The organism is Streptomyces argenteolus (assembly GCF_042902585.1).
In the GTDB taxonomy this organism is placed as follows: Bacteria; Actinomycetota; Actinomycetes; order Streptomycetales; family Streptomycetaceae; genus Streptomyces; species Streptomyces argenteolus.
On record NZ_JBIBEG010000002.1, the window covers coordinates 57672 to 115342 of the forward strand.

Sequence of the window (57671 nt, forward strand, 5' to 3'; positions counted from 1 at the left end):
CTGCCTCAAGGGATGCCTGTTCAGCGTCGTGCTGCTGATCGTGGCCGGCTGGCTCATCTGGGAGCTGACTCCGCTGCAGGACTGGATCGCCCAGGGCAAGGGCTACTGGGAGGCCATCGGGGACGGCATCTCGGAGGTCACCGGCTGGTTCGAGGACCTCGGCGGCAGCGGTACGAGCGGTACTACCGGCCAGTAACGCCGCTCATTCTGTGTACTTGTCGACTTCTGCGGGCCAATTCGCCCGCAGAAGTGAAGGTTGGCGCCGCCCTGGGCACGCAACACCCCGTTCGCCGCGTAACTTTGTCGACCGGGGGTCAACGCCAGCCGCTGAGGGAGCAGTCTTGGCACGGAATATCGGCAGCCGGTACACCGCCCACCAGATCCTGGGGCGCGGCAGCGCCGGCACGGTGTGGCTCGGCGAGGGGCCCGAGGGCCCCGTCGCCATCAAGCTGCTCCGCGAGGACCTCGCGTCCGACCAGGAGCTCGTGGGCCGCTTCGTGCAGGAACGCACGGCGCTGCTCGGACTCGACCATCCGCACGTCGTCGCCGTGCGCGACCTCGTGGTGGACGGGACCGACCTGGCGCTGGTGATGGATCTCGTGCGCGGCACCGATCTGCGGACCCGCCTCGACCGCGAGCGCCGCCTCGCGCCCGAGGCCGCCGCCGCGATCATCGCCGACGTCGCGGACGGCCTCGCCGCCGCGCACCGCGCCGGGGTGGTCCACCGCGACGTCAAGCCGGAGAACATCCTGCTCGACATGGAGGGTCCTCTCGGCCCGGGCGGTTCGCACCCCGCGCTGCTCACCGACTTCGGCGTCGCCAAGCTGATCGACACGCCGCGCCGCACCAAGGCCACCAAGATCATCGGTACGCCTGACTACCTGGCCCCCGAGATCGTCGAGGGCCTCCCGCCGCGTGCCGCCGTGGACATCTACGCCCTCGCCACCGTGCTCTACGAGCTGCTCGCCGGGTTCACCCCCTTCGGCGGCGGCCACCCCGGCGCCGTCCTGCGCCGGCACGTCACCGAGACGGTCGTCCCGCTCCCCGGCATCCCCGAGGAGCTCTGGCAGCTCCTCGTGCAGTGCCTCGCCAAGGCCCCGGCGTCCCGGCTGCGCGCCTCCGAGCTGGCCACCCGACTGCGCGAGCTCCTCCCGCTGCTGGCCGGTATACCCCCGCTCGACGTCGACGAGCCGGACAACGAGTCCGAGCCGCAGCCGTACGACGAGCAGCAGTACACCCCGGCGCCCGAGGAGCCCCGCCGCCGGGGCGCGGTCCCGCTGGTGCCCGGCTCCTCCCCGGACTCCAACCGGGACACCCACACGAGCATGCGCGTCCCCGCCCCGGACGAGCTGGCGGGCGGACCCCTGGGCACCGCCCGCGCCCCGCGTGCCCCCGGCCGGCCCCGGCCCGGATCCGCCCGCAACAAGGCCGCGGCCGTCCGTAAGCGCCGCATCACCCTCGGTGCGGCGGCGATCGCCCTGTGTGTGGCGATAGGGGTGGGCGGCTGGTTCGCGGCGAGCGGCGACGACACGGGCGGAGCCCCCGAGGACACGCGGAATTCGGCCCCCACGGCCCCCTGAGCACGGCCCCGGGCGGCCCCCGGTCCGGGGGAGGGACAGGTTCACTCGTCCAGCCGTTACGCTGGACCCGTGGCAGTCGTCGATATTTCCGAAGAGCTGAAGTCCCTCTCCTCCACCATGGGGTCGATCGAGGCCGTCCTGGACCTGGACGCGCTGAGGGCCGACATCGCCGCGCTCGAGGAGCAGGCGGCGGCGCCGTCCCTCTGGGACGACCCGGAGGCGGCGCAGAAGATCACCAGCAAGCTTTCGCACCTCCAGGCCGAGGTCCGCAAGACCGAGACCCTGCGGGGCCGCATCGACGACCTCGAGGTCCTCTTCGAGCTCGCCGAGGACGAGGGTGACGCCGACGCGCTCGCGGAGGCGGAGGCCGAGCTGGAGTCCGTCCGGAAGGCGCTGGACGAGATGGAGGTCCGCACGCTCCTCTCCGGCGAGTACGACGCGCGCGAGGCCCTGGTCACCATCCGCGCCGAGGCCGGTGGCGTCGACGCCGCCGACTTCGCCGAGAAGCTCCAGCGCATGTACCTCCGCTGGGCCGAGCGGCACAACTACAAGACCGAGGTCTACGAGACGGCGTACGCCGAGGAGGCCGGCATCAAGTCGACCACCTTCGCCGTCGAGGTGCCGTACGCGTACGGCACGCTCTCCGTCGAGCAGGGCACCCACCGGCTCGTCCGCATCTCGCCCTTCGACAACCAGGGCCGCCGTCAGACGTCCTTCGCGGGCGTCGAGGTGCTGCCCGTGGTCGAGCAGACGGACCACGTCGAGATCGACGAGTCCGAGCTGCGCGTGGACGTCTACCGCTCCTCGGGCCCCGGTGGCCAGGGCGTCAACACCACGGACTCCGCGGTGCGCCTGACCCACCTGCCGACCGGCATCGTCGTCTCCTGCCAGAACGAGCGCTCGCAGATCCAGAACAAGGCGTCCGCGATGAACGTCCTCCAGGCCAAGCTCCTCGAGCGCCGCCGCCAGGAGGAGCAGGCGAAGATGAACGCCCTCAAGGGTGACGGCGGCAACTCCTGGGGCAACCAGATGCGTTCGTACGTCCTGCACCCGTACCAGATGGTCAAGGACCTGCGGACGGAGTTCGAGATGGGCAACCCGGAAGCGGTGTTCAACGGCGAGATCGACGGCTTCGTCGAGGCCGGTATCCGCTGGCGCAAGCAGAGCGAGAAGTAGCCGTAGCGGTACGGCGACCGGGGCCCGGGCAGGTTTCCTGCCCGGGCCCCGCCGCGTTCCATCCGGCGGGCGTCCCGGGGCAGTTGGGGGGAAGATGTGGCGAGTGCGTCACAGTCGTGATTCCGAATAGCCGTCAAGAGCCCCTAATCCGTCTGTTTCCCCCCACAACTTCCTTGACGTAGTCCTTAACTCTGGACAGGGTGCTAGGGCAGCACGCGTATGTCTGGGACAGGTGTGATCGGGGGCGGGCGGGATGACCACGGTACGGCGTGGCCCCGCGGCAGGAGCAACCCCGCAGGGCCGAGGACCGCATATGGCTGCTCCATCGACGAGATCAGCTACTGGGGGTAGCAACAGATGACCAAGAAGACGCGCATCCGCGTCGCGCGCATAGCCGCCTGCGCGGTTATCGCCGCAGGTGCCTCGCTCACCGCGGCGGGCGCGGCCCAGGCATCGGGCATCGGCCTCGGGTTCGGCCTCGACGGCGAGGACTCCACGCAGGTCAGCCTTACCGTGGGCAACGAGAACGAGGACCCCAACAACCCGGGCGGGGGAGACCCCAACAACCCCGGAACGCCGGAGACCCCGGAAACGCCGGAGACCCCGGAGACCCCGGAGACCCCGGAGACGCCGGAAACTCCTGAGACCCCGGAGACGCCCGAGACCCCGGAGACCCCGGAGACGCCGGAAACTCCTGAGACCCCGGAGACGCCCGAGACCCCGGAAACCCCGGAGACGCCTGAGACCCCGGAGACGCCCGAGACCCCGGAGACGCCCGAGACGCCTGGTGGCGGTGCGACCGGCGGGGACGCCGGAACCACCGGTGGCTCGGACGGCGGCGCCGGCACCTGCACCGTCGACCTCGACGGTGCGGCCTGCGCCGACAACACCGACACCGACAGTGTCGGCAACCAGCCGGTCGAGCAGGGCAAGGGCAAGGACGAGCTCGCCGAGACCGGTGCGGCCGAGACCACGTTCCTGCTGGTCGGCGCCGCGACGATGATCGCCGGCGGCATCGGCTTCCGCATCCTGCCGCGTCTGGCCGGCAGCAGCCGCACGGCCGCCTGACGCCCGTAGGCGCACGGTGAAGGGCCCGGGAGCGCCGTCATGGCCTCCCGGGCCCTTTCGCGGACCGCAACCGCTCCTGCGGCCGTACGCGCACGCCTCGGACCCGCCGGGGCGACGGGGGCCGGTCCTGCGCTCAGACGGCCTGGTGCGCCAGCAGGGCCAGCGCGGCCACCAGGATCACCATCAGCGCGACCAGCATCGCCGGATTGAGTCCGGCGAGAAAACCCTGCTCCTGCATCCGCTCGCGGCTCGCACGGCAGACGCGGCAGCGGCCCTCGCTCACGGGCGCCGCGCAGTTCGCGCACACCAGTCGGTCATAGGTCATGCGCAGTCCTCCTCCCGCGCGGCGGAGCCGCATACACGTTCTCTCCGCACAACGCTCAGGGAAACGCAACCGTTCCCCCTCCCACTGTGCCAGCTCGCGGCGATTTCGGCGCGGCCCGCCGGACAAGGTCCGGCACGCCCGTTTCGTTCCCTGTCGCGTTCCCTCACAAATCCCTCATTGCCGGACGCCGACTGCGCGCGTCAGCCCGCTTCGCGTATGGTCACGCACACCTACCCCCGGCCGACCGTGGTGCATCCGTGATCCGATTCGACAACGTCTCCAAGACCTACCCGAAGCAGAGCCGTCCAGCTCTCCGGGACGTCTCACTCGACATCGAGAAGGGTGAGTTCGTCTTCCTGGTGGGCTCCTCCGGCTCCGGCAAGTCCACCTTCATGCGACTCATCCTCCGTGAGGAGCGCGCCAGCCAGGGCATGGTCCACGTGCTCGGCAAGGACCTCGCGAGGCTGTCCAACTGGAAGGTGCCGCAGATGCGCCGCCAGCTGGGCACGGTCTTCCAGGACTTCCGCCTTCTGCCCAACAAGACCGTCGCCGAGAACGTGGCCTTCGCGCAGGAGGTCATCGGCAAGCCGCGCGGCGAGATCCGCAAGGCCGTGCCGCAGGTGCTCGACCTCGTCGGTCTCGGGGGCAAGGAGGACCGGATGCCCGGCGAGCTCTCCGGTGGTGAGCAGCAACGCGTCGCCATCGCGCGGGCGTTCGTCAACCGCCCCATGCTGCTGATCGCGGACGAGCCCACCGGCAACCTCGACCCGCAGACCTCCGTGGGCATCATGAAGCTGCTGGACCGGATCAACCGGACCGGCACCACCGTGATCATGGCGACCCACGACCAGAACATCGTCGACCAGATGCGCAAGCGCGTCATCGAGCTCGAGCAGGGCCGTCTCGTACGTGACCAGGCGCGTGGCGTCTACGGCTACCAGCACTGAGCATCGAGTACTGAAAGGACGCCATGCGCGCCCAGTTCGTCCTGTCGGAGATCGGCGTCGGTCTTCGTCGCAACCTCACGATGACCTTCGCGGTCGTGGTCTCCGTCGCCCTCTCGCTCGCCCTTTTCGGCGGTGCGCTGTTGATGCGCGAGCAGGTCAGCTCGATGAAGACCTACTGGTACGACAAGGTCAACGTCTCGATCTTCCTCTGCAACAAGAACGACGCCAAGGACGTGCCCAAGTGCGCCAAGGGCGCCGTCACGGCCGAGCAGAAGAAGGAGATCAAGGCCGACCTGGAGAAGATGGAGGCCGTCGAGAAGCCGGTCCTCTTCGAGACGGTCGACCAGGCGTACAAGCACTACCAGGAGCAGTTCGGCGACTCGCCGATGGCCGGCAACATCACGCCGGACCAGATGCAGGAGTCGTTCCGGGTCAAGCTGAAGGACCCGCAGAAGTACAAGGTGGTCGCGACGGCCTTCGCGGGCCGTGACGGGGTGCAGTCCGTCCAGGACCAGCGCAGCATCCTGGACAACCTCTTCGGGCTGATGAACGGCATGAACGTGGCCGCGATCTTCCTGATGGCGCTGATGCTCGTCATCGCGCTGATGCTCATCGTGAACACCGTCCGCGTCTCGGCGTTCAGCCGGAGACGGGAGACGGGCATCATGCGGCTGGTGGGGGCCTCGGGCTTCTACATCCAGATGCCGTTCATCATGGAGGCCGCCTTCGCCGGCCTGATCGGCGGACTGCTCGCCTGCGTGATCCTGATAGCGGCCAGGTACTTCCTGATCGACGGCGGTCTCGCACTCCAGGAGAAGCTGAATCTGATCGACTTCATCGGCTGGGAGGCGGTGCTCACGAAGCTGCCCCTGGTCGTCGCGATCGGCTTGCTGATGCCCGCCGTTGCCGCTCTCTTCGCGTTGCGCAAGTACCTCAAGGTGTGACGATCGCCCCGTCCCGCATGCGGCGAACGAACCGTGTGCGGACGGGGCGTTGTCCTACACTCGGCCCCATGCCGGGCCATACGTACCAAGTGAAACCCCGCGGGATCCACCGCGGGGCGGCCCTGACGCTGGTGTTCGCGAGCGTGCTGGCCACCGCCGCGGCGACCGGGTCCCTGCCCCGGGAGGGCGACGCGGCCACGGAGATAAGGGCCCGTTCGGTCTCCTCCACGGTCGGTTCCGTGGACCGCGAGGAGATCGAGGACGCCGTGGCCGACGCGGAGGCCGACGGGAAGTCGGGCACGGACGCCGCCGAGGAGGTCGTCAGCCGCAGCGGGGACCGCTGGGGCGCGGTCTACGACGAGCGGGAGTACGAGGACTTCGAGCAGGCACTCGACGGCTCGTACACCGGGGTCGGGATCTCGGCCCGGCGCTCGGCCCGCGGCGCGGTCACCGTGACCGGGGTCCAGCCGGGTGGCCCGGCGGACGCGGCCGGTGTGCGCAAGGGCGATCTGCTGCGCACCGTCGACGGGCGCTCCGTGGGCGGGCGCCCCGTCGCCGAGGTGGTCGCGCTGCTGCGCGGGGACCGGACGGAAGCCGCCGAAGGCACCGCCGTGGTCCTCGGGTTGAGCCGCGGCGACCACTCCTGGACCACGACGCTCCACCGGGCCCGGCTGCACACGCAGCCGGTCAGTGTCCGGCAGCTGGGCGAGGACCCCGCCGCCGTGCTGATCAAGGTCTCGGCGTTCACCAAGGGAGCGGGCTCGGCGGTCCGGGAGGCCGTGGACGAGGCTCCCGGGGATGCCGGCATCCTGCTGGACCTCCGGGCCAACTCGGGCGGTCTGGTGACCGAGGCCGTCACTGCGTCCTCCGCCTTCCTCGACGGCGGGCTCGTCGCCACCTACGACGTGCACGGTGAACAGCGCGCCCTGTACGCCGAGGCCGGCGGGGACACCGAGCGGCCCGTGGTCGTGCTGGTGGACGGCGGCACGATGAGCGCCGCCGAGCTCCTGACCGGCGCGCTCCAGGACCGGGGCAGGGCCGTGACCGTCGGATCACGCACCTTCGGCAAGGGCTCGGTGCAGATGCCCAGCAAGCTCCCGGGCGGTTCCGTGGCGGAGCTGACCGTCGGGCACTACCGCACACCGGCGGGCCGCAGCGTCGAGGGCAGCGGCATCACGCCGGACGTCGGGGCGGGTCCGGAGGCCCAGAAGCGGGCCGAGACGGTATTGAGTGGCCTCGGGGGTGGGTCGTAGTGCGAAAATGACCGCACTATGGCCAAGGAAAAAGACACCGGGCGCAAGATGATCGCCCAGAACAAGAAGGCCCGGCACGACTACCTCGTGCTCGACACCTACGAGTGCGGTCTCGTGCTGATGGGTACGGAGGTCAAGTCGCTGCGGATGGGACGGGCGTCGCTCGTCGACGGCTTCGTCCAGATCGACAACGGCGAGGCGTGGCTGCACAACATCCACGTCCCCGAGTACGTGCAGGGCACCTGGACCAACCACGCCGCCAAGCGCAAGCGCAAGCTGCTGCTGCACCGGGCGGAGATCGACAAGCTGGAGTCCAAGTCGCAGGAGACGGGCCACACGATCGTGCCCCTCGCCCTGTACTTCAAGGACGGCCGGGTCAAGGTCGAGATCGCGCTCGCGAAGGGCAAGAAGGAGTACGACAAGCGCCAGACCCTGCGCGAGAAGCAGGACACGCGGGAGACGAACCGCGCGATCGCGGCGGCGCGGCGGAAGCAGCGCCAGGGGTGACAGCGGCCCGGACCGGGGTGCGGGCCCCGGAGCCGCCGGAATACGGTGGCATCCGCGCACGTTGGTCACGTACGATGGGGCGTGCACCTCACAGAGGGTGCGTCTTTGAAAAAACAACATGGGGATGATCGGTTTCGACAGCGGATGTCGAAGCAGGGGAAGCGAGTCGAGGAAGCGGCAATGATCTCGTAAACCATATGTCGCAACCAATAATCGCCAATTCCAAGCGCGATTCCTCCGCCTTCGCCCTCGCTGCCTAATTAGCAGCTAGCGAAGACTCTGCGGAGTGTCAGCCCGGGGGTGATCCCGACCCGGATCCTGGCATCATTCAGGGATCTAAACTTCTGAGCCCGGTCACGGGGCTCTGAAGGAAATCTCACAGTGACTGGGCCTGTCGGAGGCTTGTTCGCGTGACCTCCGGGGCCGAGAAAAGCGTAGCGAACTGCACTCGGAGAAGCCCTGGTTCCGCACCGTTGGACGCGGGTTCGATTCCCGCCATCTCCACAATTCCCATGTGAACGAGGACCCCGTTGCCACCAGGCAGCGGGGTCCTCGTTTTTTCGTGTGCCCGAGTTCCTCCCTGCCGGAGTCAGACGGCCTTACGGGTCCCGGCCGCCGCGACGGCCAGCGCCAGGGCCGCCGCGCACACCGGCGCCGCGTATCCCGCGGCCGTCCCGGCGTGCTCGACCGTCCAGCCGCCCACCGCCGACCCCGCGGCTATGCCGCCCAGCAGCGCGGTGACGGCGAGTGTCATGCCCTCGTTGAGCTGCGCCCGCGGTGTGAGCCGCTGGACCAGCGTCATGCCGGTGACCATGGTGGGCGCGGTGGCCGCGCCCGCGAGCAGCAGGCAGCCGGCCAGGGCGAGCAGGGAATCGGTCGTGGCCGCGGCGATCAGGGGCAGGGACATCAGGGCGCTCATGCCGGCCAGGCAGAGCAGCAGCCTGCGCCGGATGTCCGCGGCGGGGCGCAGCGCCCCGTACAGCAGCCCGGCCACGCAGGAGCCGCCCGCCTGGAGGGCGAGGATCGCACCTCCGGCGTGGGCGATGGAGACGACCTCCAGGGCGCCGAAGACGGCTCCCGTCGCGAGGAAGGCGGCGAGCAGGGCGGGTATGCCGGGGGTGTGCAGGGGGGAGGCCGCGCGGGTGCGCGGGGCCACGGGGGGTTCCGTGGCGCGCTGGGCGGCGAAGAGCAGGACCCCGGTCATCAGCAGGACGGCGCCGGTCAGGGTGCCGGCCTCGGGGAAGAGCGTCCCGCACAGGGTCGCGGCGAGTACCGGGCCGAGCATGAAGCACAGCTCGTCCACGGCCTGTTCGAAGGAGTTGGCGGTGTGCAGGGCCGCGGGGTCGCCCCGGTGCAGGTGGGACCACCGGGCCCGGGACATTCCCCCGGTGTTGGGGGTGGTGGCGGTGGCGGCGTACGCGGCGAAGAGCGTCCAGGCGGGGGCGTCGTGGTGCACGCAGAGCACCAGGGCGAGCGAGCCGAGTACGGCGAGGGCGGTGGCGGGTACGGCGATCCGGGCCTGCCCGTGGCGGTCGACGAGGCGGGCGGTCCAGGGGGCCACCACAGCGGTCGCGGCCAGCCCGGTCGCGGTCACGGCCCCGGCCAGTGCGTACGAGCCGTAGGCCTCGGCGATCATGATGACCGCGCTGACGCTGAACATCCCCATGGGGAGCCGGGCCAGCAGATTGCCCGCCGTGAACGCGCGTGCGCCCGGGGTGGCGAGCAGCCGGAGGTACGGGTTGCGGGGGCCGGTGGGGGCGGGAGCCGCGGCGCCCGCCGGGTCCGTCGGTGCGGCGGGGCGAGGGGTGGAGTCCGTCGGGGCGGCGGGAGCTGTGGTGGCCGGTGGCGGGACCGTGAGGGCGGTGGGGTGCGGCGCGGTGGCGGGTTCGTGAGGCACGCGTCAACCCTCGGGCGGGTGCGTCCGCACCGTCCAACACCTGCTCCGCGCCCATTCACGCACCCGCGTTGTAAATTGTGCGGATGCCCGCACCCCACACCGATCCCCGGCTCCTGCGCGCCTTCGTCGCGGTGGCCGAGGAGCTGCACTTCACCCGTGCCGCAGCCCGGCTCTACGTCGCGCAGCAGGCGCTGAGCCGGGACATCCGCAGGCTGGAGCGCGAGGTGGGCCGTGAGCTCTTCGCGCGCACCACCCGGCAGGTGTCCCTCACTGCCGACGGGGAACGGCTCCTCCCGCACGCGCGGCGGGTGCTCGACGCGCACGCCGCTCTGGCCGCCGCCTTCACCGATCCGGCGGACCGCCCCCTGCTCGTCGATCTGAACACGGACGGGATGACCGCGGCCCGGGTGCTGGCCCGCGCGCGGGAGCTCGCGCCGGAGTGCGAGCTGATGGCGCGCTTCGAGAGCGGACTGACCTGGGCGGCCGGCGAGGTGCTCGCCGGGCGGCTCGATGTCACCTTCGGGCGGGCGGCGGGGCTCGATCCCGCCGTGCTCGCCCAGCTGTCCGTACAGCCGGTGCGGTACGAGCCGATGGCCGTCCTCCTGCCGTGCGATCACCCCCTGGCGGAGCGCGAGACGGTCGCCATGGGCGACCTGGCCGGGGAAACCGTCTACGCGGGCGCGGGCAACGCGCGCACCCTGGAGTGGACACATCTCGCCACCCTGCTGTTCGACGAGTGGGGCATCGCGCTGGCGCCGCCCGCTCCGCTCGCCGTGGGAGTGGCCGAATTTCGACGTGTCATGGCCAAGGCGGGGCACCCCGTACTGGCCGTCCTCGGCTTCCCGCCCCTTCCGGGGACGGTGCTGCGACCTCTGGTACGACCGGTTCCGCTTTCCCCCCTCCTGATGGTCTGGCGCAAGGGGCTCGACCACCCCGGACTGTCCGCCCTGCGGGCCGCGGGCGCCGAACTCGCTGGCACAGAGGGATGGATGGTAAGGCCAACGGAATCATGGCTGCCCGAACCCGATTGGTCACTGATGCGTCACCGATGATGAACATCAGGGGATAGAGGGCCTTGCCGGTCCACTCCGTGCGCTACATTCAGGCTTTCGGGTGCACGGCCACGTGCCGCCCGGACAGGGTGGGGGCCCGGTCCGTTGGCAGGAATCACGTCATTTTTTCGCGCACCTGTTTCATTGAGTGGGGGATGTGCGAACACCTGTGGACAATTGGCGCGAAGGTACCCGTACCTGGCACACACATGAGCCGAACGACGTCACCGTGCAGCTGGACGGGCTCGGGCGTCAGCTATCCGAACTGCCGGTGGAGCCGAACCTCCCGGACCTCTCCGACGGGCCCGTCTTCGTCGACGCGAGCGGCCGGCGGAGCAAGACCTACCGGCGGGTGGGCTGGGTGCTCGCCGCGATCTGTGCCGTGTACGCGGTGACGCTCGTGGTCGCCCTCCTCGGGGGTAACTCCAGCGCTCCCTGGCTCCCGCTCTCCGGGCAGGAGAAGAAGCTCTCCGAGGACGTCGAGGTGCGGCCCGCCCCGAGCGGCGACATCGCGTCCCGGGGTCCCGAAGCCGCGCCCTCCGCCTCCTCGTCGGCCTCGGACGACGCCGCGACCCCCTCGCCGGGGGCCTCCGCCTCCGGTCCGGCCGCGCCCGGCGCGAGCGCGGTGTCGGCCTCCGAGTCCCCCCAGGCCCCCCGGGACACGGACTCCTCGGCGCCGGCCCCGGGCACCTCGGTGTCCGTGCCGCCCGCCACCGGCCCGTCGGCGTCGGCGAGCGTCGACCCGCCCGCCGAAGAGAGCCCTCCGGCCTCCCCGGAACCCTCGCCATCCACGGTGCAACCACAAGAAGGCACTCAGTAAATGACCACCCCCGTCGCACGGGGCAGGCACAACCGGAGGAAGAAGCGGACCGTTCGGCGCAGGCTTCCCATGCGCTATCTGCTTCCGTCCCTCCTGCTCGTCGCCCTGCTCGCCATGCTCATGCTTCGCGGTTACGTCCACAGCGAGATCCTCGCCGACCACCGCATCCAGGCCCCCGCTCCCACCACCCACGTCCCGGACGACGTGCTGGAGGGCGGGCCCGTCATAGACGCCCGTAAGGCGGGCGAGGCGGCCAAGACGCTCCGGATACCGGACCACAAGATCGTCCTGACCTTCGACGACGGCCCCGACCCGGTCTGGACCCCCCGGGTCCTGGACGCGCTCAAGAAGCACCACGCGCACGGCGTCTTCTTCGTCACCGGCACCATGGCCTCGCGCTACCCGGACCTCGTGCAGCGGATGGTCGACGAGGGCCACGAGATTGGGCTGCACACCTTCAACCACCCCGACCTCTCCTTCCAGACCACCAGCCGCATCGACTGGGAGCTCTCCCAGAACCAGCTGGTGCTCGCGGGGGCCGCGGGGATCCGCACCTCCCTCTTCCGCCCCCCGTACTCCTCGTTCTCCGACGCCATGGACGACAAGTCCTGGCCGGTCACGCAGTACATCGGCACCCGCGGCTACCTCACCGTCGTGAACAACACCGACAGCGAGGACTGGAAGCGCCCCGGCGTCGACGCGATCATCGAGCGCGCCACGCCCGAGGACGGCGACGGCGCCATCATCCTGATGCACGACTCGGGCGGCGACCGGTCCCAGACCGTGGCCGCCCTCGGGAAGTTCCTGCCGCAGATGCAGGAGCGGGGTTACGCCTTCACCAACCTCACGGCCGCGCTCGGCGCGCCCAGCGCCCACACCCCCGTCACCGGGTTCGCCCTCTGGAAGGGCAAGGCGTTCATCGGGGCGGTGGAGATCTCCGAGCACGTCACCGGCGTCCTGGTGGTCGGCCTGGCCGTCATCGGCGTCCTGGTGATGGTCCGCTTCGGGCTGATGCTGCTGCTCTCCTTCCTGCACGCCCGGAAGGTGCGCCGCAAGGACTTCAGCTGGGGCGAGCCGTTCACCCGCCCGGTGTCGGTGCTCGTGCCCGCCTACAACGAACGCGAGTGCATCGAGGCCACCGTGCGGTCGCTGGTGGCCAGCGACTACCCGATCGAGGTCATCGTCATCGACGACGGCTCGACGGACGGCACGGCCGACCTCGTCGAGGCGATGTGGATCCCGAACGTCCGGGTGGTGCGCCAGCGCAACGCGGGCAAGCCCGCCGCCCTCAACAACGGCATCGCGCACGCCCGTTACGACATCGTCGTGATGATGGACGGCGACACCGTCTTCGAACCCTCCACCGTGCGCGAGCTCGTCCAGCCGTTCGCCGACCGCCGGGTCGGGGCGGTCGCGGGCAACGCCAAGGTCGGCAACCGTGATTCGCTGATCGGTGCCTGGCAGCACATCGAGTACGTGATGGGCTTCAACCTGGACCGCAGGATGTACGACCTGCTCGGCTGCATGCCCACCATCCCCGGGGCGGTGGGCGCCTTCCGCCGGGACGCGCTGGACCGGATCGGCGGCATGAGCGAGGACACCCTCGCCGAGGACACCGACGTCACCATGGCGCTCCACCGCGACGGCTGGCGCGTCGTCTACGCCGAGAACGCCCGGGCCTGGACCGAGGCCCCGGAGTCCGTGCAGCAGCTCTGGTCGCAGCGCTACCGGTGGTCGTACGGCACGATGCAGGCCATCTGGAAGCACCGCCGCGCGGTCGTGGAGCGCGGGCCCTCGGGCCGCTTCGGGCGCGTGGGACTCCCGTTCGTCTCCCTGTTCATGGTGGTCGCCCCGCTGCTGGCACCCCTCATCGACGTCTTCCTGCTGTACGGACTCGTCTTCGGCCCGACCGGGAAGACGGTCGCCGCCTGGTTCGGCGTCCTCCTGGTGCAGGCGGTCTGCGCCGCGTACGCGTTCCGGCTCGACCGGGAGCGCATGACCCATCTGATCTCCCTGCCGTTGCAGCAGATCCTCTACCGGCAGCTGATGTACGTCGTGCTGCTCCAGTCCTGGATCACCGCTCTCACCGGCGGCCGGCTGCGCTGGCAGAAGCTGCGGCGGACAGGCGTGGTGGAGGCGCCCGGCGGCACCCAGAACCGCCGCAAGGACACGGACCGGAGGCCGGTGGCATGACCTATCCCGACCAGCCCCGGCAGGACGGCGCAGGACGCGGCGACGGCGCCTGGCCGCCCTCCGGCGACGCCTGGACGCAGCCGCACCAAGGCTCCGCCCACCCGGCGCACACCGCGCCCCACGCCTCCGCTCCGGCGTACCCGGAGTACGCGCACTCCGCCGTGCCCGCCCCCGCCGCCCGTCCGGAGTACGCCCACCCCACGGTCCCCGCCCAGGCCGACCGTCCGGAGCGCGCCCACGCCGTTCCGGGCGCCTCCGGGGCCCCCGCGCCGCGTGCCGGGCAGGGGCGGGACCGCTACCTCGACCTGCTCAGGGCCGTGGCCCTGGTCCGCGTCGTCTTCTTCCACCTCTTCGGCTGGGGCTGGCTGACCGTCCTCTTCCCCTCCATGGGCGTCATGTTCGCCCTGGCGGGGTCGCTGATGGCCCGCTCGCTGGCACGGCCGGCGGGCAGCGTCATCCGCGGCAGGCTGCGCCGTCTGCTCCCGCCGATGTGGGCGTTCGCGCTCCTCGTGGTGCCGATGATGTTCGCGCTGAGCTGGAAGCCCGTCCGGGAGGAGGGGCTGTGGTGGTTCGTCAAGCTCGGCAGCTACATCCTCCCGCTCGGCTCCCCTCCGTATCCCGAGGAGAGCGGCTCGACGGGCGGATGGCTGGAGCTGACCTGGGCCGACCAGGCGGCGGGGCCGCTCTGGTACCTCCGGGCGTACCTCTGGTTCGTGCTGGCCTCGCCCCTGCTGCTGAAGGCGTTTCGCAGGCTGCCGTGGGTCACGCTGCTCGCCCCGGTCGGTCTGACCGCCGTGATCGGCACCGGCCTCGTGACGGTCCCCGGCACGTTCGGCGAGGGGCTCGTGGACTTCGCGGTGTTCGGCTCCTGCTGGATCCTGGGCTTCGCCCACCACGACGGTCTGCTGAAGCAGGTCCCGCGCTATCTGGCGGTGTCGTCCGCCGCGATCGTCATGGGCTTCGGCCTGTGGTGGGCGTCCGGGCACCTCACCGAGGAGGGCTGGAACCTGGACGAGATACCACTCGCCCAGGCGACCTGGTCCCTCGGCTTCTGCGCGATCCTCCTCGTGTACGCACCCTCCTGGCAGAAGCTCCCCGGCCGGCTCGCCGGATGGGACGGCCTGATCACCCTGGCCAACAACCGGGCCGTGACGATCTACCTGTGGCACAACCTGCTGCTGATGGCCGCCGCGCACCTGGTGGAGAGCCTCTGGTCCATCCCCTGGTTCGGCGAGACCTTCGACACGTACATCGAGAAGGCGTACGGAGGGCTCGTCCTCCTCATGATCTGGCCCCTCCTGGGGCTCGCGATCCTGGCGTTCGGCTGGGTCGAGGACGTCGCCGCCAAGCGCCGCCCGCGCCTGTGGCCGAACGGGGCCGGCCTGCGCCGTCCCGGCTGACCGGTTCCGGGGGGTGCGGCGGGCCCGGCTCACCGCACCCCCGGCGGCCGAGTGAGAGCAAGGTTGCGCACCGGTCACCTCACGGCACCGCACCGAAACGCGGACTCCCTAGCGTCGGGATCACAACACCCCGACCCCTGTGGAGGCGCGTGATGGCCGGTCGTTGGATCGAGCAGTGGGAGCCGGAGGACGAGACCTTCTGGCGAGAGACCGGCGAGAAGGTGGCCCGCCGGAACCTGTGGTTCTCCGTGCTCTCGGAGCACATCGGCTTCTCGATCTGGTCCCTGTGGTCCGTCATGGTGCTGTTCATGGGGCCGGAGTACGGGATCGACCCCGCGGGGAAGTTCTTCCTGATCTCCACGGCCACCCTGGTCGGCGCCATCGTCCGGGTGCCGTACACCTTCGCGGTCGCGCTCTTCGGCGGGCGTAACTGGACGATCTTCAGCGCGCTGTCGCTGCTGCTGCCGACCGTCGCCGCCTTCCTGGTGATGGAGCCCGGAACCTCGTACACCACGTTCCTCGTCGTCGCCGCGCTCACCGGCATCGGGGGCGGCAACTTCGCCTCGTCGATGACGAACATCAACGCCTTCTTCCCGCTGCGCAAGAAGGGCTGGGCCCTCGGGCTCAACGCGGGCGGCGGCAACATCGGCGTCCCGGTCGTCCAGCTCGTCGGCCTGCTGGTGATCGGTACGGCGGGCGCCGCGCACCCGAGGATCGTGCTCGGTGTCTACGTGCCGCTGATCGTCGTCGCCGCGCTGGGCGCCGCGCTCAAGATGGACAACCTCCGGCCCGTCCAGAACGACACCGGGGCGGCACTCCAGGCCGTACGCGAGCCGCACACCTGGATCATGTCGGTGCTCTACATCGGCACCTTCGGCTCCTTCATCGGCTACAGCTTCGCCTTCGGGCTCGTCCTGCAGACGCAGTTCGGCCGCACCCCGCTCCAGGCGGCCTCGCTCACCTTCATCGGCCCGCTGCTCGGCTCACTGATCCGTCCCGCGGGCGGTCTGCTCGCCGACCGCTACGGCGGCGCCAGGATCACCCTGTGGAACTTCGCGGGGATGGCCGCGGCGACCGGTGTGGTCGTCTACGCCTCCGGCATCGAATCGCTGCCGGTCTTCCTCGTCGGCTTCATCGCGCTCTTCGTGCTGACCGGCCTGGGCAACGGCTCGACCTTCAAGATGATCCCGGGCATCTTCCACGCCCAGGGACTCGGCAAGGGCCTGAGCGGCGAGGCGGCAGCGGCGTACGGCCGGCGGCTCTCCGGCGCGGCCATGGGGCTCATCGGTGCGATCGGTGCGCTGGGCGGCCTCGCGATCAACCTGGCCTTCCGCCAGTCCTTCGCGACCTCGGGCACCGGAACCGCCGCCTTCTGGTGCTTCCTGGTCTTCTACGCCGTCTGTTTCACCCTCACGTGGGCGGTATACCTTCGCCGGACCGAAGCGGTGGCCACGAAGCCGCAGCTCAGCTACGCCGAGGTGTGAGGATGGCCGTAGCGCGTCGCGTGACGTAACGGGTGGGAAATACAGAAGGACCGAGACTGTCACGCAGGGTTGACACTCTCGGTCCTTCGCATCATCGAGCAACAGCGGGACGAGAGCCGGGTATCGCCATGCACGACGACGACGCACAGCACGGGCCCCTCGCGGGCTTCACGGTCGGGGTGACCGCAGCCCGTCGCGCCGAGGAGCTCGGGACGCTCCTCACGCGCCGGGGTGCCGCGGTCCTGCACGCGCCCGCCCTGCGGATCGTTCCGCTCGCGGACGACAGCGAGCTCCTCGCCGCCACCAAGGACCTGATCGGCAACGCCCCCGACGTCGTGATCGCCACCACCGCCATCGGCTTCCGGGGCTGGGTGGAGGCGGCCGACGGCTGGGGCATCGGCGACGGACTCCTCGACCGGCTGCGCGGCGTCGAACTGCTGGCCCGTGGCCCCAAGGTCAAGGGCGCCATCCGGGCGGCCGGGCTCACCGAGGCGTGGTCCCCGCAGTCCGAGTCGATGGCGGAGGTCCTGGACCGGCTGCTCGGCGAAGGGGTGGAGGGCCGCCGGATCGCCCTCCAGCTGCACGGCGAACCGCTGCCGGGCTTCGTGGAGTCGCTCCGGGCGGCGGGCGCCGAGGTCGTCGGCGTACCCGTGTACCGGTGGATGCCGCCCGAGGACATCGCCCCGCTCGACCGCATGCTGGACGTGACGGCCGCCCGCGGCCTGGACGCCCTCACCTTCACCAGTGCGCCCGCCGCCGCCTCCTACCTCGACCGGGCGGAGGCCCGCGGCATGCTGCCCGAGGTGCTGTCCGCGCTCAGCCACGACGTCCTCACCGTCTGCGTAGGCCCGGTCACGGCCCTGCCCCTCCAGGCCAAGGGCATCGACACCGTCCAGCCGGAGCGCTTCCGGCTGGGGCCGCTCGTCCAGGTGCTCTGTTCCCAGCTGCCGGCCCGCGCGCGCACCCTCCCGGTCGCCGGCCACGAGGTCGAGATCCGTGGCCACGCCGTGCTGGTCGACGGAGCCCTGCGCCCGGTGCCCCCGGCCGGCATGGCGCTCCTGCACACGCTGGCCCGCAAGCCGGGCTGGGTGGTCTCCCGTGCCGACCTGCTGCGGGCGCTGCCCGGCAGCGGGACCGACGAGCACGCGGTGGAGACGGCGATGGCCCGGCTGCGTACGGCGCTGGGGGTGCCGAGGCTGATCCAGACGGTGGTCAAGCGCGGCTACAGGCTGGCGCTGGACCCCTCCGCGGACACCAAGTACGACGGTTCCTGACGGGCCGATACCGTGCCCGGATGACCGACAACGTCCATCATCTGACCGAAGATGTCCGGCTGCGCCCCGTGACCCTGAGCGACGCGGATTCCTTCGCCCGGGCCCTGACCCGCAGTCGCGCGTACATGCGCCGCTGGGAGCCCGTGCGGCCCGATGCCTTCTACACCCCCGAGGGGCAGGCCCGGCGGCTGACCGCGCTCCTGGCCGACCGGGACGCGGGGCGCGCGATGCCGTGGGCGCTGGCCGACGAGGAGGACCGCGTCGTGGGGGCGATGACGCTCGCCTCCATCGAGCGCGGTCCGTTCCGCAACGCCCGGCTCGGCTACTGGATCGACGTGGACCTGGCGGGCCGTGGCCTGGCCACCGCCGCCGTCACCCGGGTCTGCGAGGAGGCCAGGGACGTCCTCGGCCTGCACCGGATCGAAGCCGGAACGGTCCTGGACAACGCGGCCTCCCAACGGGTGCTGGCCAAGTGCGGGTTCGAGCTGTACGGCACGGCGCCGCGCTATCTCCACATCAACGGCGCGTGGCAGGACCACCGGATGTTCCAGCGCATCCTTCACGACGGCCCGCCGCAGGTCTGAGCGGTGCCGTGCGGGAGTGCCGGTGGCCGCCCTGCGGCATGCGCGGCGACCGGGCGGGGACGGACTCGGCCAGGGCGAAACCGGACTTCTCCGCGACCCGGCAGGACGCCTCGTTGCCCGCCCCGTGGAGCAGGTCCAGGCGTCGCAGGCCGTCCTCGGCGAACCGCGCGAACGCCCAGTCGGTGAGCGCCCCGAGAGCCCCGGTGGCCACGCCGCGGCCGCGCGCCGACGCCGTCGTCCAGTAACCGGCCTGGGCGCTCGGGGCGCCGGGGAGACGGTTCAGCGCGAGGTTGCCGACGATCTCCCCGTCCCGGGCGGTGTCGGTCACGGCGAAGCTGTACCGGCTGCCGTCCGCCCAGCCCTCCTCCTGGACCGCCATCCAGCGCTCCGCCTCCCCGGCGTCGTGCACCTGGGTCCGCAGCCAGTACCGCATCGCGGGGTCGTCGTACGCCGCGAGCAGCGCCGGTATGTCCCCACGCCGCCACGGACGCAGGAGCAGGGGCCCGGCCGTCAGCGTGGCGGCATCGTCGTTCATGCCGGAACGGTACGACAACGCAGGGGTTCCGGGCCGGGCGGGATGCGGGCACTCTGGGGGTGACTCTCCCCACAGGCGACCCCCAAGGCGGTGACAGGCTCATGGCGGCGGGCGCGGGTTCGTACGGCTGGCGGTTCGACTCCGGGCGGATCTGCCTGGACCTGGTGGCGACGGGGGCGGTGGCCTCCGGCGGGTGCGAGCAGCTCGACTGTCCCGCCCGCCTCGCCGACTGGCTGGCGGCCTCCCCGCTGGTGCCGCACGGCACCGCCCTGGCAGCGGTGGACGAGACCTGGGTGGCTCGCTTCGGCGAACTGCGCGGCGGCGTCGACCGGCTGATGACGGCGCAGCTGACCGGCGGCACCGCCGACCACGCCCTGGACCGGGTCAACGCCCTCGCGGCCGGGGCGCCCCCCGGCGTGCGCGCCGTGCGGGGGCAGGGCGGGGTGCTCGTACGGGCGCTGAGCGCCGACCCGGGGTGCGGGGAACTGCTCGCCGCGGTGGCCAGGGACGCGGTGGAGCTGCTGACGGATCCGGCGGCGCGGGCGGGGCTGCGCCGCTGCGAGGGCGATGCCTGCCGGAGGCTCTACCTGGACACCTCCCGGGGGCTGCGGCGGCGCTGGTGCTCCAGCGAGGTCTGCGGCAACCGGGAGCGGGTGGCCCGCCACCGGCGCCGTGTGAAGGCCCTCTCGTAGCCCTCGCGGGCGCTGCGAACGTCCGTGCCGGGAAAGAAAGTCGCGCTCCGGCTGAATGAACCGGCGCCCGCTCCCGTACCGATGGGCACAGAGCTCGACAGGGTCTCGACCGGGAGGTTCGGGTGCGCAAGGATGCGGCCGTGGCCGATGACCGTCCGCACAGGGCTCGACATCGCAGTGCACCGCCGCGCCCGCCCTCGGACGTGCCGGACGAGGAGCTCATGCGGGCGCTCTACCGCGAGCACGCGGGCCCGCTGCTCGCCTACGTCCTCCGGCTCGTCGCGGGGGACCGCCAGCGAGCCGAGGACGTGGTGCAGGAGACGCTCATCCGTGCCTGGAAGAACGCCGGTTCGCTCAACCGGGCCACCGGCTCCGTCCGCCCCTGGCTGGTGACGGTCGCCCGGCGCATCGTCATCGACGGCCACCGCAGCCGGCAGGCCCGGCCGCGCGAGGTCGATCCGTCGCCGCTGGAGGTCATTCCCGCGGAGGACGAGATCGACAAGGCGTTGTGGCTGATGACGCTCTCGGACGCGCTCGACGATTTGACCCCGGCCCACCGGGAAGCCTTGGTCGAGACCTACTTCAAGGGCCGTACGGTCAACGAGGCGGCCGAGATCCTCGGTGTGCCCAGCGGGACCGTGCGGTCCCGGGTGTTCTACGCACTGCGTTCGATGAAGCTCGCACTCGAGGAGAGGGGGATCACGGCATGAGCGACCAGGAGTGGCAGCCCTTCGGCCCCGGGCCGGCCGGCCCCCGGAACCCCTCCGGTCCTCCGGGCGGGCCCGGCGACCCCTTCGCGTTCCCCGCCGAGGACCCGGGGCACGACGCTGCCGCCGCCTACGCGCTGGGCATCCTCGACGACGCCGAGGCCGGCGCCTTCGAGGCCCATCTGGCGGGCTGCCCCGCGTGCGCGGCGCACCTGGACGAATTCGCCGGGATGGAGCCGATGCTGGCGATGCTCGCCCAGGCACCGGCCGCCGGCCCCGGCGCCCGCCCCGTCCCCTACGTCCCGGAGCCACCCGCTCCCGGGGTCCTGGGGGAGCTGGTCGACGAGGTCGCGCGGAAGCGGTCGCAGCGCCGCCGGCGCAGCCGCCTCCTGATCGCCGCGGCGGCGGTCCTGGTCATCGGCGGACCGGTCGTCGCGGTGACCGCCACCGGCGCGGAGGACACGCGCGGGCGGGTCGAGGCGGCCGACCCGCACCCCACGAGCCCCGCGGAGGACGCGTTCTTCCACCACATGCCGGAGAAGGTGCGGGCGAGCGATCCGGTCACGCGGGTCGACGCCACGGTCGGCATGGAGCCCAAGGCGTGGGGCACGCACACGGTCCTGGAGCTGAAGAACGTCAAGGGCCCGCAGAAGTGCAGTCTGGTCGCCGTGTCCAGAAGCGGTGAGGAAGAGGTCGTCACCTCCTGGTCCGTCCCGAAATGGGGGTACGGCATCGGCGACTCGGCCCACGCCGCCGCACGCGACCCGCTGTACGTGCACGGGGGAGCCGCGATGGCACGCGGCGACATCGATCACTTCGAGGTACGCACCTTCGACGGCGAGCGGCTGGTGGAGATCGACGCGTAGGGATTTACCGTCCGGACGAACGTCACTGACGCGATCCCGGCGGCAGGTGCGCTCGGGGCCCCCTTTCGCGTACGGTTGACGGCTGCCCAGTGCACGTCAGAAGGGGGCCTCGGTGGCCGCGCAGGATGCCGCTGTCGATTCGTTGCGGGACCGGGAGATCGGGGTCGAACAAGACCACCTCGACCGGGTCTACCGCCGTCTCGAGGAGAAGATCGACGAGGCGGAATTTCTCATGCAGGACGCCAGCAAACGGGGCCAGGTCGGGACTCCCGGGGCCCTCGCCGAGCGCGATGCCCAGGTCTTCCGGGCCGGTGTCCATCTCAACCGGCTGAACAGCGAGTTCGAGGACTTCCTCTTCGGGCGGATCGACCTGCTGCGCGGCAAGGACGGTGAACGCGGCCCGGACGGCGCCTTCACCTCCGTCGAGGCCGCCGACGACGCCGTACGGGAGGACGACACCGCCGAGATCGCGGAGACGCTCCACATCGGCCGCATAGGAGTGCTCGACTCCGACTACGCGCCGCTGGTGATCGACTGGCGGGCGCCGGCCGCCGCGCCGTTCTACCGCTCGACGCCGAAGGACCCGGGCCGGGTGGTGCGCCGCCGGGTCATCCGCTCCAAGGGACGCAAGGTCCTCGGGGTCGAGGACGACCTGATGCGCCCCGAGCTGACCGCCTACCTGAGCGGTGACCGGCTGCCCGTCATCGGCGACGGCGCGCTGATGGCCGCTCTCGGCCAGGCGCGCAGCCACACCATGCGCGACATCGTCTCGTCGATCCAGGCCGAGCAGGACCTCGTGATCCGCGCGCCCGCCGCGTCCGTCACCGAGGTGGCGGGCGGTCCCGGCACCGGCAAGACGGCGGTGGCCCTGCACCGGGCCGCCTACCTGCTCTACCAGGACCGGCGCCGGTACGCGGGCGGCATCCTGGTCGTCTCGCCCACGCCTCTCCTGGTCGCCTACACCGAAGGGGTGCTGCCCTCGCTCGGCGAGGAGGGCCAGGTGGCGATCCGCGCGGTCGGGTCCCTGTCCGACGAGGCCGCCGGGCCGGAGGGGGCGACCACGTACGACGAGCCCGCCGTCGCCCGGATCAAGGGCTCGTCCCGGATGCTCCACGTGCTGCGCAAGGCGGCCCGGGGGGCGCTCGAACAGCCCGCGCCCCGGCCCACGGCACAGGAGGGCCAGCTGGAGTTCGGGGAGGAGCCGGCACCGGCACCGGCGGGCACCCCGACCCTGCTGCGGGTGGTGGCCTTCGGCGCCCGGGTCGAGCTCGACGCCGAGGAACTCCGCCGCATCCGGCACAACGTCCTGGGCGGCACCGCCCCGGTCAACCTGCTGCGCCCCCGCGCCCGCAAACTGCTCCTGGACGCGCTGTGGAGCAAGTCCTCCGGCCGGGGCCGCTACACCGACCCGGAGCTGGTCGCGGAGCTGCGTTCCTCCTTCGACGACGACGTCTCCACCGAGACCCCGTTCCTCGCGTTCCTGGACGCCTGGTGGCCCGAGCTCACCCCGCGCGGGGTGCTGGCCGCGATGGCCGACGAGCGGCGGCTGAACCGGTGGGCGCGCCGCATCCTCAACCAGGGCGAGGTGCGCCGGCTCGCCCGGTCGCTCAAGCGGCTCGGCGAGGACGGCAAGGGCCCCCTCTCCGTCCACGACGTGGCACTCCTGGACGAGTTGCAGACCCTGCTGGGCACCCCCGCGCGGCCGAAGCGGAAGCGTGAGTACGACCCGCTGGACCAGCTCACGGGGCTGGAGGAGCTCATGCCGCAGCGCGAGGAGACCCAGCGCGAGCGGGCCGAGCGGCTGGCGGCGGAGCGTACGGAGTACGCCCACGTGATCGTCGACGAGGCGCAGGACCTGACGCCGATGCAGTGGCGGATGGTCGGCCGCCGGGGGCGGCACGCCACGTGGACGGTCGTCGGCGACGCGGCGCAGTCCTCCTGGTCCGATCCGGACGAGGCGGCGGCGGCCCGTGACGAGGCGCTCGGCAACCGGCCCAGGCGCCGCTTCACGCTCACCGTGAACTACCGCAACCCGGCGGAGATCGCCGAGCTGGCGGCCAAGGTGCTGGCCCTGGCCATGCCCGGGATGGAGTCACCGGCGGCGGTCCGCTCGACGGGGGTGCGCCCGCGCTTCGAGACGGTGCGGGACGGGGACCTCGCCACGACGGTCCGCGAGGAGGCGCGCAGGCTGCTCGCGGCGGTGGACGGCACGGTGGGCGTCGTCGTCGCGATGGACCGCCGTACGGAGGCCCGTGGCTGGCTGGCGGAGCTCGGCGAGCGGGTGGTGGCGCTGGGAAGCCTGGAGGCGAAGGGCCTGGAGTACGACGCGACCGTGGTCGTCTCCCCCGCGGAGATCGCCGACGAGTCCCCGGCCGGGCTGCGGGTGCTGTACGTGGCCCTCACCCGTGCGACGCAGCAGCTGACCGTGGTCTCCGGGGAGCGTGACATGCCGGACGAGCAGGGTGTTCCGGACCTGCTGAGGGACTGAGGGACGGACCCCGGCGGCACCTGCCGGGGGCCGCGACCGCGCCCGGGCGCGGTTCTTTGCCGAGTCAACACGTCGCACAGGAATCACTTCTCCGGGGTGTTTGTTAGCCTGGTGGAGACACCGGCTCGATCCAAGCCCCCGGGCCCAACCTTCGTCGCTACGAGCGACCACTTGCCGCGAGGCGAGCATGGCGGGCCGGTGTCACCTGACCGTACGAAGACAGACCCGCGTCACCTGTTGGTGGCGCGGGTCTGTTCGTGTGGGGCCGTCTTCCCGGTGCGCCCTTCCCGCGGTCCGTCTCCACGGGCGCCTTCCCCCGGCCACCGTCTCCCGCAGCCGCCCGTCCGCCCCGCGTTCGCCGGGCCGTCCGTCCCGTCCTCGGCACACCTTCCGGGCCCACCGGGGTTACGCGAGACGCCTACTTCTCGTATGGTGGAAAAAAGTTTCCGAAAGGTGGCAGTCATTACCTGCTACCGGTCGGTAGGTGCGACGATCGGAACGCACGTGCGGGGCCTGGCCCCGTCCGCGTGCGGCAATGAAGCTCAGGAAAGCGAAGGACTCGGCCATGGCAACGGCGCCCAGCGTCTCGTACTCGATGACGGTCAGGCTGGAGGTGCCCGCGAGTGGCACAGCGGTCTCCCAGCTCACCACGGCCGTGGAGTCCTCCGGTGGCTCGGTTACCGGCCTCGACGTGACCGCTTCCGGCCACGAGAAGCTGCGGATCGACGTCACGATCGCCGCCTCGTCCACCTCGCACGCGGACGAGATCGTCGAGGGCCTGCGCGACATCGAGGGCGTCGTCCTCGGCAAGGTCTCCGACCGTACGTTCCTGATGCACCTCGGCGGCAAGATCGAGATGGCGTCCAAGCACCCCATCCGCAGCCGTGACGACCTCTCGATGATCTACACGCCGGGCGTGGCCCGGGTCTGCATGGCGATCGCCGAGAACCCCGAGGACGCCCGCCGTCTGACCATCAAGCGGAACTCCGTCGCGGTGGTCACGGACGGCTCGGCGGTGCTCGGCCTCGGCAACATCGGCCCGATGGCCTCGCTGCCCGTCATGGAGGGCAAAGCGGCCCTGTTCAAGCGCTTCGCCGGCATCGACGCCTGGCCGATCTGCCTGGACACGCAGGACACCGACGAGATCGTCTCCATCGTGAAGGCGATCGCCCCCGGCTTCGCGGGGATCAACCTGGAGGACATCTCCGCCCCCCGCTGCTTCGAGATCGAGGCGCGGCTGCGTGAGGCGCTGGACATCCCGGTCTTCCACGACGACCAGCACGGCACCGCCATCGTCGTCCTGGCGGCGCTGACCAACGCGCTGCGGGTCGTCGGCAAGGCGGTCGGCGACGTACGGGTCGTCATGTCGGGCGCCGGCGCGGCCGGCACGGCCATCCTGAAGCTGCTCATCGCCGCCGGCGTCAAGCACGCGGTCGTCGCCGACATCCACGGTGTGGTGCACGCGGGCCGCGAGGACCTGGTGGACGCCACCCCGGACTCGCCGCTGCGCTGGATCGCCGACAACACCAACCCCGAGGGCGTCACCGGAACCCTCAAGGAGGCCGTCGTCGGCGCCGACGTCTTCATCGGCGTCTCGGCCCCCAACGTCCTGGACGGCACCGACGTCGCGGCCATGGCCAAGGGTGCCATCGTGTTCGCGCTGGCGAACCCGGACCCCGAGGTCGACCCGGCAATCGCCCGTGAGACGGCGGCAGTTGTGGCCACCGGCCGCTCCGACTTCCCGAACCAGATCAACAACGTCCTGGTCTTCCCGGGTGTCTTCCGCGGCCTGCTGGACGCTCAGTCCCGCACCGTCAACACGGAGATGATGCTCGCCGCCGCGCGCGCCCTCGCCGACGTGGTGGCCGAGGACGAGGTGAACGCGAACTACATCATCCCGTCGGTCTTCAACGACAAGGTCGCGGGCGCCGTGGCCGGCGCGGTGCGGGAGGCCGCGAAGGCCGCGGGGGTCGCCGAGGCCGCGGCGGACCCCGCGTAAGGTACTTGTCCGTCGACGGCCCTGTCGCACGCCGTCCGTGGGGGCCGGCCACGGCCCCCACGGACGGTGCCGTACCTCACGCCGGGGCGCGCCGTACGGCGCGTCGCGGGTCGCGGCGTCCCAAACGCCCCTTTAGGGTGGGCGGGCAGCGAGCCCCACAGGCCCGGCATCCGCTGCGGACCGCTCCAACAAGTCGACGGAACGTCATCACAGGCATTCGGTGGTGCTTTTCGTGTGACGTCGAGAGGTTCCGGATTGGCGTTAGCGCCGCAGGTGGGGGCAGGATGCGTATTCGGGCGCGAGGGTCTGACATCAGACCCGGGTCCGGGGGCTGTCAGAGGGCCCTGGCAGCATCGGCTTCGATCTCACGCCTCACAGGCAAGAAGAACACGGGAGTAACAACATGAACCGCAGTGAGCTGGTGGCCGCCCTGGCCGACCGTGCCGAGGTGACCCGCAAGGACGCCGACGCCGTTCTGGCCGCCCTCGCCGAGACCGTCGGCGAGATCGTCGCCAAGGGCGACGAGAAGGTCACCATCCCCGGCTTCCTGACCTTCGAGCGCACCCACCGTGCCGCTCGCACCGCTCGTAACCCGCAGACCGGCGACCCGATCAACATCCCGGCCGGCTACAGCGTGAAGGTCTCCGCGGGCTCGAAGCTCAAGGAAGCCGCCAAGGGCAAGTAAGGCCCCCTAGGCAGCAAGAAGGGCGGCCGTCCCGACCAGGACGGCCGCCCTTCGGCATGCCCGGGCTCTTCCGGGAGCCCGCACCACCGGAGCCGTGCGGCCGTGCGGGCGCTGTGAGGCGGGCTGTGGCGCCCCGGGCCCTGGAGCGGGCGGGGGAGAGGCCCCCCGGTGTGTTCGGCGCTGTACGGGCGCTCAGCGGCTCCTGCGGCCGTGCCGATGCCGCCCCGTGTGCGCGGCAGGGCGGGTGGCCCGCACGGGAGACGCGGACGGGCCGCCGCCCACGGGTGCCCGGAGACGCGGACAGTCCGCCGCCCCGGTCCCTGGGAGGGGCCGGGGCGGCGGACTGTGGTGCGGAGGCGCAATGCTGTGTGCGGCAGCACTGTGCGCGCGCCGGAGCGCGTCGGGCGGACGTCAGACGAGTGAACCGCCCGGCAGTTCGACCTTCGCGCCGAGCTTCTCCAGCTTGTCCATGAAGTTCTCGTAGCCGCGGTTGATCAGGTCGATGCCGTGGACCCGGGACGTCCCCTGGGCCGCCAGGGCGGCGATCAGGTAGGAGAACCCGCCGCGGAGGTCCGGGATGACCAGATCCGCGCCCTGGAGCTTCGTGGGGCCCGACACGACCGCCGAGTGCAGGAAGTTCCGCTGCCCGAAACGGCAGTCGGAGCCCCCGAGGCACTCGCGGTAGAGCTGGATGTGCGCGCCCATCTGGTTGAGCGCCGAGGTGAAGCCGAGCCGGGACTCGTAGACCGTCTCGTGGACGATCGACAGGCCGGCGGCCTGCGTCAGGGCCACTACGAGAGGCTGCTGCCAGTCGGTCTGGAAGCCGGGGTGCACGTCCGTCTCCAGGGCGATGGCGTTCAGCGCGCCGCCCGGGTGCCAGAAGCGGATGCCCTCGTCGTCGATCTCGAAGGCGCCGCCGACCTTGCGGTAGGTGTTCAGGAAGGTCATCATCGAGCGCTGCTGGGCACCGCGCACGTAGATGTTGCCCTCGGTCGCCAGCGCCGCCGACGCCCAGGAGGCAGCCTCCAGGCGGTCCGGGATCGCCCGGTGGGTGTAACCGTCCAGCCGGTCGACACCCGTGATCCGGATGGTCCGGTCGGTGTCCATGGAGATGATCGCGCCCATCTTCTGCAGTACGCAGATGAGGTCCTCGATCTCCGGCTCGACGGCCGCGTTGGACAGCTCGGTGACGCCCTCGGCGAGGACGGCGGTCAGCAGCACCTGTTCGGTGGAGCCCACCGACGGGTACGGCAGCCGGATCTTCGTGCCCCGCAGCCGCTGCGGGGCCTCCAGGTACTGGCCGTCGGCCCGCTTCTCGATGGTCGCGCCGAACTGGCGGAGCACCTCGAAGTGGAAGTCGATCGGCCGGCCGCCGATGTCGCAGCCGCCGAGGCCGGGGATGAAGGCGTGGCCCAGGCGGTGCAGCAGCGGGCCGCAGAAGAGGATCGGGATGCGCGACGAGCCCGCGTGGGCATCGATGTCAGCGACGTTGGCGCTCTCGACGTGCGACGGGTCGAGGATGAGCTCGCCCGGCTCGTCACCGGGCCGGACGGTCACGCCGTGCAGCTGCAGCAGCCCCCGGACCACCCGCACGTCGCGGATGTCGGGCACGTTGCGGAGCCGGCTGGGCCCGCTGCCGAGCAGCGCGGCGACCATTGCCTTCGGCACCAGGTTCTTGGCGCCTCGGACGCGGATCTCGCCCTCCAGCGGGGTGCCGCCGTGGACAAGCAGGACATCGTCTGTGCCGGTCATGTATCTCGCGTTCCGGAGTGGTCGGGCAGGGGGCCAACAAAAGGGTAATGGCCCCGCACCCCCCTTCCGTAAGGTGCCGGGGGGCGTACGGACGTCAGGGAACCGCCACAACACGTTCTGCTCCCCGGGCCTTGCGGAGGGTTACCGTCCGCAGAGGCGGTCCGTGAGCTCGCCGCTCGTGCGCCCCGTGTGCCTCCCCGCCGCTTCCGTACGCCCTGAGCTGCGCGGGGGCGCGCGGGGTGACCGGGCGGCTCACCCGGTCCCCGCGCAGGGCGAAGATGCGGGATCATCTGTGCCATGACGGAGGTGTCCTCGCTCACAGGGCGGCTGCTCGTGGCCGCACCCGCCCTTGCGGACCCGAATTTCGACCGCGCGGTGGTGCTGCTCCTCGACCACGACGAGGAGGGCTCGCTCGGTGTGGTCCTCAACCGCCCGACCCCGGTCGGCGTCGGGGACATCCTCGCGTCCTGGGCCGGGCTGGCGGGTGAGCCGGACGTGGTCTTCCAGGGCGGGCCCGTCTCGCTCGACTCGGCGCTGGGTGTGGCGGTGATCCCCGGGGACGAGGGCCCCCTGGGCTGGCGCCGGGTGCACGGCGCGATCGGCCTGGTGGACCTGGAGGCGCCCCCCGAGCTGCTGGCCGCGGCCCTCGGCTCGCTCCGGATCTTCGCCGGGTACGCGGGCTGGGGACCCGGGCAGCTGGAGGCGGAGCTCACGGACGGCGCCTGGTACGTGGTGGAGTCGGAGCCCGGTGACGTCTCCTCGCCCCGCCCCGAAAGCCTCTGGCGGGCGGTTCTGCGGCGCCAGCGGAGCGAACTGGCGATGATCGCGACGTATCCGGACGACCCTTCGCTGAACTGATGCCCGGAGCTTTCAGTACGCTTGGCAGTTATGAGCACTCTTGAGCCCGAGCGCGGGGCAGGTACGGGGACCCTCGTAGAGCCGACGCCGCAGGTGTCGAACGGCGACGGCGACCACGAGCGCTACGCCCATTACGTCCAGAAGGACAAGATCATGGCGAGCGCCCTGGAGGGCACTCCCGTGGTCGCCCTCTGCGGCAAGGTCTGGGTTCCGGGGCGCGACCCCAAGAAGTACCCGGTCTGTCCCATGTGCAAGGAGATCTACGAGTCCATGGGCGCCGGTGGCGACAAGGGCAAGGGTGGCAAGGACGGCAAGGGCGGCGGCGGCAAGAAGTAGCCCGCCCGCCACCTCTTTTCCCACCGTCCGCACTCCCCCTCCTCCAGCTCCCTCCGGACTCAAGGCCCCCGGGGCGCACGGCGACGTGCGGCCCCGGGGGCCTTCGTATGCCCTGACGCTCCCGGTGGGGGGCGTGGGTGGGGGTGCGGTCACGGGCGACGGCGGCCCGGCGCGTTGCACGGGCTGCACCGCGTGGTCACAGAGTGGTTGAGACCACTTGTCGGCGTGCGGACACGCCCTTAGTCTCCTGCCAGTTGTGCAGAACGAAATGCCTGTTGCACATGCTGCAACGACTGATCGGTAGGGGTTCCGGATGAAGCTTTCTGCCCGAATTGCCGCCCCGGCCGCGGCTCTTGTGCTGGCGGGACTCACCGCCACCGCCTGCGCGCCGCAGACCTCCGACACCGGCGCGAAGGGGGACGAGAAGTCCGGCACCCTCCGCGTCTGGCTCTTCCAGGAGGTCGGCAACAAGCCCAAGGAGAAGGTCGTCGACGCCGCGGTGGCCGACTTCGAGAAGTCCCACAAGGGCGCCGACGTGGAGATCGAGTACATACCGGTCGACACCCGCGCCCAGCGCATCAAGGCCGCCTTCAACGACCCCAAGAGCGCGCCCGACCTCATCGAGTACGGCAACACCGACACCGCCGGCTACGTGAAGGACGGCGGACTCGCGGACGTCAGCGAGGAGTTCGCGGCCTGGGACGAGGCCAAGGACACCGACCCGACCGCCAAGCAGTCCGTGACGGTCGGCGGCAAGGTCTACGGGGCCCCGCTCTTCGTCGGCGTACGGGCGCTCTACTACCGGACCGACGTCTTCGACGAGCTCGGCATCGAGCCCCCGAAGACCCAGGACGAGCTGATCTCCACCGCCCGGAAGATCCACCAGGAGAAGCCGGACCTCTACGGCCTCGCGGTCGGCGGCGCGTACACGTACGGCGCGATGCCGTTCATCTGGGCGCGGGGCGGCGAACTGGCCGAGGAGACCGGGGTGACCTACAAGGCCGCCATCAACAGCGGGAAGGCCCGCGAGGGCATCGAGGCCTACACCTCGCTCTTCGGGGACGACAACTGCCCGGCCGCCAAGTGCGCGGCCATGGGCGGCAACGCGACGGTCACCGCCTTCGCGTCCGGCAAGGCGGCCATGGCGATCGGCGGCGACTTCAGCCACGCGGCCGTCGAGGCGGGCACCGTGAAGGGCAAGTACGCGGTCGTGCCGCTGCCCGGTGTGAAGGAGGGCACGATCGCCCCCGCGTTCGCCGGCGGCAACAACATCGGCGTTCTCAAGAGCAGTTCGCACCGCACCCTGGCGGTCGACCTGATGAAGGCGCTGACCGGCAAGAAGACCCAGGCGAAGATGTTCGACGCGATGGGCTTCCTGCCGACCTACACGGACGTACTGGACAGCGCCGCGGAGAAGGAGCCCTTCGTCGGGCCCTTCGTCGAGACGCTCGGTGCGGGCGCGAAGTTCGTCCCCGCCTCCCCGGCCTGGGGCCAGATCGACGCCTCACTGGTCCTGCCGACCATGTTCCAGGAGATCGTCAGCGGCCGTAAGGACGTGGACGCCGCCTCGGACGACGCGGCGAAGAAGATGGACGCGGCGTTCGCCGAAGCGGGCTGACGATGACCGCGGACACCACACTGCACAAGGCACCCGGGCGGTCCGGGGCGGGCGGGACCACGGTCCGCGCGCCCCGGCGCCGCCCGGCATCCCCCGCGCGGCGCTCCGGCTGGACCCCCTGGCTCTATCTGCTGCCCGCGCTCGTCCTGCTCGGCGGACTCCTCGTCTACCCGATCTACCAGCTGGGCCTGATCTCGTTCCTGGAGTACACCCAGGCCCAGGTCAGCGGCGGCGAACCCACCACCTTCCAGGGCTTCGGCAACTACACCACGCTCTTCGGCGACGGCCAGTTCTGGCAGGTGCTCCTCGCCACCGTGCTCTTCGCGACGGCCTGCGTGCTCGCCACCCTGTTCACCGGCTGCGCCCTTGCCGTCCTGCTGACCAGGATCCGCGCCCTGCCCCGGCTCGCGCTCATGATGGCCGCGCTGGGCGCCTGGGCGACCCCTGCGATCACCGGCTCCACCGTCTGGGTCTTCCTCTTCGACCCGGACTTCGGCCCGGTCAACAAGGTCCTGGGGCTCGGCGACTTCTCCTGGACCTACGGGCGCTACAGCGCCTTCGCCCTGGTGCTCCTCGAAGTGCTCTGGTGCTCGTTCCCGTTCGTGATGGTGACCGTGTACGCGGGCATCCGGGCCATCCCCGCCGAGGTGCTGGAGGCGGCCTCGCTGGACGGCGCCTCGCAGTGGCGGATCTGGCGTTCGGTCATGGCTCCGATGCTGCGGCCGATCCTGGTCGTCGTCACCATCCAGTCGGTCATCTGGGACTTCAAGGTCTTCACCCAGATCTACGTCATGACCAACGGCGGCGGCATCGCCGGCCAGAACCTCGTGCTCAACGTGTACGCGTACCAGAAGGCGTTCGCGTCCTCGCAGTACAGCCTCGGGTCGGCGATCGGCGTCGTGATGCTGGTGATCCTGCTCGCCGTCACGCTGGTCTATCTGCGCCTCGTACGGCGCCAGGGGGAGGAACTGTGAGCGCACGCACGCTTCTGCGGGTCCGTCGGCCGGGAAGGCTGGCGGCGGAGGCCGCGGCCCTGCTCATCGCCGTCGTCGTCGCCTTCCCGCTGTACTGGATGGTGCTCTCCGCCTTCAAGCCCGCGGGGGAGGTCCAGTCCACCGAGGCGCGCCCCTGGACCCTGGCGCCCTCCCTCGACTCGTTCCGCAGAGTCTTCGAACAGCAGGAATTCGGCCGCTACTTCCTCAACAGTTTGATCGTCGCCGGCACCGTCGTCATCACCTCCGCGCTGATCGCCTTCCTCGCCGCGACGGCCGTCACCCGATTCCGCTTCAGGTTCCGCACGACCCTGCTCATCATGTTTCTCGTGGCGCAGATGGTGCCGGTCGAGGCGCTGACCATCCCGCTGTTCTTCCTGATGCGGGACTTCGGCCAGCTGAACACCCTGGGATCGCTGATCCTGCCGCACCTCGCCTTCTCGCTGCCTTTCGCGATCTGGATGCTGCGCGGCTTCGTGAAAGCCGTCCCGGACGCGCTGGAGGAGGCCGCCTACATCGACGGCGCGAGCCGTACCCGTTTCCTGTGGCAGATCCTCTTCCCCCTGGTCTTCCCCGGCCTCGTGGCGACGAGTGTCTTCTCCTTCATCTCGACCTGGAACGACTTCCTGTTCGCGAAATCGTTCATCATCAGCGACACCTCCCAGTCGACGCTGCCCATGGCGTTGCTGGTCTTCTTCAAACCCGACGAGAACGACTGGGGAGGGATCATGGCGGCCTCGACGGTGATGACCGTTCCCGTCCTGGTCTTCTTCGTCCTCGTACAGCGGCGCCTGGTCTCCGGACTCGGCGGAGCGGTGAAGGACTGACATGCACGAACTGATCCCGGCGCCCCTGCACACCGGTGACCCCGGAAGGTGCGGGTTCGTCCTGGACGCCGCCACCACGCTCACCGCGGGCCCCGGCACCGAGGGCACGGAGCGCTGGCTGCGCACCACCCTCCAGGCCGCCTTCGGACTGCCGCTCGCCCCCGGGACGGACGAGGGCGGGAACACCGTCGAGCTGCGTATCGATCCCTCCCTGGAGCCGGAGGGATACCGATTGGGCGTGTCGCCCACCTGGGGCGTGCGCATCACCGGTGGGAGCGCGGCCGGGGTGTTCTGGGGCGCGCAGACCCTGCGTCAGCTCCTGGGCCCCGAGGCGTTCCGCCGCGCGCCCGTCAGCCCCGGTACGCGGCCGGGCGTCCCGTACACGGAGATCGAGGACGGCCCCCGCTTCGGCTGGCGCGGGCTGATGCTCGACGTGGCACGGCACTTCATGCCCAAGGACGACGTGCTGCGCATGCTCGATCTGCTGGCGGCCCACAAACTGAACGTCTTCCATTTCCACCTCACCGACGACCAGGGATGGCGCGTCGAGATCAAGCGCCACCCCCGGCTCACGGAGACGGGCGCCTGGCGCGCACGCACCAAACACGGCCACCGCGCCTCGGAACTGTGGGACGAGACACCGCACGGCGGCTTCTACACCCAGGACGACATCCGCGAGATCGTGGCGTACGCCGCCGAGCGGCATATCCGCGTCGTCCCCGAAATCGACATCCCGGGCCACTCGCAGGCAGCCATCAGCGCGTATCCGGAGCTGGGCAACACCGACGTCATCGACACCTCCGCGCTTTCCGTGTGGGACACCTGGGGGGTCAACCCGAACGTACTCGCCCCCACCGACACCACCCTGCGCTTCTTCGAAGGGGTCTTCGAGGAACTGCTCGACCTCTTCCCCGCCGACGTGTCGCCGTTCATCCATGTCGGGGGCGACGAATGCCCCAAGGACCAGTGGAAGGCGTCGCCGGCGGCACAGGCCCGCATGGCCGAACTCGGCCTGGCCGACGAGGACGAACTCCAGTCCTGGTTCATCCGGCACTTCGACCGCTGGCTGACGGACCGGGGCCGCCGCCTCATCGGCTGGGACGAGATCCTGGAGGGCGGCCTCGCCGAGGGCGCGGCCGTGACGTCGTGGCGCGGCTACGCGGGCGGGATCGCCGCCGCCGAGGCCGGGCACGACGTGGTGATGTGCCCCTTGCAGCAGGTGTACCTGGACTACCGTCAGGACGGCGGCCCCGACGAGCCGATGCCCATCGGGTACGTCCGCACCCTGGAGGACGTCTACCGCTTCGAGCCCCTGCCGCCCGGCCTCTCGGAGGAGGCGGCCCGGCACGTGATGGGCACCCAGGCCAACGTCTGGACCGAGGTCATGCAGGACAGGGCCCGCGTCGACTACCAGGTCTTCCCGAGGCTCGCCGCCTTCGCCGAGGTCGCCTGGTCCCGCCTCCCGGCCTCCGGTGAGCGGGACTTCGGCGACTTCGAGCGCAGGATGAACGCCCACTACGCCCGGCTCGACGCCCTGGGTGTCGCCTACCGCCCGCCGGCGGGCCCGCATCCGTGGCAACGCCGCCCGGGCGTCCAGGGTCGTCCGATCGAGGGACCGCCCCCGACCGTGTGACCGCCTTCCGTGCCCGGACCAGGGGGCCAGAATAAGTCGTACGAACTCGCTGAAGAGTGGCAATTCGTGCGTGGGGCCGAAGCTGCCCCAAAGCTCACTTTTCCCCTGGTCGGGGACGGAAACACCCTTCGCGGACCCTCGCGCCGGCCGGCCCGGAAGATGTGCCAGAGTTGCCACGTCCCGGCCGTGAGCACGTACCGTACGGCGGACAGGCGGGACTGCCGGGACACCGGGAAGGGGCAGCTGGGTTGACCACGCACGCACCGCAGGCGATGCGGTCGGTAACGCTGCCGGCCTCGCTCGACGAGGCCGTGGCGGCTCTCCGCGCCATGCCTGCCGCCGTTCCCGTGGCGGGCGGCACAGACCTCATGGCCGCCGTCAACAAGGGCCTCCTGCGCCCCTCCGGGCTGGTCGGCCTGAGCCGGATCAGCGAGCTGCGCGGCTGGCACTACCAGGACGGCCACGCCCTGCTCGGGGCCGGTCTCACCCACGCGCGCATGGGGCGGCCCGACTTCGCCGCCCTGATCCCCGCCCTCGCCGCCTCGGCCCGCGCCGCCGGGCCGCCGCAGATCCGTAACGCCGGCACGCTCGGCGGCAACATCGCCTCCGCCGCCCCGACCGGTGACGCCCTGCCCGTGCTGGCCGCCCTGGAGGCTGAGCTGGTCATCGCGGGCGCCGAGGGCTCGCGCCGCGAGATCCCCGTCTCGCACCTGCTGGCAGGCCGCGAGATGCTCGAACCCGCGGAGCTGATCGGCTTCGTCCGGGTGCCGCTCCTGCACGCCCCCCAGGTCTTCCTCAAGGCGACCGGCCGCACCGGCCCGGGCCGGGCCACCGCCTCCGTCGCGATCGTCCTCGACCCGGCCCGGCGCGGGGTGCGCTGCGCGGTGGGCGCGATCGCCCCGATGCCGCTGCGGCCCCTGGAGGCGGAACGCTGGATCGCCTCCCTCATCGACTGGGACGGCGAACGGGGCCTGGCCCCCGACGCGCTGGCCGCCTTCGGCGAGTACGTCGCGGCCGCCTGCATCCCCGACCACGCACCACCGGACGACGGGGGAGAGGCACCCCCGCTGTCACCCGCCGTACTGCACCTGCGGCGCACCGTCGCCGCGCTCGCCCGACGCGCACTGGGGAGGGCACTGTCGTGAGCAATGAAGAGAACCCCGAGCAGCAGCACGGGCAGCCCGACCCGTACGGGGGCTGGCAGCCGACCCCCCAGGGCGGTGAGTACGACGCGGAGGCGACCGCCTTCGTCCACCTCGCCCCGGAGGACCTCGCCAACCTCGGGAACGACCCGCTCGCCGCGCCGGGCCACGGCTACGTACCGCCGATGATCCTGCCGCTGACCCCGGCCGCCGGCCTCGATCCCTCCGCGACCGGCAGCTGGGTCCTGCAGACCCAGAGCCAGCAGGAGCGCGCGGCCGGCCACTCCACGAGCGCCGAGCCCGCCCCGGACGCGGTCCACTGGCCCGACCCGAACCAGCAGCCCGAGCCCTACCAGCAGCCCTACCCGGACACCTCGCAGTACGGCCGGACCTCGTCCACGACGGCCCAGTGGAACTTCACCGAGAGCCTTCCCCCGGCGGAGCCCGAGCCCGAACCGCTGCCGGAGCCCGCCGGGCACACCGGCCAGTGGACGATCCCCGTGGCGCACGGCGACCTCCCGGAGGAGTCGGGCGAGTTCGCCGCCTCGGCGCTCGCCGCCCCGTGGTACGCGGAATCGGCCCCGGCCACCCTCCCGGGCGGTGCGCCCGCCCCCTGGGCGACGCAGGACCCGGCGCCCGAGCCCGAACCGGTGCCCGAGCCCTTCGTGCCGGCCGAGCCCTTCGTGCCGGCCGAGTCCGAGGACCCTGCCGGCGAGCCCGGGCCCGGGACCCAGGAGGCGTTCGCCCAGGGACCCGAGGACCGGGCCGCGGAGGCCCAGGAGGCCTACACGGAGGCCTACACGGACGTTCCGGCGCCTCTCGTGGACGTCCCGGAGGCCCAGGACGTCCTGGAGGTCCCAGAGCCCCAGGAGGGCGCCGTCGAGCCGGGGACGGCCGCCGCGACGGCGGAAGCCGCCCCCGAGCCGCCCGCCGGGGAGCCCGCACCCGCCCCGGAGGCGGTTCACGCTCCTGAGGCGGGTCACGTCCTGGAGGACGTTCACGCTCCTGAGGCGGGTCACGTCCCGGAGGACGCTCACGCTCCCGAGGTCGGTCACGTTCCGGAGGACGGCCACCTCCCGGAGGCCGTCGAGGAGACCGCCGCCGAGCCCGCCCTCCCGCTCACCGGCGACCCCGCCGCCGTCCTGCCCCCGGACACGGCGAGTGAGCACCCCTCCGTCTCGTACGTCCTGCACGTGAACGGCGCGGACCGCCCCGTCAGCGACGCCTGGATCGGCGAGTCGCTCCTGTACGTGCTCCGGGAACGCCTCGGTCTCGCCGGCGCCAAGGACGGCTGCTCCCAGGGCGAATGCGGTGCCTGCAACGTCCAGGTCGACGGCCGTCTGGTGGCGTCCTGCCTCGTCCCCGCCGCCACCACAGCGGGCAGCGAGGTCCGTACGGTCGAGGGCCTCGCCGTGGACGGCGAACCTTCCGACGTCCAGCGGGCGCTGGCCGAGTGCGGAGCCGTCCAGTGCGGCTTCTGCATCCCCGGGATGGCCATGACCGTCCACGACCTTCTGGAGGGCAACCACGCCCCCAGCGAGCTGGAGACGCGCCAGGCGCTGTGCGGCAACCTCTGCCGGTGTTCCGGCTACCGGGGTGTGCTCGACGCCGTACGCGAGGTCGTCGCCGGCCGGGAGGCGACCGCGGAGGCCGCGGCCACCGCCCCGGAGGACGCGGAAGCGCGCATCCCGCACCAGGCCGCCCCCGGAGCGGGTGGCGTCCAGGCGCACGAGGGAGACGTCCGGTGAGCACCGCGCCGTCCCCCGCACGACCGGTCATCCCCATCGCCGACAACCGCCGCCGCAGCGGAGCGAACGACAAGGAGGCGGCGTGACCAGCGACGCAGCCACCGCGACCCCACGCACCACACCGCAGCCCGAGGGCACCGAGCAGGCCCAGGAGGTGCCCGCGCTCGGCCTGGGCGCGTCGTTGCCGCCCGCCGACGCCCGCGCCAAGACCGAGGGCACCTTCCCCTACGCGGCCGACCTGTGGGCCGAGGGACTGCTGTGGGCGGCGCTGCTGCGCTCGCCGCACCCGCACGCGCGCATCCTGTCGATCGACACCTCGGGCGCGGTCGGGATGCCGGGCGTACGCGCGGTCGTCACGCACGAGGACATCCCCGGTGACGGTTCTTACGGCCGCCGGGTCGTCGACCGCCCCGTGTTCGCGTCCGATCTCGTGCGCCACCACGGCGAGGCGATCGCCGCCGTCGCCGCGGACCACCCCGACACGGCCCGGCTGGCCGCCGCGGCGATCACCGTCGAGTACGAGGTCCTCGAACCGGTCACCGACCCCGAGAAGGCCTTCGCCGCCGAACCCCTGCACCCCGACGGCAACCTCATCCGTCACATCCCGCTGCGCTACGGCGACCCGGACACGGTCGGCGAGGTCATCGTCGAGGGCCTGTACCGCATCGGCCGTCAGGACCCGGCCCCCATCGGCGCCGAGGCCGGTCTCGCCGTGCCGCGCCCCGACGGAGGCGTGGAGCTCTACACGGCGTCCACCGACCCGCACACCGACCGCGATCTGGCCGCCGCCTGCTTCGGCCTGGACCCCGAGCGGGTCAAGGTCGTCGTGACCGGGGTCCCCGGGGCGACCGGCGACCGGGAGGACCCCGGTTTCCAGATCCCGCTCGGCCTCCTCGCCCTGCGCACCGGCTGCCCGGTCAAGCTGGCCGCCACCCGCGAGGAGTCCTTCCTCGGCCACGCCCACCGCCATCCGACCCTGCTGCGCTACCGCCACCACGCGGACGCCGAGGGACGGCTGGTCAAGGTCGAGGCCCAGATCCTCCTCGACGCGGGCGCGTACGCCGACTCCTCGTCCGAGTCGCTGGCCGCCGCCGTCGCCTTCGCCTGCGGCCCCTATGTCGTCCCGCACGCCTTCATCGAGGGCTGGGCGGTCCGTACGAACAACCCGCCGTCCGGCCATGTGCGCGGAGAGGGCGCGATGCAGGTCTGCGCGGCCTACGAGGGCCAGATGGACAAGCTGGCGGCGAAGCTGGGCATCGACCCGGTCGAACTCCGCCTGCGCAACGCCCTGTCCACCGGCGACATCCTGCCCACCAGCCAGACCGTGACCTGCCCCGCCCCGGTCTCCGAACTCCTGCGCGAGCTCAGCGACTTCCCCCTGCCGGCCCTCCCCAAGGACGCCCCGGAGGACGACTGGCTGCTCCCGGGGGGCCTGGAGGGCGCCGGCGAGCCCGGCGCCGTACGCCGAGGTGTCGGCTACGCGCTCGGCATGGTCCACATGCTCGGGGCGGAGGGCGCGGACGAGGTCTCCACGGCGACGGTCCGGGTCCACGACGGCGTGGCCACCGTCATCTGCGCGGCCGTCGAGACCGGCCAGGGCTTCACCACGCTCGCCCGCCAGATCGTCCAGGAGACCCTGGGCGTCGAAGAGGTGCACGTGGCGGCGGTGGACACCGACCAGCCCCCCGCGGGTCCGGCGACGCACGGCCGTCACACCTGGGTCTCGGGCGGCGCGGTCGAACGCGCGGCCAAGATGGTCCGCACCCAGTTGCTCCAGCCGCTGGCCCACAAGTTCGGCATGTCCACGGAGCTCCTCCAGATCGCCGACGGCAAGATCACCTCGTACGACGGTGTGCTGTCCACGACGGTCACCGAGGCGATGGACGGCAAGGAACTCTGGGCGACCGCCCAGTGCCGCCCGCACCCGACCGAGCCCCTGGACGAGTCCGGCCAGGGCGACGCGTTCGTCGGCCTCGCGTTCTGCGCGGTCCGCGCGGTGGTCGACGTGGACATCGAGCTCGGCTCGATCCGGGTGGTCGAGATGGCCGTCGCCCAGGACGTCGGCCGCGTCCTGAATCCCTCGCAGCTCGCCACGCGCATCGAGGCGGGCGTCACCCAGGGCATCGGCGCGGCCCTCACGGAGAACCTCCGCACGGCCCGTGGCGTCATCCGCCACCCGGACCTCACCGGGTACGCACTTCCGACGTCCCTGGACGCTCCGGACATTCGCATCGTCAAACTCGTCGAGGAGCGCGACGTCGTCGCCCCCTTCGGCGCGAAGGCGGCATCGGCGGTGCCGGTGGTGACCTCCCCGGCGGCGGTGGCCTCAGCGGTCCGCGCCGCCACGGGCCGTCCGGTCAACCGCCTGCCGATCCGCCCGCAGGCAGCGGTGGCCGTACCGAAGGCGTGACGTGTGATTCACGTTGCACCTGCAACCCGGGGATGCGGGCTGTCACCGGTGCTGACTACAGTGATCCCTGAAGTAGTGGCCAGCCGGATACGGGGAGGGTGCTGTGCTGCCGAGTGATGGGGTCGGAGCGGCGTTGGGGGCGGTGCCGTTCCTGGGTGTCGCCACGGCGGGCGCTGCCGTCGAACTGGCCACCGAGCTCACGTCGTTCACCAAGTTCCGCAACCGCATCGACGAGATACTGGACGACCTCAAGACGTCTCCGGCCGGCCCCGCGAAGCTCGGCGAGGACCCGGTGGTCCGCACCCAGTTCGGCGGCGGCGAGAACCAATGGGCCGAGGCGGCCAGCCTGTTCACGTCCTACCAGTCCGTGATCACGGAGCTGGAGTCGCTCTCCAAGCTGCTGTCCGACTCCATCGAGGGCATGAGCATCGCGGTCCTCGCGTCGCACAACGGCTACGAGAACCTGGACATCGACATCCGGCGGCGCATGCTCGCCATCTCGGACGAGGCGAAGAAGCACTACGGCGGCGAGTACGACCCGACGCAGCCGGCCCGGCAGAGCGGCGACACGCCTCCGGCGACGCCCGCGCCCGAGCCGAGCACCGGGGCGATCTGATGACGAGCACGATCACTGGCACGGCGCGGGGATAGACGGGGGCTGGGATGGATCACAAGGAAGCGGGACAGGGGACACCCTTCGACAGCATGTCGCACGAGACCATGCTGGCGTGGCTGGACAAGGCCAACAGCGGGGCGATCCAGGGTGCGTCGGACCGTCTGGTGAGCGCGGCCACGGAGATCCGCAAGATCGCGGAGGACCTCAAGGTCCGCCCGCAGATGGTCGAGTGGAAGGGCGAGGGCGCCGACGCCTTCCGCACCTGGAGCGCGGACCTCGCCAACGCGACGCTGCGCCTGGGCGACTACAGCGAGGGCGCGTCCAAGTGGCTCGCCCAGGCCTCGGACGCGCTGGCCTCCGCGCAGGTGGCCATCCCGCGCACGGACGCGAGCGCCGAGGCGAACCTGGCCGCCGCGAAGGCCGCGCGGAACGACCCGGACGCTTCGGCGGTGGAGAAGAAGTCCCTGGAGACCCTGCTCGCCGCGAAGGAGTCGAACCGCCAGGAGGCTGCGGCCCAGATGCGGAGGCTGGCGCAGTCGTACTCGTTCTCGGCCTCGCAGATGGACGGCCTGGAGAAGCCGGTGTTCCCGCCGCCGCCGGGGGCGATTGTTCCGCCTGAATCGGATCGGCTCAGCCAGGAAGGCAGTATCAGCAGGGAGGCCGGCGGAGTTGCCGGGGCGAGGTCCAGCGCGTCCAGCGACGAGGCCGGCTCTGTGACCGGCCCGCAAACGGAGGCTCCACGAGGCTCGGTCGCTCACCCAGTGAGTCTGGTAACTGCTGGCCCGTCGGGCACAGTTCCAGTGGCTGCGCCTGTCCATATGGGGATTGACGCGGTTGCCACGCAGCCGAACACCCCACCGGCGCCATCCGTCACGCCCCCTGGCCCTGTGCTCGGCTCAAAGGCGGAGCAGGTCACGTTTCCGACGACCGGCCTGGTCCCACCGACTCTGCCGGGAACTACCGGCCCACAGGCGACGAGCGGCGGCCGCCCTGGCCCAATGGGTCGGCCGTCACTTCCAGGGACAACGGGACCCCTTGGCTCGGGGCCTACTGCTCGACCTCCTGCGACCAATGGAATTACCGGAGGCCGTCCCGTGCCGCAAAACCTCGGCCGCCCCACTGGCAGCATTCCTAGGGGCACGGTGATCGGTTCGGAGAACACTCAGGGCCGCGCCGGGTCCATGGGGCGCGGAGCCATGAGTCATGGACCCGGCATGGGCGGGGCTCACGGGGGAACGAACGGCATCACCGGTGGTCGTCGGTTGGCGAGTGAGCCAGGCGGAGTTGTCGGTCGAGCCCCGCAGGGTGGCAGGGTGGCCGGGCGGCCGTTCACGCCTGGTGGCGCAGGTCTGGTCAGGGCAAATGTCCCGGCCGAGGGAGCGCGGGCAGGCCGAGGGGGAGTACCGACGAGGCGGGACCCCCAATCTCAGGACTCACGGCGTGACGAAGGTGGGGAGCGGCCGGATTACCTCGTCGAGGACGAGGAGACCTGGCAGCAGAGCAACCGGCGCGTGGTCCCCCCGGTTGTCGACTAACCCGCAGGAACTCGGCTAAGGAAACCCATGCATACCAGCAGTAACGGCAGCAACTCAGCGGTTAATGGACGCCGAGGTGTGGCGCTTTCCGTGCTGTTGGGGCTGCTGCTGGTGGGCACCCCGGCCGTCTCGGCAGTAGCGGATTCGGTGCGGTCGAAGCAGTGGCACCTCGATGCCATGAAGGCCGAAGAGATGTGGGAAACGAGTACCGGACGCGGGGTGACGGTCGCGGTCATCGACTCCGGCGTCGAGGCGACCAACCAAGATCTCGTAGGTCAGGTGCTGCACGGCAAAAATCTGGCGTCAGGGTCGCCCGGCGATGAACACGCCGATTACAACGGTCACGGAACTGCGATGGCTGGTCTCATCGCGGGAACTGGGAAGAGCGGCGGTGGGGACGGGGCCTTCGGTCTGGCCCCGGGGGTGAAGATTCTCCCGGTGCGACTGTCCGACTCGACCAAGGCCGCGAACCAAGCGGCGGCTGATGAAAAGTTCAATGAGGAGATTCCTGCCGCTATCAGGTACGCGGTTGATGCGGGAGCCAAGGTAATCAACATCTCCTTGGGACATGCGACCGAATCGGCAGGTCTTACCGAAGCCGTTCGGTACGCGCTCGACAAGGATGCTCTGATCTTCGCCGCTGTTGGAAACACCGGGGACGGGGCAAACCTCGTTGAGTATCCAGCTGGAACGCCGGGAGTGGTTGGCGTCGGAGCAATCGGTAAGGACCTGCAGAAGACGGGCGAATCGCAGTACGGGCCACAGGTGGATCTTTCCGCCCCGGGCGAGGACTTGGTTTACGCGTGTGCCGGCGAGACTGGTCTGTGTGAGGGGCACGGTTCCAGTGATGCGTCAGCCCTCGCCTCCGCCTCCGCCGCCCTCATCTGGTCCAAGTACCCCGACTGGACCAACAACCAGGTCCTGCGGGTCCTCCTGAACACGGCCGGGGGGCCGACGACCGGGGAGGAGCGAGCGGATGACATCGGGTACGGCATCGCCCGGCCGCGTATCGCCCTGACGACCCCCGGCGACCCCGGCCCCGCAGACGAGTACCCGCTTCCGGACCTCGCCGCAGCGGCCTCGCCCACCCCCTCCGCCGAACCGTCCAAGGCCGCCGCTGGCGCGGAGGCGAGCGACGGGCCGGCAGCAGCGGCACCGGCCGAGGACGAGGGCGGAAACACCGGTCTCCTGGTCGGGCTGGGCATCGGCGCGGCAGTCCTCGTCGGTGTGGTGGCCGCCCTGGTCATCCGCTCACGCCGCCGCAGCGCGGCCCCCGCCGCCCCGTACGCGCACCAGCAGCCCCAGGGGCAGGCCGCCGCCCAGCCTTCCTACCCCTCCTACGGCCCGCCGCCCGGCTCCGGTGGCCCCTACGGCGGCCCTCCGGCGCAGGGCCCCGGCGCCTGAGCGAGGCGTTTGGAGGCCGCCCCGGTCCCGAGCCGGGGCTGGGTGTCCGGGCATTCCTGTGCATTCCCCGCCCGGAGTGTGCCGCGTGAAACCGAACGGCTAGCGTGAGCGTCGCTGAATCCGTAGCGGTGGCTCAGATGCACCGGAAATGACTATGGGGGAATTCGTGACGTTCGACGCTGAATGGGCGGCTCTTCGGGCGGAATCGACGCAGCGGGTCGATATGCGGCTCAACAGCGTCCCTGCCGAGGGTGGCAGTAGCGGCGGGCCTGCAAACGCCGATCTGGCGGTCAACCAGGACAACCTGGGAGCCATCGGGCATGACGCCTATGAGGTGCGTACCCGGTTGTCCAAGGACGGTGACCATGCCCGTCCCACGACCTTCGACGCGGCGATCGCACTCACCAACGGCAACTTCGCGAGCGGCTCCGCACTGCTCAAGGTCCACGACCGTTGGCAGACGCACATGAAGACGCTGCTCGACGCCTGCGCGCAGATTTCCAACCACCTCAATTACACGAAGTCCGCCCATTCCAAGGACGACGTGCAGATCGGTGGCGATCTCATCTCCGTATCCAAGCTCAACGACTATCTGAAGTAAGGCCCGGGGGAAAGCGGAATGCTGAAGTTCGAAGACATAGTCGATGCTCCCGTCGCCAAGCTGAAGACGGCGGCCGACGACTGGTCGGAGATGGTCACCAAGCTCGATCTGCTGGCCGACGACGCCAACGACGGGATGAAGGCCAAGGCGGACAAGGCCGAGTGGGAAGGTGCGAACGCCGGGGTCACCAAGGGGTTCATCGCCAAGACGGCCAAGGAGTTCAAGGACGCCGCGGCCGAGGCGAAGGGCGTCCACGCGATTCTCGAGGAAGCCCACACGGCCATCAAGAAGGCCAAGGACGACCTCGTCAACATCCGGGACCACGAGGGGCCGGCGGCCGGTATGCACATCGACGCCAAGGGCAAGGTCACCGCGCGCCACCCCGTGGAGGACATCCCGCCCTCGCAGCGCAACCACGACCCCGACTACCCGGAGATCGCACGCCAGCAGAAGGCGAACATCGCGGCGTGGCAGAAGAAGATCGACGCCATCGTCGAGACCTGCAACGACACGGACGAGACCTTCAAGCTCACCCTTGAGGCCAACGTCACCGAGGGCAAGGACTTCAGCGCCCCGAAGTACACGAAGATGGACCAGGAGGAGGCCGCCCGGGCCGCCGCTCTGGCCGCCAAGGGCCGCGACATCACGCACACCGAGCTCCAGGCGCTCAACGAACTGCTGCACGACAACAACAAGTCCGTCGAGTTCTCCAAAAACTTCTACGAGAAGCTCGGCCCGGAGAAGTCGCTCGCGTTCTTCGGGCAGCTCTCCACGGACACGTACAACTACGGCAAGGTCGACAAGGAGCGCCTCAAGGACGTCCAGGATCTCCAGAAGAACCTGGGTCTCAATCTGGCCACCGCGTCCCACGACAAGGCGTTCACCGCCGAATGGGGCCCGGAGCTGCGCAAGCTCGGCACCGAGCGCATTCCGCTGGCCAAGCACGACTACGGCGGCCCCTTCGGCTATCAGCTGCTCGGCGGCATCATGCGGTACGGGAACTACGACGCGAAGTTCCTCAACCCGATCGCCGAGCACGTGGCGCAGCTACACCAGAAGGACCCGTACATGTTCGCCGAGAACAAGGTGGTGAACAGCCCGTTCAAGAACCCGTTCAACCCCTCCGGCGTCAACGGCGCGGGATACGACCCGACCACCGCGATGCTGGAGGCGCTCGGCAACAGCCCGGACGCGGCCAAGCACTTCTTCGCCGATCCGCCGACCGCGTACAACGAGGACGGCACGGTCAAAGCCGGCGGGACGGCCGATCTCGGCAAGGACAAGGACGGCGAGCCCGTCCAGAACTATCTCGACTTCTTCGGCAACGAGAAGTGGGAGTCATTCGGGGACGTCAACTCGCTGGACCAGAAGGAGCTGGAGGGCTCGCTCGGTTACATGCCGGATGCGCTCGGACATGCGCTGGAAGCGGCCACGCTCGGCTATCCGGCAGGCCAACCGGACGCAGGCGTGGTGCGCGACGCGGACAACGCGACCGTGATGCGCGACGTCATGGTCAAGTACGGCTCTGACGCCGGGCTCCTCAAGAATCAGGAAGCGCTGTCCGACAGCCTTGGCACCATGGGAGCCGGCTACATCGACGACATCAACTGGGCACTCACCGAGAACGCCCCGGGCAGCGTGTTCGCCCCGAAGAATCCCGAGGGACATCTCGACTTCTCCGACTTCCCGGAGGAGAACGGCCGGGACGCCGCCCGCGGATTCCTCAGTGTCCTGGGCCAGCACCCCGACGCCTACGCCACCATCTCCAAGGCAGAGCAGGTGTACACGACGAGCATGCTGGAAGCCCATGTGGGGGCGGACGGCAAGATCGACAGCGGTGTCGCCAGGTCGACCGTCCACGTCGGCGCCGAGGTGCAGGGCATGCTCGACCAGTCCCGCGCCGATCAGGTGGAGGCGACGAACCTCAAGACGCACGAGGACTATGAGAAGGCGGTCGCGCAACGCTCGGGCTGGATCGAGTTCGGGGCCACAGCGGGTGTCGCGGCAGGTGTCGCCTTTCTCCCCGCCACGGCGGCCGTCGGCGCGGCGGCCGTGCTCATCCCACTCGCGACCGACACCGCGAGCGGCGCTGTGGAGCAGGTCATCGGACAGGTCATCGGTGACATCTCCGACAACTCCGTGGACGAGCACAAGGAGAAGGTGGAGGAGCTCACCCGCGAGGAGAAGACCAAGATCTACTCCTCTGGTGAGGGCATGGCCGAAGCCCCCATGGAGCAGTTCATGCTCCAGCACGGCATCGCCGTCGACAGCGATCTCGGACAGGACCTCAAAGAAGCGATGCGGGTCGGCTACGGGACCGGAAACGACCGTGAGAACCAGCAGGGCAGTGACCCTGAGACCGGCGACTGACGGAGGCGGGGCGGGGAGGACGCGCAAGCCCTCTCAGGCTCCGGCGCCGGCCCGGCCCGGCATACGCAACGGGTTGCGGGACAAAAGCGACCACACAGGAAGGTGTCTGATGTTCGTACGTGGCGGAGGCATGCGCAGAGGTGTGCTGGGGGTGACCGCCGCCGTGGCGCTCCTCGGTGGTGCCGTCGGCTGCAGCGGCGGCGGCGAGAGCGGTGACGATGCGGCGAAGGCCGCTTCCGTCGCTCCGCAGAAGCTCTGCGGAGGTGCCGTGTCCACGGAGGCGGGCAAGGCGCTGGAGGTCATCACTGGGTCGGCGACGTTCGAGGAGTCGGGGAAAACGTCCACGGTGGCTTACGCCGCGGACGAGCTGAGAGACGGCTTCGCGAGCTCCGCCACCGGCGACGGCGACATCTGCCGCATCTACACCCCCGCCGGGACAACGGATGACGAGCTCCGCGTCACCTGGGAACTGTCTGGCAGCTCCCCGACGGACGACCCGGCCTCGAAGTTCACCGTGTTGAACATGGGAGAGCGGGCTCTGACCGCCACGGACGGCTCGTTCCTCCGGTTTGCCTGCCGAGGCGGAAAGCTGACCGGCACCGAGCCGGCCCATATCGACATCAGTGTGTCGCGCGGTGGCATGCCCACGGAACCCGAAGAGAATCCGGATGCGCTGAAGGACGCATACGCGACCGTTGCCCACTCCTTCTCCCTCGCCATGGCGAAAGAGCTGGGCTGCGAGAACAACGCGGGGCTGCCCGCGACTCCCGATCTCACGCCCAAGTAGCTGCTCGGCGGGGCCGGATCGTGGCCCGGTACTCGGTCCCGAGTCGCGGGGTCCGAGCACCGGGTACGGCCCCGTCACTGTTCGGGGAATCGGGGGACGCCTGCGGGCCGACGCTTGGGCTTCGGGTTCCGAGGGCCGGGGGTCGGGCTCCGGGATTCGAGCGGTGTTGTTCGTCCGGGGGTAGGGCTTTTGGGAAGCCTCCCCTCCCTCCCACCCCGTCGCGGCCAGCACGTAGGACGAATCATGATCGAGTTGCAGCGGAGGGTGTCCGACCCGAGATCGCCCACCGTGGAAAGACGATCTCGCGGGCCCGGCGCAGGTGCCCTGTCACGTGAGCGGAGTCGTCCGGTCACGGGCCGGCGTTCAGGCGGAAACGGGCCAAACCCGTCGTGTCCCGCTGGCCGGCACACGACGAGACGGCCGCCCCCGCACCACGGGGGCGGCCGTTCCCTGTCGGGTCCTCCGCTGGAGGCCGTGACCGGATTCGAACCGGTGTAACTCGAGTTGCAGTCGAGCCCCTGAACCACTCGGGCACACGGCCGTGCGTTTGTTGATCTGCTCTCGACCGTACGGGCGTGGTGGGGCCGGGCTCAAGGGTGGCGGGGGCGCTGCAACGCGACTGCCATGCCGCGTTCATGTTCGCGGTGGGGCGGGCCCTTGGTCGTACGACCAAGGGCCGAGACCGATACCGCCCCCCGACAGGGGTCACCTGCCGGTGCGGCCCTTACGCTGAGGTTCATGACCGCCCTGGAACCCCGTGACGCCGAGGTCGCCGCCGCCCTCGTGGAGACCACCGCACCCGCGCCCGTGGAAGGCGTGCTGGGGCGCACATACCGGGCGCTGAGCACCGGCATCGTCTCCGTCGTGCTGCTGATCGCCTTCGAGGCGACCGCCGTCGGTACGGCGATGCCGGTGGCCGCGCGGGAGCTGCACGGCATCCCGCTCTACGCCTTCGCCTTCTCCGCCTACTTCACCACCAGCCTCTTCGCCATGGTGCTCTCCGGGCAGTGGGCCGACCGGCGCGGGCCGCTCGCGCCGCTCGCCACCGGGATCGGGGCGTTCGGGGCCGGGCTGCTGCTCTCCGGCACGGCGGCCGGCATGTGGATCTTCATCCTGGGGCGAGCCGTCCAGGGTGTCGGCGGCGGGCTCGTGATCGTCGCGCTGTACGTGGTCATCGGGCGCGCCTATCCGGAGCGGATCAGGCCGAGCATCATGGCGGCCTTCTCGGCGGCCTGGATCGTGCCGTCCGTCGTCGGGCCGCTCGCGTCGGGGACCGTGACCGAGCACCTCGGATGGCGCTGGGTCTTCGTCGGCATCCCGGTCCTCATCCTTCTGCCGCTCGGCCTCGCGCTGCCCGCGATCCGGCGCATGGCGGGCGGGCCGACCGACGAGGCCGCCGGGGCGCAGCCGTTCGACCGGCGGCGCATCCGGCTCGCCCTGGGCATCTCGCTGGGCGCGGGACTGCTCCAGTACGCCGGGCAGGACCTGCGCTGGCTCTCGCTGCTGCCGGCCCTCGCCGGCGCGGCGCTCCTCGTACCGGCCGTGCTCGGACTGCTGCCCCCGGGGACGGTGCGGGCGGCACGCGGGCTGCCCGCGGTGATCCTGCTGCGAGGGGTTGCGGCGGGGTCGTTCATCGCCGCCGAGTCGTTCGTACCGCTGATGCTCGTGACCCAGCGCGGGCTCTCCCCGACGATGGCCGGGCTGTCGCTCGCCGCCGGCGGCCTCACGTGGGCCCTCGGCTCCTACGTACTGGCCCGGCCGCGGCTGGAGCGCCACCGGGAGTCCCTCATGGTGTCCGGCATGGTGCTGGTGGCCCTGTCCATCGCGGCGGCGCCCGCCGTGCTGCTGGAGGCGGTCCCGGTGTGGACCCTGGCGGCGGTCTGGGGCGTCGGCTGCTTCGGCATGGGCATGGTGATCGCCTCGACGAGCGTGCTGCTGCTGAAGCTGTCGGCGCCGGAGGAGGCGGGCGGCAACTCCGCCGCGCTGCAGATCTCGGACGGCCTGGCGAACGTGCTGCTGCTCACCGGCGGCGGCGCCGCCTTCGCCGCGCTGGGCGGCGGGGCGGTGGGAGCGGCGGCCCACGGGGGCGTCGGCAGTGGTGCCGCGGGGGCGCACCCAGGGGCTTTCGCCGCGGTGTTCCTGCCGATGGCGGCCGTGGCGCTGGTGGGGGTATGGGTGGCGGCCCGTACGCAGCGCCGGTAGTGCCGGGACGGTACCAATCTGGCCCCATGCGGTGGTGCCGGTCCGCGGCGCACCGCCCTTCCGCGGCCATGATTCAGGGAGGAGGCGTACCCGGACGTGATCGACAAGGCCGCTGCGCTCCTCCAGTCCCTCGCGGTCAACCGTCCACTTTTCGACGGCAACGAGCGGACGGCGTGGCTGTCCTGCGTCTCGTTCCTGGCGATGAACGGAGTGGACCAGCGCCCCGACATCGACGCGGCGGAACGCCTGGTCATCGCGGTGGCGACCGGCGAGACGGACGAGGTGGAAGCCATCGCCCAAGGGCTGCGGGAGCTGGTCGTCGCCGAGGTGTGAGAGCTGTCGCATTCTGCTCCGGGCCGGGGCTGTCCAGGGAGGGTTCCGCTCCCCCCGCCGGTAGGGTGGCCCGGTTGTCGTATCGCGTACGGAGCCGGAACCGGTCCGTACGGCCAGCGCCCCACGTACCCGAGTGCCCCGAACCGGAGACCGTGACTACTACCGCCTCCCACCACCTCTCACCCGCCTTTCCCGGCCGTGCCCCCTGGGGGACCGCCGGGAAGCTGCGTGCCTGGCAGCAGGGTGCCATGGAGAAGTACATCCAGGACCAGCCGCGGGACTTCCTCGCGGTCGCCACCCCCGGCGCCGGGAAGACCACCTTCGCGCTGACCCTCGCGTCATGGCTGCTGCACCATCACGTGGTGCAGCAGGTCACCGTGGTCGCGCCCACCGAACACCTGAAGAAGCAGTGGGCGGAGGCGGCGGCCCGCATAGGGATCAAGCTCGACCCCGACTACAGCGCGGGCCCCGTGAGCAAGGAGTACCACGGGGTCGCGATCACGTACGCGGGTGTCGGCGTCCGCCCCATGCTGCACCGCAACCGGTGCGAGCAGCGCAAGACGCTGGTGATCCTCGACGAGATCCACCACGCCGGTGACTCCAAGTCCTGGGGCGAGGCGTGCCAGGAGGCGTTCGACCCGGCGACCCGCCGGCTCGCGCTCACCGGTACGCCGTTCCGCTCCGACACCAACCCGATCCCCTTCGTCGCGTACGAGGAGGGCAACGACGGCATCCGCCGCTCCTCGGCGGACTACACCTACGGTTACGGCAACGCGCTCGCCGACGGCGTCGTCCGCCCCGTGATCTTCCTCAGCTACAGCGGAAACATGCGCTGGCGCACCAAGGCCGGGGACGAGATCGCCGCGCGGCTCGGCGAGCCGATGACGAAGGACGCCATCGGCCAGGCCTGGCGCACCGCGCTCGCGCCCACCGGTGACTGGATCCCGAACGTGCTGGCCGCCGCCGACAAGCGGCTGACCGAGGTGCGCAAGGGCATCCCGGACGCCGGCGGGCTGGTGATCGCGACGGACCAGGAGTCGGCCCGCGCGTACGCCAAGATCCTCAAGTCGGTGACCGGCGAGAAGCCGACCGTGGTCCTCTCCGACGAGAAGGCCGCGTCCAAGAACATCGACAAGTTCAGCCAGGACGAATCGCGCTGGATGGTCGCCGTCCGCATGGTGTCGGAGGGCGTCGACGTGCCGCGCCTCGCGGTCGGCGTGTACGCGACGACCATCTCGACGCCCCTCTTCTTCGCCCAGGCCGTCGGCCGTTTCGTGCGGTCGCGCAGGCGCGGCGAGACCGCTTCGGTCTTCCTGCCGACCATCCCGATGCTGCTCGACTTCGCGAACGAGATGGAGGTCGAGCGCGACCACGTGCTCGACAAGCCGAAGAAGGGCAGCGACGAGGAGAATCCGTTCGCCGAGGAGGACCAGCTCCTCGCGGACGCGGAGAAGCTGGAGGACGAGGAGACCGAGGAGCAGCTGCCCTTCGAGGCGCTGGAGTCCGACGCGGTCTTCGACCGGGTGCTGTACGACGGTGCCGAGTTCGGCATGCAGGCGCACCCCGGGAGCGAGGAGGAGCAGGACTACCTCGGGATTCCGGGGCTCCTCGAACCCGACCAGGTGCAGCTGCTGCTCCAGAAGCGGCAGACCCGGCAGATCGCGCACAGCAGGCAGAAGCCCGCGGCCGAGGCCGACCTGCTGGAGAAGGCGGCGGACCAGCGGCCGGTGGTCACCCACAAGAAGCTGCTGGAACTGCGCAAGCAGCTGAACACGATGGTGTCGGCGTACACCCACCAGAGCGGCAAGCCGCACGGCGTGATCCACAACGAGTTGCGACGGGTGTGCGGTGGTCCGCCGAGCGCGGAGGCGACGGCCGGGCAGATCCAGGACCGGATCAAGAAGGTCCAGGAGTGGGCCACCCGGATGCGGTAGGCACACCGGCACCCGCGCATGACGGGTCCGGTACGGGGATGCGCCCGTACCGGACCCGTTCGCGTTTCCGGCCGTCGTGGGCGCGCCCCGCACCGCCCACCTCTGTCCTCTGCTGCCCGCCCGCGCACGACGGTGTGGGGCAGGGGCGTGCACGGAGGGACGGGCGCCGGTGAGTGACCGGATGCGGGAAATTTTTGTGCCATGTTTTCACGGTCCGTTAACAAGCGTTCACATCTGATGTACAGAGCGTCGCCACGGAGTCACCCGACTTGAACGCGCGTAGATGTTCGCGTTCCGGACGCTTCCTCGCTGACCGGCGGTTATGTCATCGCGTCGTGGAGGGAGACCGGATTCTGGACGAGGTCTTCCGCTGAGCGGACCCGCTCGCTAATGTCCCCGAAACATGAACGCCCCGTGGCAATGTGGCCTCGGAGCGCAGCCGGTGCCATGGCCAGTCGGCGGCCTCTCGGTGCGTCGCCGTGGGACCGGCGTCGGCATCAGGAAGAGAAACCGCCCCGCTCACCAAGAGGGAGAGGGCGTCGTGACCGCGGAGACTTCTCAGACGCTCGACAGGGGCCTGCGGGTCCTCAAGCTGCTCGCCGATACCGATCACGGCCTGACCGTCACCGAGTTGTCGAACAAACTCGGCGTCAACCGCACCGTGGTCTACCGACTGCTCGCCACCCTGGAACAGCACGCCCTCGTCCGGCGTGACCTGGGCGGCCGGGCCCGGGTGGGCCTGGGCGTCCTGCGCCTGGGCCGGCAGGTGCACCCGCTCGTCAGGGAAGCGGCGCTGCCCGCCCTGCGCTCCCTGGCCGAGGACATAGGGGCCACCGCGCACCTCACACTCGTCGACGGGTCGGACGCACTCGCGGTCGCCGTCGTCGAGCCGACCTGGACCGACTACCACGTGGCCTACCGGGCCGGCTTCCGGCACTCCCTGGACCGGGGTGCCGCCGGCCGGGCGATCCTCACCGCCCGCCAGAAGACGGCCGACCACCCCGGCTACACGCTCACCCAGGGTGAGCTCGAAGCCGGTGCCTGCGGAGCCGCGGCCCCGCTGCTCGGAGTGTCCGGGGTGGAGGGGAGCGTGGGCGTGGTCATGCTCGCCGACGCCGTACCGGAACGTGTGGGCCCGCGCGTGCTCGACGCGGCCCGCGAGGTCGCGGACGCCCTGCGCTAGGGGCTGCCCGGGCAGAGGGCCCCGGGCCCACCCGGACAGGAGGCCCCGGCCGCCCGGCAGCAAGACCGCCCTGGCAGCGCCGGGGCAGGTCGGGGAGCGGGGTGCCCGGCGGCTAGATTGGTCGGGTGGCCCTTCGTCTCTCTCGCCCCCGCACCCTCGCCCTCTGTGCCCTGCCGGTCCTGGCACTGTTCGGCACGGCCGTCTTCGCGCCGCTGCCGTTCACCGTGGCGCAGCCCGGCAGCACCGCCGACGTCCTGGGGGACGACAAGGGCAAGCCGGTCATCACGATCAAGGGCGCCCCGACCCGTACCACCGACGGCGAACTGCGCATGACGACGATCGTCGCGACCGCACCCTCGGCGGACGTCGGGATCGCGGACGTGGTCGACAGCTGGTTCCGGACGGACCGGGCGGTCATGCCGCGCGACTCCGTCTATCCGACCGGTGACTCCGAGAAGGAGATCGAGCAGCACAATCTCCAGGACATGAAGGAGTCGCAGAACGTCGCCGTGGACGCGGCCCTCACCTACCTGGACAGGAAGCCCGGTTCGGTGGACATCACCCTCCACCTCGCCGATGTCGGCGGCCCCAGTGCGGGCCTGTTCTTCTCGCTCGGCATCATCGACAAGCTGGACGGCGACGGCTCCGGCGGCGACCTGACCGGCGGACGCACCGTGGCGGGCACGGGCACGATCGAGGCGGACGGCACCGTCGGCGCGGTCGGCGGGGTCTCCCTCAAGACGCAGGCGGCCAGGCGCGACGGCGCGACCGTCTTCCTGGTGCCGAAGGCCGAGTGCAAGCAGGCGAAGGCCGAGCGGCCGCAAGGGCTGCGGCTGATCCCCGTCACGACGCTGAAGAGTGCGGTGTCCTCGCTGCGCGCCCTGGATCAGGGAGGTCCGGTCCCGAGCTGCTGACCTGCGGCTTCGGACCCTCCATGCTGCGCCACGCGGGGAAGACCAGCGGGCTGAGCGTGGCCAGGAAATACACCCCGCCCATCGCCAGCAGCGCCCCGCTCGCCCCCATGCCCTCGACCAGCAGGCCGGCCGCGAGGCCCCCCACCGGCATGGCCAGCTCGCAGCCGGCCGTGAGCGCGCCGGAGACCCTGCTGCGCAGTTCCTCGGGGACGCGTTCGTACGTCACCGTGGTCAGGATCGGGTTGAGCATGCCGCCGGCGACACCGGCCAGCGTCATCGTGACGGCGAGCGGCAGAGTCGTCCCGGTCAGCGCGGCGACCACGAATCTCGGCGCGCCGCACAGCACCACGCACACGGCGAACACGCTCCGCCGCGAGAAGCGGTGTCCCACCGCTCCGTAGAGCAGCGCGCCGGTCAGGCCACCTGCCCCGAACAGCGCGGTGAGCAGGCCCAGATCGGTCGCGCCGCCCAGCTCGCCCTCGGCGTGCACGGGGAGCAGGACGGCGTTCCAGCCCTGGTCGGTGCCGTTCATGAACATCACCATGACGACGACGGCGAGCAGCAGCCTGTTGCCGAGCAGGTAGCTGTAGCCCTCCTTCAGCTCGGCGCGGTACGCCCGCAGCGAGACGGGGGAGGCGGCCTCGCGCGGCTCCGCGGCCCTGACGCCCCGGACGCCCGCGGCGACGAGCAGGGCGGACAGCGCGAAGGTGGCGGCGTCCAGCAGGAGCGCCGTCTCGGCTCCGGCGACCGCGATGAGGACGCCCGCCAGCGCGGCACCGACCATGCGGGCGCCGCGCGACACCGCGTCGAAGAGACTCGCCGCCCGGGTGAGCGTGGTGCCGGCGTGCTCGGCGAGGTCGGGCACCAGGACGTACCGCGCCGTGTTGCCCGGGGTGTGAGCGAACCCGTTCAGGGCCATGAGGGCGCACAGCATCCAGAATTCGAGCGCGCCCAGGTGGTGCAGCAGCGGAACGGCCGCGACGGCGGCGCCGCAGACCGCGTCGGAGGCGACCGCGACACGTCGCCGTCCCAGGCGGTCGATGACGGGCCCGCCCACCAGGGCCGCGACGACGATCGGCAGGGTCGCGCAGAAGGCGACGACTCCGGCCCGCCCGGCGCTCCCCGTGGTCTCCAGGACGAACCACGGGACGCCGATGAGGGTCAGCGAAGTCCCCGCTGTGGATATGGAGTTGGCCGCAAGGACGGCGGCCAGCGGCGTGCGGTGCCGTATCCCGTTCCCCCCGTCCACCGTCAGGCCGCCCGCGCGGCCCTGCGCGGCGGTGCCTGGGCCAGCCGGAGGCCCAGCTCGACCATCGTCCAGCCCATCCGCTGGCGCAGTGGGCGCCGGACCGGACGGAACCCGGCTGCCTCGCGCCGGAGTTCGGCGGCTCGGTAGGTGTGCAGCAGGAGGTGGGTGTCGCTGTGCATGACGGTGATCCCCTCAGTCGGTGGGGCGCGGGAACATGTGCAGGTGGGTACGGACGACAGCCGAGCCCTCGGTGCCCTCAGGGACGCGGTCCCGGTAGCTGTTCACCAGCTCCTGCATCCGCTCCGCCAGTTCCATGGAGAGTTCGGGCGTCAGGCGCAGCTTGAAGTCGCTGAGGTCGAAGGCCCGGCGCCACTCCTCGGGCCATTCGTGCATCGTGCCGAGCCAGGTGTTCAGCTCCTGGGCGTGCGTGGTCGCCACCTCGTGGAGCACGACGCCGACCGCTCCGCGCACCTCGGCGTCCGGGTGGTCAAGGAAGGTGCTGGTGTTGAAGGTGTTGCCCATGTGGACGGCCTTCCACCACCGCTCACGCCCCTTGCCGCGCTCCGGGTCGTCCTCGACGAAGCCGTACGTGGCGAGCTGGCGCAGGTGGTAGCTGGTGGCCCCGCTGGACTCGCCGAGCCGTTCGGCGAGTCCGGAGGCGGTGGCGGGGCCGAACTCCCTGAGGGCGCTCAGCAACCGGATGCGCAGGGGGTGGGCGAGGCCGCGCAGGGTCCGGGTGTCGACGTGGTGTATCCGTGGGTCGTCGGCATACGGGGCCGGCCGGCTTTCGGGCTCGTTCGATGGCATGCCGCGACTCTAAAGTTGCAAAGACTGCTTTGCAACCCTTTTTTTGCAACGCCTTCTTTGTAACTCCCCGAACTCCCCGCCCCGATCAACCCTCCTGGATGAACCCCTCCTCGATCAGCCAGTCCTTCGCCACCTCGTGGGGGTCCTGCCCGTCCACGTCGACTTTGGAGTTCAGCTCCTGCGCGAGCGGGGTGGTCAGCATCTCGGTGACCGGGGCCAGCAGTTCGGCGATCTCCGGGTGCTTCTTCAGCGTCGCCGTGTGGATGGCGGGGGCCGCGTTGTAGTTGGGGAAGAACTGCTTGTCGTCCTCCATGACGTCCAGGTCCATCGCCTTGATGCGGCCGTCGGTGGTGTACACCTCGCCGAGCAGGCAGGAGTCGGACTCGGAGACCTGGGTGTAGATGATCCCGGCGTCCATCTTCTGGATGTTCGACGCGGGCAGGTTCATCCCGTACTTCTTCTGCATGCCCGGCAGCCCGTCGTCACGCGAGGCGAACTCGTTCTCCACGCACACGGTCACCGCCTTCGGGTCCTTCGCCAGGGCGGCAACGTCCGACAGCGTCTTCAGCCGGTACTTCGCGTTGTTCCTCTTGCTGATCGCCAGGGCGTAGGTGTTGTCGAGGGTGGACGGCGGCAGCCAGGTCACCCCGTTGCCCTTGTCCTCGTCGCGGACCACCTCGTACTGCTTCTGCGGGTCGACGACCGGCTCGGCGTGGCCCAGATAGGTGATCCAGGCCGTGCCCGTGTAGTCGTACAGCGCGTCCGCCTCGCCCTTGACGACCGCCTCGCGCGCGCTGATCGACCCCGGCAGATTGGTGCGGTCCAGCACCTCGGCACCGGCCGCCTTGAAGATCAGGCCCATGATCTGCCCGAGAATGATGTTCTCGCTGAAGTTCTTCGAGGTGACCGTCAGTGAGGCGCCCTTGAGCGGCTGCCCCTGCCCGATCGATCCCGGTTCCACCTCGTCCACCAGCGGCGACCCGCTCTTCAGCCCGCACCCCGTGAGCAGGAGGGCGAGCGCGGCCGTCGACGCCAGGCCCGTACGTACCCTCACGCTTCCTCCAGTCCGCGCGGCGTCAGCCACAGTTCGACCAGCGACGCCAGCCAGTCCACCAGCAGTGCCAGCACCACCGTCAGCACGGAGCCGAGCACCAGCACCGGCATGCGCTGCGTCTGGATGCCCGAGGTGATCAGGTCGCCCAGTCCGCCGCCGCCCCCGAAGGTGGCGAGGGTCGCCGTGCCGACGTTGAGCACCAGCGCCGTCCGCACACCCGCGAGGATCAGCGGGACCGCGAGCGGCAGCTCGACCCTGGTGAGCGTGCCCGTCGCCGACATGCCGATGCCCCGGGAGGCCTCCACGAGCGTCGGCTCGATCGAGTTCAGGCCCGCCACCGTGTTGGAGAGCACCGGCAGGACGGCGTAGATCACCATGCCGATGATCGCCGTGGAGGGGCCGATGCCCAGCCAGATCACCAGCAGCGCCAGCAGCCCGATGGCGGGGGTGGCCTGACCGATGTTGGCGAGCGCGGTGACCCCGGGTGCGGCCTTCTTCAGGCCACGCCGGGTCAGCGCGATGCCGAGCGGGATGGCGATGACCAGCACCCAGAAGGTGGAGATGGCGGTGAGCCGGACGTGCTGCCACCAGCGCACCCGCACGGTGTCGCCGGCCAGCGAGTTCTCCGCGACCGAGTCGAGGTCGACGTTGGTGATCCACAGATAGGTCGCGACGAGCACGACCGCGCAGACCGCCGGTACCAGCACGAGCTTCTTCCACGTGATCCGTCGTGCCGGCCCCGGGGGCGAGGCGGAGGGCTCCGCCTCCTCGTCACGGAAGGCGTGGCCTCCCACCTCGTGCTCCCCGGGCGGTCGCGACCCCTTGGGGGGCGCCTGATGACTGGGGGTCATAGCCCGCTGCCACCGCCCTCCAGCTCCTGTCCCGTCCGA

At 70.9% G+C, this 57671-nt stretch carries 49 protein-coding genes, 1 tRNA gene, 1 other RNA gene and 1 pseudogene (2 of these 52 cut by a window edge); 41 read left to right on the top strand and 11 right to left on the bottom strand.

Features of this window, described 5'->3' with window-relative positions:
- The 4 genes from ACFY8O_RS06855 to ACFY8O_RS06870 all read left to right on the top strand — a co-directional run.
- Positions 1-196 carry the 3' portion of a serine/threonine-protein kinase gene (locus tag ACFY8O_RS06855; protein ID WP_387899717.1) on the top strand. It extends 1457 nt beyond the left edge of the window, so 196 of the gene's 1653 nt are visible here — the last part of the coding sequence; its start codon lies beyond the left edge, outside the window; it ends in the stop codon at positions 194-196.
- Positions 197-341: 145 nt separating this feature from the next.
- The gene (locus ACFY8O_RS06860) at positions 342-1580 is read left to right on the top strand and encodes a serine/threonine-protein kinase (RefSeq protein ID WP_145801192.1); all 1239 of its coding nucleotides are present in this window, start codon (positions 342-344) and stop codon (positions 1578-1580) included.
- Positions 1581-1649: 69 nt separating this feature from the next.
- On the top strand, positions 1650-2756 hold the full coding sequence (gene prfB / locus ACFY8O_RS06865; RefSeq protein WP_145801193.1) for a peptide chain release factor 2: 1107 nt from the start codon (positions 1650-1652) through the stop codon (positions 2754-2756).
- 357 nt (positions 2757-3113) lie between these two features.
- On the top strand, positions 3114-3824 hold the full coding sequence (locus tag ACFY8O_RS06870) for an LPXTG cell wall anchor domain-containing protein (RefSeq protein ID WP_387899720.1): 711 nt from the start codon (positions 3114-3116) through the stop codon (positions 3822-3824).
- Positions 3825-3957: 133 nt separating this feature from the next.
- On the opposite strand, the gene ACFY8O_RS06875 is transcribed toward ACFY8O_RS06870, so the two are convergent.
- A complete protein-coding gene (locus ACFY8O_RS06875; protein ID WP_145801196.1) occupies positions 3958-4149 on the bottom strand; it encodes a hypothetical protein in 192 nt (63 codons plus the stop codon).
- A 257-nt stretch (positions 4150-4406) separates the two neighbouring features.
- Between ACFY8O_RS06875 and ftsE the strand changes: the two genes are divergently transcribed.
- The 5 genes from ftsE (at position 4407) to ssrA (ending at position 8307) form a co-directional block, all read left to right on the top strand.
- A complete protein-coding gene (gene ftsE / locus ACFY8O_RS06880) occupies positions 4407-5096 on the top strand; it encodes a cell division ATP-binding protein FtsE (RefSeq protein WP_014046319.1) in 690 nt (229 codons plus the stop codon).
- Between the two features lie 23 nt (positions 5097-5119).
- Positions 5120-6040, top strand: a complete 921-nt coding sequence (ftsX, locus tag ACFY8O_RS06885) for a permease-like cell division protein FtsX (protein ID WP_145801197.1) — start codon at positions 5120-5122, stop codon at positions 6038-6040.
- 68 nt (positions 6041-6108) lie between these two features.
- Positions 6109-7293, top strand: a complete 1185-nt coding sequence (locus ACFY8O_RS06890; protein WP_387899723.1) for a S41 family peptidase — start codon at positions 6109-6111, stop codon at positions 7291-7293.
- An 18-nt stretch (positions 7294-7311) separates the two neighbouring features.
- On the top strand, positions 7312-7800 hold the full coding sequence (gene smpB, locus ACFY8O_RS06895; protein WP_145801199.1) for an SsrA-binding protein SmpB: 489 nt from the start codon (positions 7312-7314) through the stop codon (positions 7798-7800).
- Positions 7801-7920: 120 nt separating this feature from the next.
- Positions 7921-8307: a transfer-messenger RNA gene (gene ssrA, locus ACFY8O_RS06900) on the top strand.
- A gap of 82 nt (positions 8308-8389) precedes the next feature.
- On the opposite strand, the gene ACFY8O_RS06905 is transcribed toward ssrA, so the two are convergent.
- Positions 8390-9697, bottom strand: coding sequence for an MFS transporter (locus tag ACFY8O_RS06905; protein WP_387899726.1), 1308 nt, complete (start codon positions 9695-9697; stop codon positions 8390-8392).
- 83 nt (positions 9698-9780) lie between these two features.
- Here ACFY8O_RS06905 and ACFY8O_RS06910 point away from each other — a divergent pair, with 83 nt between their 5' ends.
- The 7 genes from ACFY8O_RS06910 (at position 9781) to ACFY8O_RS06940 (ending at position 18504) form a co-directional block, all read left to right on the top strand.
- Positions 9781-10749, top strand: coding sequence for a LysR family transcriptional regulator (locus ACFY8O_RS06910; RefSeq protein WP_387899728.1), 969 nt, complete (start codon positions 9781-9783; stop codon positions 10747-10749).
- Positions 10750-10918: 169 nt separating this feature from the next.
- Positions 10919-11569, top strand: a complete 651-nt coding sequence (locus ACFY8O_RS06915) for a hypothetical protein (RefSeq protein ID WP_387899730.1) — start codon at positions 10919-10921, stop codon at positions 11567-11569.
- Between the two features lie 69 nt (positions 11570-11638).
- On the top strand, positions 11639-13762 hold the full coding sequence (locus tag ACFY8O_RS06920; protein WP_387901015.1) for a glycosyltransferase: 2124 nt from the start codon (positions 11639-11641) through the stop codon (positions 13760-13762).
- Positions 13759-15162, top strand: coding sequence for an acyltransferase family protein (locus ACFY8O_RS06925; protein ID WP_387899732.1), 1404 nt, complete (start codon positions 13759-13761; stop codon positions 15160-15162). Before ACFY8O_RS06920 ends, ACFY8O_RS06925 begins: the two co-directional genes overlap by 4 nt.
- 152 nt (positions 15163-15314) lie before the next feature.
- Positions 15315-16646, top strand: coding sequence for a nitrate/nitrite transporter (locus ACFY8O_RS06930; RefSeq protein ID WP_145801206.1), 1332 nt, complete (start codon positions 15315-15317; stop codon positions 16644-16646).
- A gap of 128 nt (positions 16647-16774) precedes the next feature.
- Positions 16775-17920 carry a uroporphyrinogen-III synthase gene (locus ACFY8O_RS06935; RefSeq protein ID WP_387899734.1) on the top strand — a complete coding sequence of 382 codons (1146 nt, stop codon included), beginning with the start codon at positions 16775-16777 and terminating at the stop codon, positions 17918-17920.
- A gap of 20 nt (positions 17921-17940) precedes the next feature.
- On the top strand, positions 17941-18504 hold the full coding sequence (locus tag ACFY8O_RS06940) for a GNAT family N-acetyltransferase (protein WP_145801208.1): 564 nt from the start codon (positions 17941-17943) through the stop codon (positions 18502-18504).
- Here the strand turns inward: ACFY8O_RS06940 and ACFY8O_RS06945 are convergent.
- Positions 18437-19039, bottom strand: coding sequence for a GNAT family N-acetyltransferase (locus ACFY8O_RS06945; RefSeq protein ID WP_145801209.1), 603 nt, complete (start codon positions 19037-19039; stop codon positions 18437-18439). The genes ACFY8O_RS06940 and ACFY8O_RS06945 overlap by 68 nt on opposite strands.
- Before the next feature lie 101 nt (positions 19040-19140).
- Here ACFY8O_RS06945 and ACFY8O_RS06950 point away from each other — a divergent pair, with 101 nt between their 5' ends.
- From ACFY8O_RS06950 to ACFY8O_RS06975, 6 genes are all read left to right on the top strand, one after another.
- Positions 19141-19731: a CGNR zinc finger domain-containing protein gene (locus ACFY8O_RS06950; protein ID WP_387901018.1), complete on the top strand. Its 591-nt coding sequence runs from the start codon at positions 19141-19143 to the stop codon at positions 19729-19731.
- A gap of 122 nt (positions 19732-19853) precedes the next feature.
- A complete protein-coding gene (locus ACFY8O_RS06955) occupies positions 19854-20441 on the top strand; it encodes a sigma-70 family RNA polymerase sigma factor (RefSeq protein ID WP_145801210.1) in 588 nt (195 codons plus the stop codon).
- The gene (locus ACFY8O_RS06960) at positions 20438-21304 is read left to right on the top strand and encodes an anti-sigma factor family protein (protein ID WP_387899737.1); all 867 of its coding nucleotides are present in this window, start codon (positions 20438-20440) and stop codon (positions 21302-21304) included. Before ACFY8O_RS06955 ends, ACFY8O_RS06960 begins: the two co-directional genes overlap by 4 nt.
- 112 nt (positions 21305-21416) lie before the next feature.
- Positions 21417-23792 (top strand): HelD family protein, encoded by a 2376-nt coding sequence (locus ACFY8O_RS06965; RefSeq protein WP_145801213.1) that lies wholly within the window; start codon positions 21417-21419, stop codon positions 23790-23792.
- A 565-nt stretch (positions 23793-24357) separates the two neighbouring features.
- Positions 24358-25791, top strand: coding sequence for an NAD-dependent malic enzyme (locus ACFY8O_RS06970; RefSeq protein ID WP_145801214.1), 1434 nt, complete (start codon positions 24358-24360; stop codon positions 25789-25791).
- 403 nt (positions 25792-26194) lie between these two features.
- A complete protein-coding gene (locus ACFY8O_RS06975; protein ID WP_003968811.1) occupies positions 26195-26476 on the top strand; it encodes an HU family DNA-binding protein in 282 nt (93 codons plus the stop codon).
- 411 nt (positions 26477-26887) lie between these two features.
- Here the strand turns inward: ACFY8O_RS06975 and murA are convergent, their stop codons facing one another.
- Complete coding sequence (murA, locus tag ACFY8O_RS06980; RefSeq protein WP_145801215.1) at positions 26888-28228, bottom strand: UDP-N-acetylglucosamine 1-carboxyvinyltransferase; 1341 nt, start codon at positions 28226-28228, stop codon at positions 26888-26890.
- 297 nt (positions 28229-28525) lie between these two features.
- Here murA and ACFY8O_RS06985 point away from each other — a divergent pair, with 297 nt between their 5' ends.
- The 14 genes from ACFY8O_RS06985 (at position 28526) to ACFY8O_RS07050 (ending at position 47105) form a co-directional block, all read left to right on the top strand.
- Positions 28526-29086: a YqgE/AlgH family protein gene (locus ACFY8O_RS06985; RefSeq protein WP_387899740.1), complete on the top strand. Its 561-nt coding sequence runs from the start codon at positions 28526-28528 to the stop codon at positions 29084-29086.
- A gap of 30 nt (positions 29087-29116) precedes the next feature.
- On the top strand, positions 29117-29422 hold the full coding sequence (locus tag ACFY8O_RS06990; protein WP_145801216.1) for a DUF3039 domain-containing protein: 306 nt from the start codon (positions 29117-29119) through the stop codon (positions 29420-29422).
- Positions 29423-29735: 313 nt separating this feature from the next.
- Positions 29736-31040 carry an extracellular solute-binding protein gene (locus ACFY8O_RS06995; RefSeq protein ID WP_387899742.1) on the top strand — a complete coding sequence of 435 codons (1305 nt, stop codon included), beginning with the start codon at positions 29736-29738 and terminating at the stop codon, positions 31038-31040.
- Positions 31041-31042: 2 nt separating this feature from the next.
- Positions 31043-32014 (top strand): carbohydrate ABC transporter permease, encoded by a 972-nt coding sequence (locus ACFY8O_RS07000; RefSeq protein ID WP_387899744.1) that lies wholly within the window; start codon positions 31043-31045, stop codon positions 32012-32014.
- Positions 32011-32859: a carbohydrate ABC transporter permease gene (locus ACFY8O_RS07005; RefSeq protein WP_387899746.1), complete on the top strand. Its 849-nt coding sequence runs from the start codon at positions 32011-32013 to the stop codon at positions 32857-32859. Before ACFY8O_RS07000 ends, ACFY8O_RS07005 begins: the two co-directional genes overlap by 4 nt.
- A 1-nt stretch (position 32860) precedes the next feature.
- Positions 32861-34492 carry a beta-N-acetylhexosaminidase gene (locus ACFY8O_RS07010; RefSeq protein WP_387899748.1) on the top strand — a complete coding sequence of 544 codons (1632 nt, stop codon included), beginning with the start codon at positions 32861-32863 and terminating at the stop codon, positions 34490-34492.
- A 248-nt stretch (positions 34493-34740) separates the two neighbouring features.
- Complete coding sequence (locus tag ACFY8O_RS07015; protein ID WP_387899750.1) at positions 34741-35637, top strand: FAD binding domain-containing protein; 897 nt, start codon at positions 34741-34743, stop codon at positions 35635-35637.
- On the top strand, positions 35634-37382 hold the full coding sequence (locus ACFY8O_RS07020) for a 2Fe-2S iron-sulfur cluster-binding protein (RefSeq protein WP_387899752.1): 1749 nt from the start codon (positions 35634-35636) through the stop codon (positions 37380-37382). The genes ACFY8O_RS07015 and ACFY8O_RS07020 overlap by 4 nt, the downstream gene beginning before the upstream one ends.
- Before the next feature lie 82 nt (positions 37383-37464).
- A complete protein-coding gene (locus tag ACFY8O_RS07025; protein WP_145801223.1) occupies positions 37465-39792 on the top strand; it encodes a xanthine dehydrogenase family protein molybdopterin-binding subunit in 2328 nt (775 codons plus the stop codon).
- Positions 39793-39895: 103 nt separating this feature from the next.
- A complete protein-coding gene (locus ACFY8O_RS07030; protein WP_387899754.1) occupies positions 39896-40408 on the top strand; it encodes a hypothetical protein in 513 nt (170 codons plus the stop codon).
- Between the two features lie 1562 nt (positions 40409-41970).
- Positions 41971-43347, top strand: coding sequence for a type VII secretion-associated serine protease mycosin (gene mycP, locus ACFY8O_RS07035; RefSeq protein WP_387899756.1), 1377 nt, complete (start codon positions 41971-41973; stop codon positions 43345-43347).
- Positions 43348-43513: 166 nt separating this feature from the next.
- Entirely contained in the window at positions 43514-43948 is a 435-nt protein-coding gene (locus ACFY8O_RS07040; protein WP_387899758.1) for a hypothetical protein, read from the top strand.
- Positions 43949-43966: 18 nt separating this feature from the next.
- Positions 43967-46318, top strand: coding sequence for a hypothetical protein (locus tag ACFY8O_RS07045; RefSeq protein WP_387899760.1), 2352 nt, complete (start codon positions 43967-43969; stop codon positions 46316-46318).
- Positions 46319-46469: 151 nt separating this feature from the next.
- Positions 46470-47105 (top strand): hypothetical protein, encoded by a 636-nt coding sequence (locus ACFY8O_RS07050; protein ID WP_387899762.1) that lies wholly within the window; start codon positions 46470-46472, stop codon positions 47103-47105.
- Between the two features lie 466 nt (positions 47106-47571).
- Here the strand turns inward: ACFY8O_RS07050 and ACFY8O_RS07055 are convergent.
- Positions 47572-47646 (bottom strand) — tRNA-Cys (locus ACFY8O_RS07055).
- A gap of 197 nt (positions 47647-47843) precedes the next feature.
- Here ACFY8O_RS07055 and ACFY8O_RS07060 point away from each other — a divergent pair.
- The 5 genes and pseudogenes from ACFY8O_RS07060 (at position 47844) to ACFY8O_RS07080 (ending at position 53671) form a co-directional block, all read left to right on the top strand.
- Positions 47844-49307 carry an MFS transporter gene (locus ACFY8O_RS07060; RefSeq protein ID WP_387899764.1) on the top strand — a complete coding sequence of 488 codons (1464 nt, stop codon included), beginning with the start codon at positions 47844-47846 and terminating at the stop codon, positions 49305-49307.
- A gap of 41 nt (positions 49308-49348) precedes the next feature.
- Positions 49349-49640: pseudogene (locus ACFY8O_RS07065) on the top strand (type II toxin-antitoxin system death-on-curing family toxin); the annotation flags it as partial.
- Between the two features lie 152 nt (positions 49641-49792).
- A complete protein-coding gene (locus tag ACFY8O_RS07070) occupies positions 49793-51574 on the top strand; it encodes a DEAD/DEAH box helicase (protein WP_145801230.1) in 1782 nt (593 codons plus the stop codon).
- Between the two features lie 541 nt (positions 51575-52115).
- Positions 52116-52757 carry an IclR family transcriptional regulator gene (locus tag ACFY8O_RS07075; RefSeq protein WP_145801231.1) on the top strand — a complete coding sequence of 214 codons (642 nt, stop codon included), beginning with the start codon at positions 52116-52118 and terminating at the stop codon, positions 52755-52757.
- Between the two features lie 125 nt (positions 52758-52882).
- Positions 52883-53671 carry a S16 family serine protease gene (locus ACFY8O_RS07080; protein WP_387899767.1) on the top strand — a complete coding sequence of 263 codons (789 nt, stop codon included), beginning with the start codon at positions 52883-52885 and terminating at the stop codon, positions 53669-53671.
- Here ACFY8O_RS07080 and ACFY8O_RS07085 read toward each other — a convergent pair.
- The 6 genes from ACFY8O_RS07085 to ACFY8O_RS07110 all read right to left on the bottom strand — a co-directional run.
- On the bottom strand, positions 53601-54902 hold the full coding sequence (locus tag ACFY8O_RS07085; RefSeq protein WP_387901021.1) for an MFS transporter: 1302 nt from the start codon (positions 54900-54902) through the stop codon (positions 53601-53603). The two genes, ACFY8O_RS07080 and ACFY8O_RS07085, sit on opposite strands and share 71 nt — an antisense overlap.
- 20 nt (positions 54903-54922) lie before the next feature.
- Positions 54923-55099: a hypothetical protein gene (locus ACFY8O_RS07090; protein ID WP_387899768.1), complete on the bottom strand. Its 177-nt coding sequence runs from the start codon at positions 55097-55099 to the stop codon at positions 54923-54925.
- 13 nt (positions 55100-55112) lie between these two features.
- A complete protein-coding gene (locus tag ACFY8O_RS07095; protein ID WP_145801234.1) occupies positions 55113-55727 on the bottom strand; it encodes an ArsR/SmtB family transcription factor in 615 nt (204 codons plus the stop codon).
- An 85-nt stretch (positions 55728-55812) separates the two neighbouring features.
- On the bottom strand, positions 55813-56781 hold the full coding sequence (locus ACFY8O_RS07100) for a glycine betaine ABC transporter substrate-binding protein (protein ID WP_387899769.1): 969 nt from the start codon (positions 56779-56781) through the stop codon (positions 55813-55815).
- Positions 56778-57632 carry an ABC transporter permease gene (locus ACFY8O_RS07105; RefSeq protein ID WP_387899771.1) on the bottom strand — a complete coding sequence of 285 codons (855 nt, stop codon included), beginning with the start codon at positions 57630-57632 and terminating at the stop codon, positions 56778-56780. Before ACFY8O_RS07105 ends, ACFY8O_RS07100 begins: the two co-directional genes overlap by 4 nt.
- Positions 57629-57671, bottom strand: partial view of an ABC transporter ATP-binding protein gene (locus ACFY8O_RS07110; RefSeq protein ID WP_145801237.1) — the 3' portion only. 1235 nt of this gene lie beyond the right edge of the window; only the last 43 of its 1278 coding nucleotides appear in the window; the start codon falls outside the window, past its right edge; it ends in the stop codon at positions 57629-57631. The genes ACFY8O_RS07105 and ACFY8O_RS07110 overlap by 4 nt, the downstream gene beginning before the upstream one ends.

What these genes read in the sequence shown, in the direction of transcription:
- ACFY8O_RS06910 (WP_387899728.1), top strand. Translation starts at nt 9,781, where the DNA reads ATGCCCGCACCCCACACCGATCCCCGGCTCCTGCGCGCCTTCGTCGCG.
- ACFY8O_RS06950 (WP_387901018.1), top strand. Translation starts at nt 19,141, where the DNA reads ATGGCGGCGGGCGCGGGTTCGTACGGCTGGCGGTTCGACTCCGGGCGG.
- ACFY8O_RS07010 (WP_387899748.1), top strand. Translation starts at nt 32,861, where the DNA reads ATGCACGAACTGATCCCGGCGCCCCTGCACACCGGTGACCCCGGAAGG.
- ACFY8O_RS06975 (WP_003968811.1), top strand. Translation starts at nt 26,195, where the DNA reads ATGAACCGCAGTGAGCTGGTGGCCGCCCTGGCCGACCGTGCCGAGGTG.
- ACFY8O_RS07105 (WP_387899771.1), bottom strand. Translation starts at nt 57,632, where the DNA reads ATGACCCCCAGTCATCAGGCGCCCCCCAAGGGGTCGCGACCGCCCGGG.
- ACFY8O_RS07060 (WP_387899764.1), top strand. Translation starts at nt 47,844, where the DNA reads ATGACCGCCCTGGAACCCCGTGACGCCGAGGTCGCCGCCGCCCTCGTG.
- ACFY8O_RS06875 (WP_145801196.1), bottom strand. Translation starts at nt 4,149, where the DNA reads ATGACCTATGACCGACTGGTGTGCGCGAACTGCGCGGCGCCCGTGAGC.
- ACFY8O_RS06870 (WP_387899720.1), top strand. Translation starts at nt 3,114, where the DNA reads ATGACCAAGAAGACGCGCATCCGCGTCGCGCGCATAGCCGCCTGCGCG.
- ACFY8O_RS06940 (WP_145801208.1), top strand. Translation starts at nt 17,941, where the DNA reads ATGACCGACAACGTCCATCATCTGACCGAAGATGTCCGGCTGCGCCCC.
- smpB (WP_145801199.1), top strand. Translation starts at nt 7,312, where the DNA reads ATGGCCAAGGAAAAAGACACCGGGCGCAAGATGATCGCCCAGAACAAG.
- ACFY8O_RS06960 (WP_387899737.1), top strand. Translation starts at nt 20,438, where the DNA reads ATGAGCGACCAGGAGTGGCAGCCCTTCGGCCCCGGGCCGGCCGGCCCC.
- ACFY8O_RS06990 (WP_145801216.1), top strand. Translation starts at nt 29,117, where the DNA reads ATGAGCACTCTTGAGCCCGAGCGCGGGGCAGGTACGGGGACCCTCGTA.
- ACFY8O_RS06985 (WP_387899740.1), top strand. Translation starts at nt 28,526, where the DNA reads ATGACGGAGGTGTCCTCGCTCACAGGGCGGCTGCTCGTGGCCGCACCC.
- murA (WP_145801215.1), bottom strand. Translation starts at nt 28,228, where the DNA reads ATGACCGGCACAGACGATGTCCTGCTTGTCCACGGCGGCACCCCGCTG.
- ACFY8O_RS06995 (WP_387899742.1), top strand. Translation starts at nt 29,736, where the DNA reads ATGAAGCTTTCTGCCCGAATTGCCGCCCCGGCCGCGGCTCTTGTGCTG.
- ACFY8O_RS06935 (WP_387899734.1), top strand. Translation starts at nt 16,775, where the DNA reads ATGCACGACGACGACGCACAGCACGGGCCCCTCGCGGGCTTCACGGTC.
- ACFY8O_RS06890 (WP_387899723.1), top strand. Translation starts at nt 6,109, where the DNA reads ATGCCGGGCCATACGTACCAAGTGAAACCCCGCGGGATCCACCGCGGG.
- ACFY8O_RS07090 (WP_387899768.1), bottom strand. Translation starts at nt 55,099, where the DNA reads ATGCACAGCGACACCCACCTCCTGCTGCACACCTACCGAGCCGCCGAA.
- ACFY8O_RS07000 (WP_387899744.1), top strand. Translation starts at nt 31,043, where the DNA reads ATGACCGCGGACACCACACTGCACAAGGCACCCGGGCGGTCCGGGGCG.
- mycP (WP_387899756.1), top strand. Translation starts at nt 41,971, where the DNA reads ATGCATACCAGCAGTAACGGCAGCAACTCAGCGGTTAATGGACGCCGA.
- ACFY8O_RS07095 (WP_145801234.1), bottom strand. Translation starts at nt 55,727, where the DNA reads ATGCCATCGAACGAGCCCGAAAGCCGGCCGGCCCCGTATGCCGACGAC.
- ACFY8O_RS06945 (WP_145801209.1), bottom strand. Translation starts at nt 19,039, where the DNA reads ATGAACGACGATGCCGCCACGCTGACGGCCGGGCCCCTGCTCCTGCGT.
- ftsX (WP_145801197.1), top strand. Translation starts at nt 5,120, where the DNA reads ATGCGCGCCCAGTTCGTCCTGTCGGAGATCGGCGTCGGTCTTCGTCGC.
- ACFY8O_RS06970 (WP_145801214.1), top strand. Translation starts at nt 24,358, where the DNA reads ATGGCAACGGCGCCCAGCGTCTCGTACTCGATGACGGTCAGGCTGGAG.
- ACFY8O_RS06930 (WP_145801206.1), top strand. Translation starts at nt 15,315, where the DNA reads ATGGCCGGTCGTTGGATCGAGCAGTGGGAGCCGGAGGACGAGACCTTC.
- ACFY8O_RS06925 (WP_387899732.1), top strand. Translation starts at nt 13,759, where the DNA reads ATGACCTATCCCGACCAGCCCCGGCAGGACGGCGCAGGACGCGGCGAC.
- ACFY8O_RS07045 (WP_387899760.1), top strand. Translation starts at nt 43,967, where the DNA reads ATGCTGAAGTTCGAAGACATAGTCGATGCTCCCGTCGCCAAGCTGAAG.
- ACFY8O_RS06920 (WP_387901015.1), top strand. Translation starts at nt 11,639, where the DNA reads ATGCGCTATCTGCTTCCGTCCCTCCTGCTCGTCGCCCTGCTCGCCATG.